The organism is Sulfurimonas sp. (genome assembly GCF_047622445.1).
Lineage (GTDB): Bacteria > Campylobacterota > Campylobacteria > Campylobacterales > Sulfurimonadaceae > Sulfurimonas.
The window spans coordinates 1-53,688 of sequence record NZ_JBLHOE010000012.1 but is presented as its reverse complement, the minus strand read 5'-3'; the positions used below and the strand labels follow the sequence as shown (position 1 = coordinate 53,688).

Here is a 53,688-nt window from a genome sequence, read left to right as displayed (position 1 = left end):
CCCAAAATATTTCACTTTACACTTGTTTCTTGTAAAATCTATTTAAACAGTTCCAATTAATACTCTCTCAAATATTTATGATAGGGATTATAACTCGTATAAGCCAATGGTATAACCTAGCATTATTATTAAGTTCGCCATAAGTTATAATAAGTTATACTTCTATTACAACAACAATTAAAATGATTAAAATAATATAATAAAACACAAGGGATTTAACATGAAAAAAATAGTAATAAGCACAATCGCAGCAGTAGCCTTAGCTACAAGTTCAATCGCATCAGACTTCAGCTTTGGAGATATGTTCAAAGATATGAAAGATGGTATTACATCTGTATCTAAAGATGCTGCAGCTTCTCAACAAGCTACAGTAACAGGAACAGTGGAAGTTTCTAAAAGTGGTGAAAGAACTACAACTGCAGTAAGTAAAGATTCTAAAGATACTGGTGTTAAATTATCAGACGATCTTAAAACTGTTGAAGTAGCTACTGTTAAAAGTACTGAAATTACAACAGCTGGTGTTTCTAAAGATTTAAGAGATTCAACTATTGAAATCGCTGAAGATACTAAAGATACTGCATCTAACACAAGTAGAGATCTTAAAGATAGCTCAACTATGGGTACTAAAGACATGAAAGACGGAATGATTTCATCTTCAAACAACATGAATAACTCTGTTAACACTATGAATACTCAAATCAATGATGCAACTAAAGCAGTTTCTGCTAATGCTAACAATTCACTTAACACTGTATCTAACGATGGTAGAGATTCTGTAAGTAATGTTTCTAAAGATATGAATTCAACAATGAATACTGCATCAATTGAAGCAGGTAAATCTGTAAACACTATTTCTTCAAATATGAATGATTCAACTAAGTCAATTTCGAAAGACATTAGTTCAGCTTCAAACACTGCAACTACAAATGCTAGTAACTCTGTAAATACTATCTCTAACGATATTAGTAAATCAGTAGATACTGCAACTAAATAGTCTAAACTCTGTATTTATTCACATCACACTTTAAGTGTGGTGTTCCCCTTCTTTATTCTTACCCCAAAATATTTCACTTTACACTTGTTTCTTGTAAAATCTATTTCATTAAATTATACTAAAGTATTTTCAAAGTAACTTATCTTGGTATTTCAAGCCCTAAAACCCCGATACATAACTTTAGATTATCATTAAGTTAGTTATAAGTTATACTTTGTTATACTTTTACATACAACAATTAAAATAAACGATTTAAAAAAATATAAAACACAGGAATTTAAAATGAAAACAATAGTAATAAGCACAATAGCAGCAATCGCGTTAACTACAAGTTTATCAGCAGACTTCAGCTTTGGAGATATGTTCAAAGATATGAAAGATGGTATTACATCTGTATCTAAAGATGCTGCAGCTTCTCAACAAGCTACAGTAACAGGAACAGTGGAAGTTTCTAAAAGTGGTGAAAGAACTACAACTGCAGTAAGTAAAGATTCTAAAGATACTGGTGTTAAATTATCAGACGATCTTAAAACTGTTGAAGTAGCTACTGTTAAAAGTACTGAAATTACAACAGCTGGTGTTTCTAAAGATTTAAGAGATTCAACTATTGAAATCGCTGAAGATACTAAAGATACTGCATCTAACACAAGTAGAGATCTTAAAGATAGCTCAACTATGGGTACTAAAGACATGAAAGACGGAATGATTTCATCTTCAAACAACATGAATAACTCTGTTAACACTATGAATACTCAAATCAATGATGCAACTAAAGCAGTTTCTGCTAATGCTAACAATTCACTTAACACTGTATCTAACGATGGTAGAGATTCTGTAAGTAATGTTTCTAAAGATGCTACTTCAGCAGCAAATACAGCTTCAACTGAAGCAGGTAAATCTGTAAACACTATTTCTTCAAATATGAATGATTCAACTAAGTCAATTTCGAAAGACATTAGTTCAGCTTCAAACACTGCAACTACAAATGCTAGTAACTCTGTAAATACTATCTCTAACGATATTAGTAAATCAGTAGATACTGCAACTAATAAATACTAAGAAATAGCCTAGAGTTCAAGATTCTATTCACACCACACATCACGTGTGGTGTCCCCTATTCTTTCTTCTCTACTGCCTCCTAAAATTATAAGGCATATAGACTTAGATATCTTGTATTAAAATGCTGTTAAGCCTACTTAAGTATACTTGGTAAATTATATAATTTCATTACACTAGGAAATAAAGCATGTCAAAAGTATTAAACACTGTAAAATGTTCTGCTAATCTTATCGTTATCTCAACAATTCCAGCACTCTTTTTCGCAGCCATTGTACTTGGTTACTTAGGATTACTCCCTATAAATGTGCCAATCTCTTCAGTCGTTATCATAGGTATAATATTTTTCATATTCTTACTATTTTCAAAGCATAATGCAAACTTTAGCATCTGTAAGATGCGCGGATATAAATTCTTAATGGAAGATGAATTAAAACAAAATTTAGAGAATAATACACTTGTTTTAAATAGAGAGAAAAAATCTATTTTAAATATCGATAAATTCCTAGAAAATTATTACTCAGATGTAAGAAATGACAACTTTGTAGCTGTTGCATCTTCAATCTTTCCCATGCTTGGTATTTTAGGTACTTTCCTAGCTATTGCAATTTCAATGCCTAACTTCTCAGTTACCGACTCAGAAGCTCTTGATAAAGAGATTACAATTTTACTAAGTGGTGTTGGATCAGCATTTTATGCTTCAATCTATGGAATTCTTCTCTCTCTCGTATGGACATACTTTGAAAAAAGTGGTCTTAGTAAGGTAGATAAATACTTCGCGCTTGTTAAATCATCGTTCAGTACTTATATTTGGAGCGAAGATGAACTAAAAATTTTCAAATATACTCAATATGGTGTTAAAGACAATAAATTTATTGAAGCTCTCAAAGAAACATTTAACCTTGAGTTTGTTCAAACACTTAATGAGCAACACTTAACAAATATGAAAGAGATCATGAATGAAAGCAATCAAAACTTTACAAATATAGCAAATCACTTAAAAGTTGCATCAACTAACTTAACTGCAACACTAAAAGCTATGGATACCGATCAAAATGCTCTTGAGGCAAGAAATCAAATAGAAAAACACCTTAAAGACTTTACCCATGCAACAAAAGAATTTGAGAAAAACTCTAAAATATTTAATGCACAACTTACAATTTCACTTGATAAAACTTTCGAGAAGATCGATACAGAGGTAGGAGATATTGTCGTCAAACTTGCTGACTTTGCTACGCATGTTAGTTTACAAAGCGAAGAAGTACAAAACTCTATTCAGTCATATCATAGAATGGTTACAAATCAAGCAAGAGTAAAATAGTATGTTTAAGAAAAAATCCTCTGCTGATAGCGATACTAATTTTTGGATATCCTATGCAGACCTTATGGCTGGCCTACTCTTTATCTTTATCCTTTTAATTGGTGCCATTATTGTTAAGTCCATTGTCTTAAAAAACTCTCTTGACTCAACAGCAAACTCACTTGACTCTAAAATAAACATGCTTTTTATGAGAGACAGTGAGATTCAAAAACTAAAAAAACTTTTAGCTGATAGAATGAAAGATCTTAGTGATTCAGACGCTGCCCTCATGATTACAAAAGATGCCCTCAAGCTTAAAACAGATGAAATAGTAAATCTAAATAATATACTTTTGGCTCATAATATGAAAATAGATGACTTTAATAATAAAATCATCATTATGCAAAATCTTTTAGATGAAAGTAAGGCGATAGATAGTGAGCAAAATAAAATACTTCAAGACTTTGAGAGTAAAGTACTGATACTCTCAAATAAACTTACAGATAAATCCGATTCATTAAAATTAAGTGATGAAAAACTTATTGACTTACTGAGAGTCTTAGAAGAAAAAGAAACTGATTATGATAAACTTGTTGCAAATCTAAAAGCGCAAAAAGCACAAATTAAAAGCCTTACCGGTATACGTATTAAAGTTATTGCAGAACTCAAATCAGCTCTGGGTAAGAAAGTTAAAATAGATCCGAGTAATGGTTCACTACAACTTGATTCAAGTATTCTTTTTGGAAAAAACGAGGTAAAACTTAAAGAATCATCAAAAATAGCACTTAAAAAACTCTATATAGAGTACATGACAGCTTTAATCTCTAATGTAAATATTAAAGAGCAAATTGATCGCGTTATTATTGAAGGTCATACAGACAGTGATGGAGGTTACCTTCTTAATCTTACTATCTCTCAACAAAGAGCATTTGCTGTTATGAGCTATTTAGCGGAACTGAACTACACTAAGCGAAATAACTTAAAACCACTTCTAGAAGCAAGTGGACGTTCATACACAGATAGAATCATGGTAAATGGGCGTGAAGATAAAGATGCATCAAGAAGAATTGCAATTAAATTTACCCTTAAAAATGATGATGCAATGAATGAGATAGAGAGAATTCTAGACCATGAATAACTTCGAGGCAAAGGCACTTAAAGAAGCTTCTCACTATCTAGAAGATAAGCTAAACCTTTTTAAAAAAGGTGGTGCACAACCTAGTAAGAAAAATGTTTACAAATTAGATGAAAAAAAAGAGAGTATGTTTAATAAATTCGTTGGGTCAATTTTTAGTAAGTAACTTTATCTTACTGTAGAGTTATTAAACAACCGTCAGCTTGCTTTTTAATCTTGTATCTATAATATCCATCCAATTCAATTACAACTCTGTAATATCCATCATGATTACCAATTCTAATCTTTGTAAATACTGAATTTTCAATCTCTTGTTTATATGTTTTTAAACTAGATTCTTTTTTGAAATCAAGAACTATTCTATGCGGTTGTCCTAATAAAAAATTTCTTATAAGTTTATCACTAGATATAATTTTAAGTGTATTTTTGGATGTAAAAAAGCTAAGCTCTTTAATTGAAGCTACTTTTTTATACCTTTGTACAGATTTAGCCACAACTTTCTTATTTACTTCAGAAGGCTTAATGGACTGCTCTGAGTAATTCTGAGATATAAACAAAGGTAAATGCCAATCAATGCTATGGTTTAACTCTATCATCTTATTCTCAATCGATGCATCTAAGTTTTCATACTCTACTGTAACTTTTTTTATAACTCTTGCATGAGAAGGAAGCGTTAAGCTTGCTCTTATTAACTTTGGTAAAGAAGTGTTTTTATTTGATGTATAAGGGAGGTCTTTTTCTCCTGCTGATGGGAAAAAAGGATTTTCACGAGCTTCTAAATTAAGTAATAAAAAACATGTACTAAGAAATACTTTTGTCACTCCCACCCCTTTTTTATTTGAAAGTATTATATCATTTTTATTGAGCAGAAATCTCTTTAAGTTCGAAGTATTCACGTTGGAGTCCAGCATTCTCTTCTTTGAGTCTATACACTTCATCTTCAAGATATATTTGATATTCTTGAAGACCTAAAAGTATCTCAACAGAATTTGTACCATAAAGAATAATGCCTAAGTAGATACCAAAGACCAATACTATCAAAAGAAGAACTAAGAATTTTGTTACAGATAAACCAAGGTACTCTTGAGTAATACCTCCCTTACTATTTATATCTTCAAAGAGTTCTTCTTCCATAGTTTCACTTAGTTAAATAGTGCTGCGCCTAAATATTCACCGTAGACAACTTCGTTTTCAATTTCTAAAAGACGATTGTATTTAGCCGTTCTTTCTCCACGAGCAGTTGAACCAGTTTTGATTTGACCACAGTTAAGCGCTACAGCAAAATCAGCGATAAAAGCATCTTCACTTTCGCCAGAACGATGGCTCATAACACATGTATAACCGTTTCTTTGTGCAAGACGAACAGTAAGCATAGTTTCACTTACAGAACCAATTTGGTTTGGCTTAATAAGGATAGAGTTAGCAATACCTTCGTTGATACCTCTTGCTAAAATATTAGCATTTGTAACAAAAAGGTCATCCCCAACAATTTGGATTTTATTACCAAGCTTCTCAGTCATTAGTTTAAATCCATCCCAGTCATCTTCATTAAGCCCATCTTCTATGGAAACAATAGGATACTTAGAACATAAATCTACATAATAATCTACCAACTCTGCAGAAGTAATAGTACGATTTTCAGACTCTAGTCTGTAACCACCATCAACAATTATTTCAGAAGCAGCTACGTCTAAAGCGATTCCTATTTGTGTACCTGGCTTATATCCAGCTTTTTCAATAGCTTCCATAATAATTTGAATAGGTTCTTCATTCGAAGATAAATCTGGTGCAAAACCACCTTCATCACCTAAGGCAGTGTTATGCTTTTTAGCTTTTAAAATACCTTTAAGAGTATGATAAACTTCAGCAGATGCACGAAGACCTTCTGCAAAATCCTCAAAACCTACAGGAACAATCATATATTCTTGAAAATCAACTGAATTATCAGCATGAGAACCACCATTAATGATGTTCAACATTGGGGTAGGAATCGTCATAGCATTTGCTCCACCAAGGTAACGGTAAAGAGGCATGCCAAGACTTTTCGCAGCAGCACGAGCAACAGCCATAGAAACACCAAGAACTGCATTAGCCCCTAAATTTCCATAGTTATCAGTACCATCAATCTCTTTCATTGTAGCATCTATAGTTGCTTGATTAAATGGGGAAAGACCTAGAAGAGCATCTGAAATTTCATTATTCACATGTCCAACTGCTTTTAAAACACCCTTTCCCATGTAGCGATCACCACCATCACGAAGTTCTAATGCTTCACGTTTACCAGTACTTGCACCTGAGGGTACGATAGCACTCTCAATTGTTCCATCACTTAACTCCACTGTAGCTTTTACTGTTGGATTTCCACGAGAATCCATTACTTCAATTGCACTTACGCTATCTATAAACATTCATTTTCTCCGAATTTATATATTAATTGTACTTATTTTATCTAAATTTGGTTAAAACTTTGTTTATTATGTAGATGCTTTTTATGATATTAAAGGAAAAATTAAAGGTAGTTTTTAAACGTGAGGGTTAGATTCTATTTGTATAAGAATCTAACTTAAGTATAAAGTAGTTTTAAACGTCAGCATCAGCAACTTCAGCTGCTTCCATAATCATTACATTGCTAATTCCCATCGCCACTTTAATTTTTTCTTCTATCTCTTTTGCTAATTCTGGTTCTTCTTTGAACTTGGCTTTAACATTTTCACGACCTTGACCTAGTTTTGCATCACCGTATGCGAACCAAGCACCTGCTTTATCAACTATATCAAGCTTCACCCCATAGTCAACCAGCTCGCCCTCTTTAGATATCCCTTCACCGAACATTATATCAAATTCAGCTTGACGGAATGGTGGTGCTACTTTGTTTTTAATAACTTTCGCTTTTACACGGTTACCAATCTGACTTTCACCTTGTTTTAATGAAGCTATACGACGTACGTCAATACGAACAGATGCGTAAAACTTTAATGCATTACCACCTGTAGTAGTCTCTGGTGAACCATAACCCATCATACCAATCTTCATACGAATTTGATTGATAAAAATAACTGTACAATTCATTTTAGATATAACACCCGTAAGTTTACGAAGTGCCTTAGACATTAAACGAGCCTGAACACCTACATTTTGATCAGACATTTCACCTTCAATTTCTGACTTTGGAGTAAGTGCAGCAACGGAATCAATAACAATTAAGTCAATTGCTCCACTTCTGGCAATAGTCTCAACAATATCAAGAGCTTGTTCCCCATAATCAGGTTGTGAAACTAAAAGATTTTCAACATCTACACCAAGGTTTTTTGCATATACGACATCAAGTGCATGTTCTGCATCAATAAATGCACATACACCTCCCTCTTTTTGACACTCTGCTGTTATTTGTAGTGCTAAAGTAGTTTTACCGGAACTCTCAGGTCCGTAAATCTCTACAACACGCCCTTGAGGAATACCACCTATTCCTAGTGCTAAATCAAGTCCGATAGAGCCTGTGCTAATTGACTTAATAGGTTCTATATCTTTATCTCCAAGACGCATCAAGGCACCTTTACCAAAAGCTTTGTCTATTTGCTTCATCGCTAAGTCTAATGATTTTTGTTTATTTGCGTCCATCTTGGGCTCACTTGTATTAAATTTTGAACATTATATGTCATTTTGAATGTAAAATTAAAAAGTATGACAAATTGACATATTAATTAAAATATTCTTTTTTACTACGTGGATTCTATCTTTATTTTCTTAAATTACTGTATTATATATTATTAAATAAAACGGATGTAACTATGAAAAATTTTAAGCTTTTAACAGTGCTGATCTTACTTGCTCTACTCTTCTCAGGATTTAGTTTTGGAAACTTTGGAGATAATGACAACGAGAGACGTTCAGATAGAATCGCAGAAGGTAAAAGTGCATTAAGACTTTTATTCAAAACGGAGCCCCAAGCTAAAAAAGAAGTTGCAGATGCTTATGGCTTTGCAACGTTTAAAAACTATGGTATGAGCATGATGATGATGTCAGCTGATGGTGGTAGAGGTCTTGCTTATGATAGAAAAAACGATAAAATCACTTATATGAACATGGCTTCCGGCGGTATGGGAATGGGGCTTGGAGCGAAAGAATACTTCTCTGTTTTTATATTTAAGAATGCAAAAGTTTATAATGATTTTATTGAAGAGGGATGGGAAGCAAATACCGAAATAGATGCTTCATTAAAAACAAAAGATGATGGTGAAGCTACCAATGAATCTCACACTGTACGTAAAGGCATTAAGCTTTATAAAGTTACAAAAAATGGTGCAATCATGCAAGTAAGTTTACATGGCACTAAATACTGGAAATGTAAAGACCTTAACTAAAAATTGGATAATTATTTGAAAAAAACACTTATAGCTCACTCACCAGACGCCGATGATATCTTTATGTACTATGCCATTAAATTTGGCTGGGTTGGAATGGACGGAGTTAGTTTTGACAATATTGCTAAAGATATTCAGACACTCAATGAAGATGCATTGAATGGTGTTTATGACATTGTCGCAATTAGCTTTGCTTTATATCCTCATATAAAAGAAGATTACGCACCACTTAGAACTGCTGTAAGCTTTGGTGAAGGCTATGGACCAAAAGTTATCAAGAAAAAAGGTCTCAAGCTTAAAAGAAATTTTAAAGTAGCTCTGAGTGGTGAACATACTACGAACGCTATGCTATTTCGAATAAAATTTCCAGATGCTCGTATAACATACATGAATTTTCTAGAGATTGAACAGGCAGTACTTGATGGTAAAGTAGATGCCGGTGTTTTAATCCACGAATCTATCTTAACGTATGATAGCGAACTTGAAGTAGAGATTGAAATGTGGGATATATGGCAAGAACTTGCGGGTAAAGATTTACCGCTCCCTCTTGGAGGTATGGCAATTCGTCGTTCACTTCCATTAAATAAAGCTATAGACTACGAAGCTACACTTACAAAAGCTGTTCAAGTCGCACGAGATCATAAAGACAGACTCTCTGCAATGTTAATAGAGAGAGACCTGGTTAGGATTAATGCAGCTACCTTAGATAAATACCTTGAACTTTATGCAAATGACGAGTCAATTTCTTTGAGTGATATCCAATACCAAGCAATAGATAAACTCTTCGAGCTTGGATATAAGCATGGTTTTTATGATGTACAAGTAAGTGTTCAAGATTATCTCATACCAACAGAGTATACTGAGCTAAGGAAAGGCTAAATGGAAGCAAAACTTGTAGCACTCGGTGTTGAAACTTTTAAAATGGCCTTGCTACTTGCCCTTCCAGGACTTCTTACTGGTATGTTTTTAGGACTTGCTGTTTCTATCTTTCAAGCAACTACACAAATCAATGAAATGACACTTTCTTTCATCCCTAAAATCTTAGGTGTTGTAATTGTAATTGTTCTTACTATGCCTTGGATGCTTAACTCTATGGTTGATTTTTCTACAAATATTTTTAATATGATCCCTAACTTTGTAGAGTAATGACTACAAAAACTATAAACTTTTCAAAATATTCTTCTATTAAAATTGGTGAAGAAATTGAAGTTTCAATTCTTGAGAGTCCTTCTGACTTTAGCAACAAGTATTACTTACTTGGCTCATGTAACAATACACTTATAGGTACACAGCCACCACCTCTTATGGTACTCTCCAAAAAATATAACTATATCAATATCGAAAATGGTGTACTCAAAATTGGTGGAGCTACACCTTCAGGTAAAGTTGCTTCTTTTTGTAAAAAAAATGACATTGCCAACTTTGAATTAGTTTCTCATCTTCCGGGGACTATAGGTGGTTTAGTCTATATGAATGCTGGACTTAAAGAGTATGAAATATTTAATTATCTACTCAATGTTACAACAATTCACAGAGTGCTTCAAAAAGAAGAGATTGATTTTGGATACAGATATACAAATATTTCTTCACCAATTTTAGAAGTAAGTTTTGAATTGCATAAGGGCTTTAAGAAAGAAAAAGTAGAGATGTTTAAAAAAATGCGTTCGAACCAACCATCAACCCCAAGTGCAGGATCTTGTTTCAAAAATCCTCCAGGAGATTATGCGGGGAGACTGATAGAAGCCGTTGGGCTCAAAGGAAAAAGAGTTGGTGCCATAGAGTTTAGTCAAGTACACGCAAATTTCTTAGTAAATCATGGAGCTGGAACATTTGATGATGCTATGCATCTTATAAAAGAGGTTCAGGAGCGTGTATTAGAAAAATTTGATATACACCTTGAGCGTGAGATAATTATTTTAGATAAACGATATATGAGTGACTCATTAGTCGACTAAATCGCAATGTACATAAGGTAAAATGTACGCCACTCATAAAGTTTAGAAACGAATCATAGCACCTATATAGATACCAGAAAATTCTAAGTTAGCTTTTCCATCTAGCTCAGCTTCATCTATATCGTATTTTTGGACTCTATATCCTACTTCAATAGCCGGCTCAATAACAGGCATAATACTTAAAGTATAATCTAATTTCACACGAGCATCATACACTGTAGTAGAACTGTATTTTATAAACTTTGCATCAGCTTCTAAAGCTAAGTCTGTTGATGGAATTTCTACTCTTACTCTCGTATAGATCAATGGAATTAGCAGCATCGATGAATCATTATATGAAGATACAAAAGCAGGAAGAGATCCAAGAGCAACTTTATCCGCGCTGTAATCTACATCTATAACTTTAATATCTAAACCTAAGTCAAAGGTTATCCATCCCGTATTATCAAGTATGTTATAGTAGGGAATAATATCATACTGCTTAAGATTTAATTCTGTATTAGAATCAAGTGCAATAAAATTTTCAAATTGACCATTAGCCACACCTTTTGTTTGCACACTCGAATATTCTAATCTAATATTTGGTAAGATAGGGACAGGATGCTTTATATACGCCCAAATATAAGGATTTATTGTCTTTTTCCCAGTTGAGATATCATTTGCTGTTGCAGCAAATCCAGTATAAGAGACTTTTCCACTGGGTGTACTCGAGTATGCTCCGGCACCCATTTCCATTTTCAGAAAATCTGCTGTCATTGTTGTACTCACTAAAGCTATAAGTATTATAGTATTTTTGATTATTTTCATATGCTACTCCATTATTATATTTTATGTAATGGAATTGTATCTAATTATTTTTAAAAATGTAGGACTTTTATCTAGAGCCTAAGCTCTAAACAAAAAGGGGGAAAATAAGAATTTATCTTAATGTAAATCTAGCTGATTTACTTACTTAACTGCAGCGATTGCAGCGTCGTAGTTAGGTTCTTCAGTAATTTCTGGAACAATTTCTTTATATGTAACAACACCTTCTTCGTTTACTACGAAGATTGCACGACACGTAACACCAGCAAGAACAGAACTACCTAAAAGTACTCCATAAGCGTTAGCGAAATCTTTGTTTCTGAAATCTGAAGTAACAGTTAAATCATTGATACCTTCAGCTGAACAGAATCTACCTGATGCAAATGGTAAGTCAAGAGAAACAATAGTTGCCTCAACACCAGTTAAAGAAGAAGCTTCTCTATTGAAGTTACGAGTTTCTGTAGCACATACACCAGTATCTAATGAAGGAACAACAATGATAAGTTGTTTTTTACCGCTAGCTCCACCAACTGTAACATCCCCTAAACCATCAGAGTTTACAACAGTAATCGCTGGTGCTTTATCTCCTACGTTTACTTCATTTCCTATTAATTCTACGTCTGTACCTTTAAATTTTGTAGTTGCCATTTTGGCTCCTTAATTTTATTTTTGAAAGTATATAGAAATCGGGTAAATATACTCTTACTAAGGAAGAAGTTGTTTTCAACTAAGTTTTTGTTAAGTAGTGAGTCTTATTTTTTATATTTCTCTATAAAATACTTCGAGGTGCGATATCTAAGTCTTCTATAGAAGAAAACATTTCTTTCTTATACATTTCAATCGCTACACGACCTATCATAGCTGCATTATCTGAGCAGTATTGTAGTTCACTCAAGAGTAAATCTGCTTTATGAGGTTTTAGTAATTCTTCTATTTGTCCACGTAAGTATATATTTGCACTCGCTCCACCAACAATCGCGAATGTACTAGGTTTTACAGTTTTAAAATACTTTTTTAACTTCATAGTTAAATGCTTCGTTGCAATATGCTCAAATGAAGCGGCAATGTCTTTATACTTGCTAGTATCTCCATCAGCATCTAGTACAGCTAAACGAACTGCATTTTTTAAACCAGAATATGAAAAAGCTATGAGTGGAGATTGGTGAAGAGGAACGGTAAAGTTATGTTTTAGTCTATCTCCCCCATCTGCTAATTCTTGAATGACTGGTCCACCAGGATAACCTAGTCCCATCATCTTTGCCACTTTATCAAAACTTTCCCCAAAAGAATCATCCATACTTTTTGCTACTGTTTCTATTTCTGTTAAACTTTTCACTTGCATAACTTGGGTATGTCCACCTGAAACCAAAAGAACTGTTAATGGAAAAACCGTCTCTTTTTCTATAAATAGTGAATAAATATGCCCGATAAGATGATTTACTCCAATAATAGGGATACCCAAAGCTACAGCAATTGCTTTAGCCATAGTTACACCCTCAACTAATGTTACAGCTAGACCCGGTGTAGAAGTAACAGCTACAGCTTTTAAATCTTTAAAATAAGGTTCACATTGTTCAAGTATTTTTGGTAGTGCTTCTGCGTGAAGACGTGCTGCAAGTTCAGGAACAACCCCACCATATACTGAGTGTTCTAACTCTTGCGATATTTTTTTGTGAAAAAGAAGTTTGTTAGTTGCTATCTCTGTTATAGATATTGCAGAATCATCACATGAACTTTCGATTGATAATATCATTTTACTCTTCCCTACTTTTTTTATCCCAGATTACCAAGCCAACAACTACGACTAAAAGTAATCCAAACATCACACCCCATATTAATAAATCTGAAGTAGCTGTTGCCTTATCTATACTTTCACTCATATACTTCTTCTAACCTCTCTATCAATCTCAAAGACTTCTTCAACACTTTGTGGTTCATGAAAATATTTTTCATACGCCTTAACAATTGTTTTACTAATATCCATAAAGCCTATCTCTTTGTTGATAAACTTTTCAATGGCTACTTCATTTGCCGCATTTACTACTACTCCACGATTTGGGTTAGAGAGTAAATCTTCTTTGATTTCCCATATTGGGTAGCGTTCTTTTTCTATCTCTCTAAATTCTAAGCTACCAATTTTTAGTAAGTCTACATGCTTTAAAATATTTTCATTCATTTTTTCATTGATTGCATATGCAATTGGAAGTTGCATGTTTGCATGAGCGAAGTGTGCAGTTGTTGAGCCATCTTTAAAATCAATCAAAGCATGAATCAATGATTTAGTCTCTACAATCGCGTCATATTTCCCTTCACCAAAAAGCCATCTTGCTTCTAAAAGTTCGAACATTTTATTAACCATTGTTGCTGAATCAATCGTTATCTTTTGACCCATTGACCAATTTGGATGTTTTTGCGTGTCTGCTAAAGTAGCATTTTTAAGTTTGTTTATATCCCAATCTCTAAATGCTCCACCACTGGCGGTAATAATCATCTTCTCAACGGGTCTGTCTTGTAAAAGATACCAAAGTCCAAAATGCTCAGAATCTATTGGCTGAATTTTTGACATATCTATGAAGTTTCCAGAAGCGACTAAAGATTCTTTATTTGCAAGGGCTACTTTTTTACCACACTCAATTGCTTTTAAAGTTGGACCTAAACCTAAAAATCCTACAAGTGCATTAACCACTAATTCACTTGTAGAATCTTCAATAACCTTTAGTATGTTTTCACCACCCGCAAAAACATTAGTATGTTTAACCTCTTTTATATCTTTTTTATCAGAAATAACTACTACTTTAGGTTGGTGAAGTGCGATTTGTTCATTGAGAAGTTTTATATTTTTTCCAGCTACTAAAACCTCAACATTTATGTTGAATTTTTTAGCAACTTCAAGTGTGTTTACACCAATAGAACCAGTTGATCCAAGTAGTACCACCTAGACAAGTCCACGAAGTAAAACTAACATCACAATCCCACCAAAAAGGTAACCATCAATTCTATCAAGTACACCGCCATGACCAGGAAGTAAATCTCCACTATCTTTTACATCTGCTGCACGTTTGAGTGAAGACTCAAACAAATCGCCAAAGATAGAACTCGTAGCTACAAGTGCCGAAATTAAGAACGACACCATAAAGTCAACTACAAAAAGTCCTATAAACATACCAGATAACGTCGCAACAACAATCCCACCAACAACGCCTTCCATAGTTTTGTTCGGACTTGTCTCACAGAATGGAGTTTTCCCTATGCTTTTACCAACTGCATATGCCCCAACATCTGTCATTGCTACGACTACAAGTAACCAAAGAAGAGATAAAACTCCATATTCTTGGTACATTGTAAACATGAACAGCATTCCTGCTGTTGGATATAAAAACGGAAGGAAATTTTTCCACTCTAACTCTTTGTTATATGCCACAGCACTGGCATATGCGACTCCAGCTAAAACAAATAAATCATCACCGTAAGGGTAAATACCCGCGACGAACCAAAGACCAACACCGTAAAGGTATAAAGACTCATCTTCGATACCAAAGAGCATTAATGCTTCTTTAAAAGCTAAAATATATATCACACCAAAAATAAACCACATTAAAAAAAAGTTATCAATAAAACCTATCACTAAAACTGCAGCCACTAAAGCTAAGCCTGTCGTAATTCTCTCTTTATGGTCTTCAAATATATGCATCATAAAAAAATCCTAATTATTATGTTCTTGTATATTAACATATTGTTGATTAAGGCACATCTTTATTTTTTTCATTGCTCATCGTGATGGTAAACCTTGCGCCAAACTTACCATTTTTTACAGAAATCGATGCATTACAGAGTCTCTCCAACATTATTTTGGCTGTAAATAAGCTCAGTCCAGCCTCATTATATAGCTCTTTTGTTGTGAAGTAAGGCTCAAAAATATTATTTATAATATTTTCATCAACCCCATTGCCATTATCTTCTATGTGAATACATACAAACTTATCTTTATTCTCTATTTCTATATTTATAAAACCATTTAGAACTTTATTCTTCAAAATAGCTTCCTGAGCATTATTAAAAATAACCAAAATGATATTAAATAAATCTTTCGAATGGGTATCCCATACAAGAGGTATCTGAGAAATTATTTTTGCTGTAATATGATGAGATTCAAACTCCTTCGCTTTTAATAGTATTACACTCTCAATAAGCTTCACAATATCTACGTTACTTTCCAAACTAGCATTCTGAGAAAAAATATTGTTAAATTTCTCAATGACACTAGCCAGTTCTGTAATCTTTTCATCCATCTCTTGCGCTGATACGATTAAACTTTCTTTGGAATAATCACCTAACTCTAGATCAATCAGTAAGTTTGCAGTAGACATTCCAAGTGAGCTTAGTGGTTGTCTCCACTGATGAGAAAGCATTTGAATTATATCACTCATAGCTTCTGCTCGAGATTCAGCGATCATCATTTTTTCTAACAGTACATCTTTTTCCAATTCTAAATACTCTTTCATTTTATTACTAACATCAGAAAAAGTTACCAAAAAAAGATTCTCCCTAAACTTATTTATATACACTGAAAAGATATGTACATTGCCCTTAGTGTCTAGCATTTTTACAAATCTTTGACTACTATCAGCAGCATATAAATAATATACCCAATTTTCATTTTCATCAATTTTTTCTAAATGAAAGTAATCATTGTCCACTTCAAATCTTTCACAAATACAATCATGTTCTTCTAGAAAAGATTCAAGATGAGAATAATCAAAAAAGTTGAAAAATGATTTATTTGCGTATACAAGTTTTTCTCCATTTGTTACTATCACTATGTTCAATTGTAAATTTATTAAGCTTTGAAATGTTTCTTTTTCTTTTTCTATTTTTTCTTGATAAACATAATTTCTATGTATTAGCCATCCAATTACTAGTAAGACCAAAAATGTTATAATAAAAATTGTTCTATACATAAAAACTTTATTTGCTGTATGATGTTTTAATAGGTCTGTATATTTTTTAGTTGGTACACTTACGCGAATACCTCCTTTTATATCTCCAACCTTATAACCCTGATCAGCATGACATAACATACATTTTTGTGTTACATCTAATTTACCAAGAAAATCAAAATTAACCTTAAGGTTTTCAAGTTCTTTTATTTGATAATAATATTTTTTAGATCTATTTTTTTCTAAGTACTGAAGGGCTTCTATCTCAAATGCATCTGCTTTATTCGATGGGTTTATAGGATTTAATGAAGTTACTTTATAGTAGTCACGGTTTGCATTGTTGCTTATCTCTGACATTTGTCGAGTCATCCAAGCTGGATTTATTTTTATAAGCGTTTCATTTTTATCTGTCATTAAAACATTGTTTTTCAAGTATGGATTTGGCTTTATACCTTCATGCTGTTTTACGAACACTCCTCCATGACTTGCATTCCAAGCTTGGGCAACAATCATATTCTCAAAATTTGAACTTGCTTCTTGAACTAGATAACGCTCTAGGAGTTGCTTATATTTAGTAGATGAGCTCTCTATATATAGCTGGATGGAACTTACCACACCAACAACAAGAAATATTACACTTAAATAAACAATTGTTTTTCTTCTATTCATTGTGAATATCCCCACTTAAGAATATCTATAATATTATTATAACCATATTTGCATTACATTCATTATTTCCTCTTTTTCGTAATGTAAATCATAAAAGATAAGGCCATCATAAATAGTGACGTACCAAGCATCAGATACAAGGCATTTATCAGCTTATCATAGTTCTCTATAGCTATTTTAAATACTACCATTAAAGTCTCAATTGAAAGAGCTATAAGAATCGTAACTAAAAATTTTGTTAGTGTTTTTATCTCAATTTTTGGGTCTTTAATATAGCTCTTATAATACACTTCTTGCTCTAAAATAGTCTTTGCTAGGTCAAATATCGCTAAGCCTAATGTGGTAGCAATGATAGGCTTAAATATTGTGTCGATGCTCAACTTAAAATTCATCAGATTTGTTACAAAATCCACACCTGCATAAATAATTGCAACAAGAGATAAAAACATCATAAAAAATCCAGCAATGATGTAAAAAGATTTTGTCACAGTACTAAAAAACTTATTTTTCTCTATTAGTCCTAATCGCTCAAGTAAAATCTCTAAATCAAAATCTAAAAAAACAATTTTATCTTCTTCTTTTTTTGAAACTGTTATACATGTAGTTCCGGTAGTAATACTTTGGTATGGTTTTGTAAAAGCGAATCCATTATCTTTTATATTTAGCTTGTCTATTAGATAATCTCTTGTTGTAGATATTTGAGTGTCATCTATTTTATGTCTATAAATATTCGAAGATATTTGATTTTTTGTTTTACAATTAACTAAATAGATTAACTCCAATGACGGGAAACTTTTAAATAATTTTTTAAACTTTTCATCAAGCTGATTTTTAAGTAAGTGTTGCTTTTCTAAAGTGTCTTCTATAAAGGATTCTATTTTTTCTTTGTTGTCTTGGTATATCTCTATATATTCTCTCATAATTCAATCTCCTTATTTGATTGAATTATAACTTTAATAAATCGACAAAATGGTTACAACGTGATTAAGTTTTATACTAAACTTTGATGTCTAATTTATGGAGTGGAGGAGATTGCGTTTCTTTTTTTTCGTCTTCTTCTTTTTTTTCATTTCTATCAGTTTCTTGATCAGATTCATTTTTTTGATGTTCACGATCAGGGTCTACTTCGTGATTTTCTTCAGTAGGACGAACTTCTAAAACTTTCTCATCCTTTTCATTCACTGCTGCTTGAGCCATTACATTTTGAAGGTCAAATTTATTATTTTGATTTCCATGAGCGGAGGCTACACTAGCAGTCTGCTGGTTTACATAGATTGCATTTCCTATCGGTCCAATTGCCATAGCCTACTCCTTTAGAGTCTATAATTATTTATTATATAGCAAAATCGGCAAACTACGCAATTTTTTAAATTTTTACTCTTCAATACAGATTTTACCTTCAAGCATATGTGCTAGTGTTTTATAGATTACAAAAAGTATTACAAGTGACGCGAGTGCCATAAAAAAGTACGCGAAATAGCTATATATTGCAATGCCTGTAAGCTTATGTGCTAACATCGAGGCAATTGTAACAGCTGTCAATGGAAAGGTAAAAGCCCACCATGAAATGAAGAACTTTAAATTTAAAAAGTTTTTATACATGAACAAGAGTAAAAATGTAAAAAAGAGGGCTAAATTGTATAAAGTGCTTGCGAACATATCAAACTGCATACCATTTATTTTAACATAGGCTATAAATGCTACAGCTGGTGGTGCAATAAAAATAAATAACGTTGGTATAAACTTCCCTGCTAATTGATGGTGAAAGATAATTCTGTTAATTAATATAGCCGTTAAGATAATCCAAAAGAACATCCCTATTGAAAAATAATACATTAAAAAATTATTGTCAATAAATCCCACTCCAGCAACTGGGACTAAAACATTACCAACTATGGGAATAAACCACGCAGGATTTGAATGATGAAGTTCTAAGTTTTTGTTGATCCAAAAACTAATCGTATAAAAAGTTAAAAATGTCTGTATAGCTGTCCCAACTATAAATGTATAGTACGCGACATCTATACTTAAAGGATGATAGGCAACAGATAAAAGCAAAAGAGAAATAGAAGTAGTTGCAAAAAAGTTAATTCGTATAGGATGATTAAATTCTTTTTTTACTTCAGAAAAATACTTTACATTCTTTGAAGCATAGACCAAAGCTATAATGATAAACACGAGAGAATCGAGTATCAATAATCCCGTGCCAATAACACTAGGAAATCCATACATTTCATGTGCTTTTTCAAATACGATTGTTATACCCGAAAGCCCCATAACAATTGCAAACATCATAATAGGGAAAAACTTTAGCCTATTTAACTCTACAATACTGCAGTTTTCTTCTTTTTCCATCACTATGCCTTTTATAACAAATATATTTTGGAATTATAATAAGAATAAGTTACATTAATGTTAAGTTTTTATCGTGTGTCTATTTCTATGGTTTTATACTTGTTGTACAAAACGTTTGCCCCACTTTGAATAGTTACTTCACGACGAGGAGTATAATCAACCAAGTAACGGTCTTTTGAAGTAGTGGTGAAGTCAACACAAAGCCTTGCCGCACTCTCGATGATATGCATAGGAAGGTTTTGCTTGTCGGTTCCTATAATTACGTGACACGATGGTTGGTCTTTAAGATGAATCCAGATGTCTCTTGCTCTCGCATTTTTTAGTACTTCAACGTTACCTTTTTCATTCTTACCAAGTGAGACTTTATACCCTTCTATAAGAAAAGTTTCTATAGAATCGTTGACCTTTACTTTTTTACTTTGCTCTTTTTTAGGGAATAAAAGGGAAATCTTAGCAGCATCTTCTACCTCTTGCACTGTATGTATAAAAAGTTGTAAATGATGTATTTTTGATTCAAGTGATTCTTTTTCAATGTGAAGATTTTTTGCTCTTTGTTTCGCTTTTTTACTTTTTGTGAAAAATGCAGTTGAAATTTGAGCTACACTTGAGTAAGCCTTTTCTATCTCTGCCTTGATTACACTTCCATCATAATCATCAAGTTCAAGAAGCCTTTGGTAAGGCTTTATCTTATGCATGTTTGACAACACCAAGTTCCCTAAGTGTTGCGATTCTTCTGCAATTTGAGCTAAACTTGCCTCATCATCTAACTTCTCATAAAGTTTTTGAAGTTTTTTCAACTTCTTCGTAAGAAAAGAAACTTTTTGTTTTTTAAGAGACTCAAGCTTGTGATTTTGCTCTTTTTCATGGTTCTCAAATAAAAACTTTTCTACATTTTCAAGAGGATACTCTTTGGCAACAAAAGGAGCTACTGGAACATCTAAAAGCTTTTGCCCTACTCGAACTTCACGAAACGAAGAAAAAAGATCCACATGACGAAGTGCTTCAAGAACAGCATTTTCTTCATCTAAAATTATGACATTCGTATATTTCCCAGTAAATTCAAACTGGACATACGTAATCTCTTCTTTATATGCTGAAGCAATAGAAGTCTTCACTCGAATAATTTTATCATCGTTTAAAAGTTCCATTCCCAAGATATTTGCGCGATTAAATCTTTTTGCTAACACTACATCAAAAGGTGCATTATAAATTTTTGAACGTGCAAAAGAATTACACTTAAACATACTCGAAGAAGAACGTTGCATATTGAAATAGATTTCATCATTTTTGTCAAATGCAACTTTAACAATAGTGTCGGTTACACGATAAATAGCCGAGATTTTACTAAAGTTTTGAAGGTAGGAAGTAATCTGCTTTAAGTGTGATAGTTTCATAGATGGATTGTATCACAGGGACTCAAAATCTTACCTTTTGAGCTCTTCAATCATTGCTTTTGCAGAAGAAAAATCATTCGTATCAAAATGATGTAACTCAAAATAAATATCATCAGAAAATCCAAGTTTTGTATTTAACTCAAGCATGTCAATAAGAGTATTTTCTTGGTGAAGTAAGATAAAATCATCTCCATGAAATCTAAAAATCTCAGCATTTGGATAGTGTTTTTGAAGACCTTTAGCAATTTGGACAAGCATTTCATTCCCTTTATCCCATCCAAAAGAATGATTATATTGTGTGAAGTTACGTAACAACAATAAGTTAAGACATGAATACTCATATGTATCTTTATTAAGTACCATTTCTAAGTAGCTTTCATTATGGACGGAAGTGAGAGCATCTTGGAAAAAGTACGAAAATCTTTTTTGTTCTAAATCACTATGTGGCATTTGATCGGTATCATTGATATCTACATCCAACAATACTGTTTGCGCTACTTCAATGACATTTGGATGAAAATGGATACCCGAAAGATTAACTAACTCCTCAACCGCTTCTTCTACTGTTTTTCTTCCTTTATAAACACGATTTGTAGTCATCGCATCAAATGCGTCTGCAACAATCATAATATGTGTTAGAAACGATATATCATCACCTTTTAAAGCATCAGGATAACCTGTCCCATCATAATGTTCATGGTGGTGTCGGATAATATCTGCCAAATCTTGGTACATCGCTATGTTAGAGAGCATTTTATAGCCCGCAGTAGCGTGTTGTTTAATTAAATCATATTCGATATTAGATAGTTTCCCCGGCTTAAGTAAAATAGCATCAGGAGTTACAACTTTTCCAATATCATGTAAAATGGCAGCCCTTTCAAGTTGCTGTATCTTCTCATTTGGTATATTAAGCGCTGCTGCCATTAACCGACAATATTCTGCTACACGTACGGTGTGACCAGCGGTATACGCATCACGTTGCTCTATGATGTCTACAAATGCTAAGATGGTTTCTTCATAGTTAGTAATTTTTTCTATTTCAAGTTTTTCTAGAATATTTCTATGCTGATTTATACTAATAGCAAAGGCAATATCTTTACCAAGGTTTTCTAAAATACTAATCTCTTCGTCATCAATGGACTCCTGCGAAGAATAAATTGATATAACTGCAAATACTTTGTCCTCATGAAACAATGGGATACTAACTGAAGCCTCTAGTTGGTAATCATATGAACGTCTCCCTTTCATTACAGGAAAGACGGTACTTAAATCTTGTTGCAATACACTTTTTTTACTTTTAATAGCTTCTATTGCTGATTGAAATACTCCTTTTGGATTTTGCATATCAAGGAGACATTCAGTACAATCTATTAGGTTGTGTATATCTTCTGATTTATGAATAACTTCAAGGAAATTATTTTCTTTATTTATAAGGCCAAACCAACAAAAATTGAAATGCTCTTGTTTACACACATTGTCAATACTTGTTCTTACGATAGACTTCATATTCATCGCACCAACAAGAAATTCATTCACATCTGCAACCATTTTCATCATCTCTTTAAAATGTTGCTCATGCTGATACATATCTTCAAGTTCTACTGTACGCTCTGCTACTTTATCTTCTAAGTGAATATTAAGATCAATGAGTTCTCGGTCTTTTTCTTCTAGCAAAACTAAAGACTCTGTGTATTTTTTATGTATAGCGTGGTCTTGTTTAAGTGTTTGTTCTAAAAGCTTATTTTTTCGTCTAAGTTGTTTTATCTCTTTTTCTAGGTATTCTAAATCATGCATGACTAAACACTCAAATCACTATAAACTAAATCCACACCACAACGTAAATTTTTTAAATACTCTAAAGCATCTAGAACAAATCCTTTGGGAATGATAGATCCATGTTGCGGTAAAATAGCTTCAATACTTATGCCATCTAGCTGACGGACATAACCTCTTGCTGCGACATTTGAAGCCATATAATCTAGGTGAAATAAATCCATATTCATTTTATGTTCTTCAAAATCACTTACTGTTAGGTTCCAAGTTATATCTAAAGCAGCCCAGATATCACCAGAAAACAAAAATGAAGACTCATTATCATACGTAGTAAATGCTCCTGGGAAATGTAAAAAAGGTGCTTCCACAAAAGTCAGTTTTCTTCCACTTTTAAAACTATAGCTATTATCTTCTGTTATATCATAAAACTCGTAATCACTTCGTCCATAATGAGGCAAAAGAACATTAGTTCGTGCAGAAGAAATAATCAAAATCTCGGGATTGAAATCAAGCCAGTCAATCATAGAAGCAGCTACATCAGGATCTTGATGACAAAGGATTAAGCCTTTAACATTTTTAAGATCAGTGATTTGAGAAACTCTTTCTTGAACCTGAGCAAAAAAAGAACGACTACCGGGGTCAACAATAATATATTCATCATTATCTTTAATCAAGTATGCATTACAGCGAAAAGCTGTTTCATCATCAATCCCAAGCCAGTAAATCTCATGACCCTCATTTTTATAGAGTGGTGTGATTGTTTCTAATGTTAGTTCTTGTCCTAGATAGCTATCAATATATGAATGACTCATTAGGTGCCTTTTTAGCTGTATATTTAAGTATTTTAGAGTAAAGTAGATTAGAGGATTCTTGAGTTAACATACTTCGACTCTATTTCTACCACTTTCTTTTGCCATGTAAAGTTTTTGGTCAGCGATATTTATATATTCATTGAGAAATTTTTGATTATAATATTTTTCAGGTTTGATTTCTAAAAGACCTATACTCACAGTTGCTTTAACTTCTTGATTGTTAAAAATTTGAGAACTTTCTTCAAACTTTCTACGGATTTTCTCTAGTACTTCGTAACCTTTTGCTTTATTCATAGCAGGGAGAAGAATAATAAATTCTTCTCCCCCGTATCGAATAACCACATCTGAATTACGCGTATATTGAATCACTATATTAACGAACAATCTTAACATTTCGTCTCCGGCCACATGTCCATACTTGTCATTTAAATTCTTAAAGAAATCAAGATCACACATAGCTAAAACAAAGGTGTTGTTAGTCGCTAAAGAAATTTCGTATTGACTCTCAAAAACACTTTTAAGACCGTGTCGGTTCATCGCCCCAGTAAGAGCATCTTTTGTTATTTTTGTATTCATTAAAATGTTATCAGCAAGAGCTAACTCAGTACCAATACTAAGAGAGAGTAATTCACATTTTTCTAGATATGTAATAAGGATATGGTACTCTTCTTTGCCAATATATGCTTGTATCTTTTTTCCAAATAAATGTAGATTATCATGCATGACACAGATTGCATGATACTTTGAGTTATTGTGTATAATATTTTTACCTTCACTTATAAGCCATTTTCCAAAAGTACATTGTGATTCATTAAGTTCAGGAATAATTGTGCTATCTTCACTTTGGATTGACGATGCTAGTTGTGTAAGCCATTGAAGATGTGCTTCATAGTGCTTAATAAGGTGTCTGTCAATCAAATCAGAAATCGAATTAATACGTATCATATTGATTGAAAGAAGTTGTTTTATATATGAATGAAGATAGATATGTGCAATGCTATTATTTATCTTTTTAAAGAGAAAAATCAAACGAATAATATCATTCGTTTGTTCTTTTTCAGCCATTTTTGAGATAAGGATAGCTTTAAAATTATGCATCTCGTTAGACATGATGACATAAGGATGACCTAGAAGTACTTCATGTTTTGCAAGTTCTTCAAAGAGAGTTAAAATATTTTCTTCCTCAAAAGGTTCTGCCAAAGTGTTTAAAATATTTTTATAATGTCCCGTAAGGACAGAAACACTATTTCTTTCATCATTGAGGTGGGTTGTGTATTTATCAAAAAAATCATCAAGAAGAATATTGTTCTCTCCGTAAAAAAAACTTGAGAAATCATATAACATAAGCTTATTCCTTAGTAGTATATACTTGACTAATTGTATCCTTTCAAATATTAATACACAGCAACCCTTTTTTATTCCCATACTTAGAATAAAAGTTTTTGGTTATAATTCTAAATAAATTTAATAAAAGAGATAATAAAAAGATATGCTTCCCTTAGGTTTTGGAAAAGGTTATTTTACACTTGCAGCGATTCAAGCGTATATATCCATGCAAAAAATCTTTGCACAATTTTCTTCTGCCTTAACTCTTAGTGGAAAACCTCTTACTTTACAAATCAATTCACCACCCGCTTCTTAATCTTTAAACACCTCACTCACTAAAAATTATTATAAGATTAAGGACAAGTATGTCAAAAAATATACCATTATCATTCATTTTAGTTGCTCTTTTTAGTTCTGTAAATGCAGATCAAACAATAGAGTTAGAGCCTATAACAGTAGTTAGTGCTACTAAAACAAAACAATCTATACAAGATGTTACATCAAATATTAGTGTTATAACCAGTGAAGAGCTTGAAGAAAAACACCCTACAACTGTTCAAGAAGCATTAAGTAATTTAAGTGGAATTAGCCTAGTAAGTAATGGTGGCTTAGGTGCTAGTACATCTGTGCTATTAAGAGGAATGAATAACAGTCGAACCTTAGTGCTTATAGATGGGATTAGGTTTCAAGACCCTTCAAGTACTTCTGGAGCAAACTTTTCTCATTTAATGGCATCTGATATTGAACGAATAGAAGTTATTAAAGGTGCTCAAAGTGGTGTTTGGGGTGCTGATGCTAGTGCTGGTGTTATCAACATCATCACAAAAGACTCAAAGAAGGGACAACACGTAAGTGCAAACCTAGAATACGGTAGTTTCAATACTAAGAAATACGCGGCTTCCATCTCTCATAAAGATGAAAAACTTGACCTAAAGCTTAGTGCTAACAGAATAACGAGTGATTCTTTTAGTGTTCAATCTCCAAGAGGCGATGATGTAGACCAATATGAAGATGACACGTATGAAAATACAACTGTAAATTTCAAAGCTGGCTATGCAGTCAATAATGATATAACACTAAAATTTAATTTCACAAATATTGATGCCATCAAAGACTACGATAGTTACAATAATCCAGACGATAGTAATATGAAAAGCGATATTGACAATCAGTTATATTCACTTCAATATCTCCATACGATAGGAGAACATGACATCACTCTTAAATATGAAAATAGTCAATTCGAGAGAGATGAGATAGGGACTGTTGCTCAATTTGGAAGCGAATATGTAAAAAACTTTAATGGCGAGACTAAAAACCTTGAACTCAATGACGACTATTCTTATGCTCAAAATAGTTTTTTACTTTTAGGTGTAGGAATGAGTAGCGATGATGTAAACTTTATCAAGACTGATAGTTCTAAAACACAAAAAGAAAATGAGAACAAGTACCTCTATTCTACTAATTCAAATAAATTTGACAAAATTGTATTTACACAGAGTATTAGACATGACAATTATAATAATTTTGATGATAAAACTACAGGTAAACTTGGATTAAAATATAATCTAAACCAAGATATGTCTGTAAGTTCTAACATTGGTAGTGGATATAACGTTCCAAATATTGTTCAAGAGTTAAATCCATGGGGTGCAATCAATGAGAATCTTAATCCTGAAAATACAAAAAGTTTTGACCTTTCTTTTAACTATAAGAGTCTTGAATTAACTTACTTTTACCAAAAAATAAAAAACTTAATAGAATGGTATGACCCAGACGGTTATGGCGGTAACCCAGCTATCTATAAAAATCTTAATGGAAACAGTACTTTTCAAGGTATTGAAGCTGCTTACAGTAGAAATATTATAGAAGATCTTACATTCACTTCAAACTACACCTACTTAAGTGCAAAAGACAATGATAAAGAAGAGTTAGCAAGACGACCAAAGCATACTGCAAATCTTGGTCTTGACTATTATGGTCTTGAAGATTTACACCTTGGAGTTTACGGTCAATACACTGGTGAAAGATATGACAGAGCAAATAAACAAGGGCAGCAAACAGGAAAATATACACTCGTGAATGTTGCTGCGAACTATGATATAAATGACAAGGTAATGGTTTATGTTAAAATAGATAACTTATTTGACAAATATTACCAAGTGGTAGATGGATATGCTGCAGCTCCTTTGAGTGCTTATGTTGGATTAAAAGCTAGTTTTTAAAGGTAGATTATGAGTATAAAAACACTTCTACTAACACTACTTTTTATACTCAACCTGAGTGCTAATGAGAGGATTATCTCTCTTAGCCCATCTATCACGGAGATACTCTTCGCACTTGATAGGGGTGAAAATATTGTTGCTACAAGCTCTTTTTCTCTTTACCCAGAAAAAGCCAAAAAGATCCCTATCATCGGTGGCTATCAAAATCCTCACTTAGAAAAGGTTCTTTCTTTTTTACCCACTCTTGTTGTAGGGCAGTCTCACAACCAAGCACTCTTAGATAAACTCAAACACTTTAAAATAAAAACCCTCATGCTTGATCTAAAAAGTATACAAAACATCAAAGACTCTATCGCCACACTTGCTAAAACTACAAGCTCACTTCAAGACAAACAACTTATAACTAACATAGATAACGCTCTTCTTAAAGCTAACAAAAATGTAAACCCACATAGCGTGATGATAGTCTACGGATTACGTGAAGATTTACGTAACGCAACGTACATTGCTGGGCATAACATTTTTTTTGAAGACATCATCCACGAATGTGGAAATACAAATGCATATACTGAAAACTCAACCTCACAACCCACACTTAACTATGAAAATATTATCGCAGTAAATCCAGAGCAAGTTATCATCCTTCACTCACTTGCAACAGAAGCAAATGTAGATGTAAAAAAAGCCTTACAAAACTGGTACGACTTACCTATAAAAGCTTCACAAAATAACAAAATTTCCATAGTTGATGAAAGTTATCTTCACATTCCATCCCATCGTATAGCCCTAACCATTGAGAGACTATGTAAAGAGATGAACGATTAACGTTCACTTCTATGCTAAAATAACAAATAAAATTCCACTACAAAGAAAAACAACATGTTTGAAACTACTTTTAAAAATATAGATGACATACTTCATAAAGATGCTGGATGTGGAAGCGAACTTGATTATGTCGAACAAACCTCTTGGGTTTTGTTTTTAAAGTACCTTGATGACTTAGAAAAAGACAAACAAACAGCCGCTGAGCTTAGTGGAACTACGTACACAAATATTATCGACTTAAAATACAAATGGACTTCATGGGCAGCTCCAAAACTCCCAAATGGAAAAATCGACCATGATGCAGATACAGGTGATGATTTATCTGACTTTGTAAACAACGAACTCTTCCCTTACTTTAAAAAGTTTAAAACCAATGCAACAAGTGCAAACACTATCGAGTATAAAATCGGTGAAATCTTTAGTGAACTTAAGAACAGAATCCAAAGTGGTTATAACTTACGTGAGGTTGTCAACCACATCGATGAACTTCGCTTTCAAACACATGTAGAAAAACATGAGATGAGCCACCTCTATGAAGGTAAAATCAAGAACATGGGAAATGCTGGTCGAAACGGTGGTGAATACTACACTCCACGACCACTCATAAAAACAATCATAAAAGTTGTAAACCCTAAAATCGGCAATACTGTCTACGATGGAGCAGTAGGTTCGTGCGGTTTTTTAGTAGAAGCTTTTGAGTACTTACGCGAGAGTAAAAAACTAACAACTAAAGACATTGTAACTCTACAGAAAAATACTTTCTACGGTAAAGAGAAAAAATCACTTGCCTACATCATCGGCATCATGAACATGATTCTTCATGGTGTGGAAGCTCCAAACATCATTCACACAAACACACTTGCAGAAAACCTTTCCGACATACAAGAAAAAGACCGCTACGATATAGTTCTAGCCAACCCACCTTTTGGTGGAAAAGAAAGAGCAGAAGTACAACAAAATTTTCCTATACAAACCGGTGAAACTGCTTCACTGTTTTTACAACACTTCATCAAAATACTCAAAGCTGGCGGCAAAGCCGGTGTAGTTATTAAAAACACTTTTTTAAGTAACACTGACAATGCTTCTATAGCTCTTAGACGTGAGTTACTCTCCTCTTGTAACTTACATACTGTCTTAGACCTTCCCTCTGGAACATTTACAGGAGCTGGAGTTAAAACTGTAGTTCTGTTTTTCGACAAAGGTGTAAGTACAAAAAAAGTCTGGTTTTACTCACTTAACCTAGATAGAAATTTAGGAAAGACAAACCCTCTTAACGAAAAAGATTTAAGTGAGTTTATAACACTTCAAAAGACAAAAGCGGAGAGTGAAAACTCTTGGACTCTCAATCTAAAAGATATAGATACAAGTACGTATGATTTAAGTGCTAAAAATCCAAACACACCAGAGGAAGCTCCACTTAGAAAACCTAGTGAAATTTTAAAAGCTATGGCGGAGTTAGACAAAGAGAGTGAAGAGATTTTAAAAACTATAGAGAATTTGATATGAATGCAGAGCAAAACATAATCATCTACAACACAGCAGATGGTAAAGCTTCTGTTTCACTTTTTGCTCAAGATGGTTTAGTGTGGATGAATCAAAATCAGATAGCAGAACTTTTTGCCACCTCTGTTCCAAATATAAGTATGCATATCTCAAACATCCTTGAAGAGGGTGAAGTAGAGGGTAATTCAGTTGTTAAGGATTACTTAACAACTGCCTCTGATGGCAAAAATTATAATGTTACTTACTACTCTTTAGAGATGATTCTCTCTATAGGTTTTAGAGTACGAAGTAAACGTGGAACACAGTTTAGAATCTGGGCAAATGCTAACCTAAGCCAATACATGGTGAAAGGTTTTGTGATGGACGATGAACGTCTTAAAAACCCTAATGGCAGAGCTGATTACTTTGATGAATTTTTAGAGCGTATTCGTGACATTCGTGCATCTGAAAAACGTTTTTACCAAAAAGTGAAAGACCTGTTTGCTCTGTGTAGTGATTATGACAAGAGCGACAAAGCGACACACATGTTTTTTGCCGAGACTCAAAACAAACTCATCTTTGCAGTTACTCACATGACAGCCGCTGAGTTAATCCTCTCACGAGCGGACAAAGACTCTCCTAACATGGCGCTCACATCTTTTAAAGGTGCCGTTGTTCGTAAGCAAGATATAACAGTTGCTAAAAATTATCTCAACGAAGATGAGATAGACACACTTAACCGTTTAGTGGTCATTTTCTTAGAAACAGCAGAACTCAGAGTAAAAAACCGTCAAGATATAACAATGGACTTTTGGAAAGCAAACGTAGACAAGATGCTAGAGTTTAATGACAAAGAAGTACTCAAAGGAAATGGCTCAATTTCTCGTCCAATGATGGAGAAAAAAGTAAAAGAGATTTATGCTGCTTTTGACACAAAAAGAAAACTCCAAGATGCAAAAGAGACTGATTTAGAAGAGTTAGAAGCGGTAAAGAAACTTTTAGGTGAAGTTCGTGGCTAGTGTTTTGAGAGAGGGATGGGAAGAGAAGACATTAAAAGAAATAACTTCTCATTTAGGTGATGGACTGCATGGAACACCTAAATACACCGATAATGGCGAATACTATTTTGTTAATGGTAATAATTTAAACGATGGAAAAATTATATTTAAAGAATCTACGAAAAGAGTTTCTTTAGAAGAATATGAAAAATATAAAAAGAATTTAACTGATAGAACAATTTTAGTTTCAATCAATGGAACTTTAGGGAATGTTGCATTTTATAACAATGAAAAAATAGTACTTGGGAAAAGCGCATGTTATTTTAATTTGTGTGAGGGAATTGATAAAAATTTTATAAAATACATTCTTATTAGTCCTTATTTTTTGAGCTATGCACATAAAGAAGCTACTGGGGCAACTATTAAAAATGTTTCTTTAAAGACAATGAGAGAGTTAAAGATTAATTTACCTCCATTCCAAGAACAAAAAAGAATAGTAGCTATTTTAGATGAGGCTTTTTCTGCTACAGATAAGGCAAAAGCAAATGCGGAGTTAAATCTGCAAAATGCTAAAGAGCTTTTTGAATCTTATCTGCAAGGTATTTTTGAAAATAAAGGTACAGATTGGAAAGAAGAATCAATTAAAAATCTGACTGAACTTGTAACCAAGGGGTCTTCACCGAAATGGCAAGGAATTAGTTATGTTGATGAAGGTGGAATTTTCTTCCTTACAAGTAAAAATGTTGGTGAAGGAAAATTACTACTTAGTAATAAAAAATATTTAGAAGAAAAATTTAATGATATTCAAAAAACATCAATTTTAAAAAAAGGAGATGTTCTGACTAATATTGTTGGAGCTTCAATCGGACGAACTGCAATATATGACTTGAATGAAATAACTAATATTAATCAAGCTGTATGTTTGATGCGATGTTTACCTGAAAAAATTTATAACTATTATTTAATGTATTTACTAAATTCTCCTTTTTTTAAAAAAATATTGCATGATAACGAAGTAGATAATGCAAGAGCAAATCTAAGTTTAACTTTTTTTAAAAATTTACTTATTCCATTACCTCCATTAACTGAGCAAAAAGAAATAGTAAAAAAAATAAATCTATTTTCATCTGAAACAAAAAAACTAGAATCTATCTACACCCAAAAGCTACAAGACCTAGAAGAACTCAAAAAATCTATCTTAGAAAAAGCATTTAACGGAGAGTTGTGATGAATGAAGCAGAGACAAGAGCCGAACTTATAGACCCTAAACTTCGTGAATGTGGCTGGGGAGTTGTTGAAGACTCTTACATTTTACGTGAACGTGATGTTTGTAAAATTACAGACGGTCGTATTCAAGTTGGTGGTGGTCGTACTAAAGCTCTCATTGCTGATTATATTTTAGTCTATAAGGGTATTAAACTCGCTGTTGTTGAAGCAAAGTCTGCTGAACTAGAAGTTGGTGAAGGAGTAGCACAAGCTAAACTCTACGCCCAAAAACTTAACCTTGAAGCTACCTACTCTACAAACGGAAAAGAGATCTATAGTATCTGCCTCAAGTCTGGTGAAGAGAGTCTCGTAGAAAACTTTTTAACTCCAGAGGAACTTTGGGAAAAAACATATAGTGAGCAAAACGAATGGCGAGAGAAATTCTCTAGCGTACCTTTTGAGAGTAAAAGTGGAACATGGCAACCTCGTTACTACCAAGAGATAGCGGTGAAGAATACACTTGAAGCCATAGCTCAAAACAAAGACCGCATACTCCTCACACTTGCAACAGGAACAGGAAAAACAGCCATAGCCTTTCAAATAGCGTGGAAACTTTTTCACACACGATGGACACTCAAAAGAGACTCTAAAAGAAGACCACGCATACTTTTTTTAGCAGACAGAAACATCTTAGCCGACCAAGCCTTTAACTCTTTTAGTGCCTTTGGTGAAGACCCTATGGTACGCATTAAACCAAAAGAGATTAAAAAAAGTGGAAAGATTCCAACAAATGGAAGTATCTTTTTTACAATATTTCAGTCCTTTATGAGTGGTGAAAAAAACGAACCCTACTTTGGACAGTACCCTAAAGACTACTTTGATTTCATCATCATAGATGAGTGTCACCGTGGTGGAGCAAATGATGAAGGAAACTGGAGAGCCATTTTAGAGTACTTCGCACCTGCTGTTCAACTTGGTCTAACTGCCACTCCAAAACGTAAAGACAACGTCGATACCTATGATTACTTTGGCAAACCAGTCTATATCTACTCACTCAAAGAGGGAATCAACGATGGGTTCCTAACTCCCTTTAAAGTAAAAAGAATCAAAACAACTCTCGATGACTATACATACGTCAGCGATGACAATATTATAGAAGGTGAAGTAGAAGAGGGAAAACTCTATAAAGAAGAAGATTTTAATAAGATCATCGAGATAAAACAAAGAGAAGCCACAAGAGTAAAAATCTTTATGGACGAGGCAAACGAAAATGAAAAAACAATCATTTTCTGTGCTACACAAATCCATGCAGCCGCTGTTCGTGACTTGGTGAACCAATACAAAAAAACAAGTAAAGAAGTTAACTACTGCGTAAGAGTTACAGCAAACGATGGCGAGATAGGTGAACAGTTTTTACGAGAGTTTCAAGATAACGAAAAACTTATTCCAACTGTTTTAACAACATCCCAAAAACTCTCAACTGGAGTAGATGCTAGAAATATTCGTAACATTGTTCTTATGCGACCAGTCAAACAGATTATAGAATTTAAACAGATAGTTGGTCGTGGAACTCGTCTTTTTGATGGAAAAGAGTTCTTCACCATTTACGACTTTGTAGATGCCTACCAACAGTTTTTAGACCCTGAGTGGGACGGTGAACCAATAGAGCCAGAACCAACAACACCAAAAGAAGAAAAAACACCAAGTGAGCCTAGAGAACCCAAAGAACCGACTCAAAGAGCTACAAAAATAAAAATAAAACTCGCAGATGGAAAAGAGCGAGAGATACAACACATGATGGCAACTTCTTTTTGGAGTGCTGATGGAAAGCCCATTTCTAGCGAAGAGTTTTTGCAAAACTTGTTTGGTGAATTACCAAAGTTTTTTACAAGTGAAAAAGAGTTACGAGAGATGTGGAGTAAACCGCTCACACGTAAAACTCTTCTAGAAAAACTAGATGAAGCAGGTTTTGGAGTTGAGGAATTAAATACACTCAAACAACTTATAAATGCACAAAAAAGTGATTTGTTTGATGTTTTAGAGTATGTATTTGATGGTAATATAAAACCTATTTCAAGAACAAAAAGAGTGGATGAAGCACGAAAAAATATTTTTGCCCTTTTAAATAAAGAACAATCTGAATTTATAGAATTTGTTTTGAGTAAATACATAGAATCTGGTGTTGAAGAACTCGCACAAGATAAACTTCCAATTTTGCTTGAAAATAAATACCAATCACTTGAAGATGCAAAAGAAATCTTAGGTGAAGTAGCAAGCATTAGCTCTTTGTTTATTGAATTTCAAAAATATTTGTATATGCAAGAAGTAGCCTGATTTGATTGAGCTAAAAAATGTATCGTGTTCGTTTGATGATAAAACAATCCTCAAAAACATTAACCTCAAAATAAACAATCATCTCAGTATTCTTGGTGCCAATGGAAGTGGGAAAAGTACTTTAGCTAAGGCTATCTCTGGACTTATTCATTTTGATGGTGAAGTAAGTATAAACGCTAAAAATCTTCAAGACATAAATTTAATGCAACGTGCGAAAAGTATCTCTTATATCCCAGCAAAACTTGAAGTGTATGATCCTTACATAAATGTTGAAGAGTTTGTTTTACTTGGACGCTTTCCTCATAAAAAGAGTTTTTTTAACTACTCTTCTAAAGATGAAAAAATTGCCCAAGGAACCTTAGAGTTTTTGCGTATTGCTCACTTAAAAAAGCATACACTCCACTCACTAAGCTCTGGTGAACAACAGCTAACACTCATTGCTCAGGCACTTGCACAACAAAGTGAAGTTATCATCTTTGATGAACCAACAGCGAACTTAGACCCTCATAACTCTAAAGTCATTGCACAGCATATAAAAGGCTTAAAAGATTATCATCAAATTATTCTCATAACACATGACATACATCTTGCATCTTTTATAGATAGTCCTGTTGTTTTCATAAAAAACCAAGGTGCGACTTTACATGAGAATGATTTTTTTGAAGAAGCGACACTTGGGAAACTTTATGAGGTAGAGTTTAACTCTTTGGTGGTGAAGTATGATTAAGTTAGCTATTTGGTTTTTACTGCTTCTTACTCTTTTTGCTTCACCATTCATTGGAGCGGTAGATCTTAACTTCGCAGAAATACTTACAGCAGACTCTTTAAGCTCTCAAATATTTTTAGACCTACGAGTGCCAAGAGTTCTATTTGCGTTTTTTGCAGGTGTGATTCTCTCATTAAGTGGACTTTTGTTTCAAACTCTTTTTCGTAATGCTTTAATGACTCCCTACACTTTAGGAATCTCAAGCGGAGCAGTTTTAGGTGCAGGAATCGCGATTAAGCTTGGACTAGGAAGTTTAATCTTTGGCATAGCTGCTATTTCAGTATTTGGCTTTTTAGGTGCTATCTTCACCGTTTTTTTACTTGTGTATCTCTCCCAGTTTTTAAAAAGTTCTCAACATGAGTCGCTCTTACTTTTAGGAATTGCTCTTTCACTTTTTTATACTTCTAGTTTGATGATTATCTTTTACCTTGGCGATGCAATTGAGAATGATATGCTCATACGCTATACAATGGGTTCGCTGTCTGTAATTGGTTGGAACCATCCTATTTTTCTTGGAGCTATTGCAGTATTTTTATTTTTAAGTTTGTACCTTTATAAGTATGAGTTACAGCTTTTAAGTATCTCAGATTCTCAGGCTACACTCAAGGGAATCAACACAAAAAAAGTTACTCTCACTCTTTTAATCATTTCATCTTTGGGTATTGGAGTGCTTGTAAGTATTAGTGGACCTATTGGGTTTATTGGGCTTATTGTACCTCACATAGTTACTAAGCTTCATCCGAGTACCGTAGATAAACGTATTTTTAGTACCGCTCTTTTTGGTGGATTTTTTCTTGTTTTTTGTGACACAATCACAAGATCCATAACAACACAAAGTGAACTCCCCATTGGGATTATTACCGCACTCATTGGTGGACCATTTTTTATCTATCTTATCATTACAAAAAGTAAAAGATGACATTTCAAGAACAAGATTCACAAAAACTTTTAGAAATCATCAAAGCAAGACGTGATGTCCGTGGAAACCGTTTTGTAAATACTCAAGTAGAAAAAGAAAAATTAGAACTCATTTTAGAAGCCGCCATTTCTGCTCCATCTGTTGGCTATTCACAGCCTTGGAAGTTTATTGTCATAGAAGATAAAAATATCAAAAATGAGATTTTGGAAAACTTCGAAACTGAAAATAATAAAGCACAAGAGATTTTTAAAAATAAAGAGCTTTATGCTAAGCTAAAATTAGAAGGTATAAAAGAAGCACCTGTAAATATTGCCGTTTTATATGAACCCAGTGGTGAAGAAATACTTGGAATGACCAGCATGCAAAAAATGGGTGAATACAGTGTTGTTTGTGCCATCCAAAACATGTGGTTAATGTCGAGAGCCTTAAATATAGGTTTAGGTTGGGTAAGTATACTAGATGAAAAAAAAGTGCTACAAACTTTAGATGCTCCAAAAAATTCACAACTCATTGCCTACTTGTGCATAGGTTATGTAGATAAATTTTATGAAGAGAGCGAACTTAAAACTCTTGGTTGGAAAGACGAGAAATTATTGTCTGAGTGTATAACATATAAATAAAAGGATACTAAATGTCACAAATATCAAGAAGAGGCTTTATGAAAACTGCCCTAGCTATGGGTGCTTTACCTTTAGTTGCAAATGAGTCAAAAAAAGAAAATACTTTAAAAGTTATTCACATTACAGACTCACATATGGACTTGGCAGATACTGCTAGTGTAGAAGCGATGGAACTTATGGCTGAGTTTATTAACAAAGAATACAAAGACCTAGACTTTGTCCTTTTTGGCGGAGACAACTTTAACAATAATGTCGCTGGAAATAAGGATGCATTAAAATTTAAAGAGATTATAGACAAACTGCACTGTCCAGCACTACTTGTAAGAGGAAACAAAGAGTCTTCACCAAAGCCAAAGGGCGATAGCATCAACCTAGATGAGTTTAAAAATATGTTTCTTGAAGATAAATCACTTCTAGTAGATGGAAGAGATTGGCTTTTAGAAAAAAATGGTTACTTGATTCTAGGTCTTGATAGCTGTATAGAAAATGCGAACAATGGTTTATACACTAAAGAAACGATAGCTTTTGCTAAAAAAGCTCTACAAAGTAAAAAACCGACAATCATCCTTAACCACCACCCATACACAAACTACTGGAAAGGGACTGAGGCAAATGACATTCACAAGTATGTACTTAACAACACGGATGAAGTTCAAAAAGAGCTTTTCTCATTTTCAAATCTCATACTCACTCTCTCCGGTCATAAGCACATTGATTCGGTAAAAGAACTACACGGGACAAAAGCCATCGTAACAAGAGGCTTTGTAAGACCTCTAGACTTAGATATGTACCCCATGCGTTATGTAGAGATAAACAATGTCCAAATTAGTGAAAAACTGATTTATACTTCATAAATATTAATTGATTAATACCTTGAATTTGTAAACTTAAAATCAGTTATAATCTATGAAATTTTAAGGGTATAGTTAATGACAATAACACAAATCGAAAACAACATCACAGAATTGTTAAAAAACTTTTCAAAAGATGATTTTGTTTTTGATTTCCTTCTCGCTTATGGTGAAAGAAATGCAACTATAACTCGACTAAAAAAGAGCGATTTAAATCAGCTTGAAACGAACGGTGAAGTAACTCTACGAAAAAAGTTATTTTTCAAAGAGAGTGAAACACAACTCCATGGAACAATTGACACTCTTATAACTAACTCTCTTACTCACAAACAAAAAACTAGATTTATCATAGTTAGTGATTACAAAACACTTCTCGCATACGATACTAAGACTACAGATACATTAGATATAAAGCTTGATGATTTAGCAAAGCATTATGATTTCTTTTTACCCTTAGCAGGTATGGAAAAATCGGCCCATATAGATGAAAACCCAGCAGATGTAAAAGCGTCAAATAAACTAGCAAAACTATATGATGAGATACTAAAAAACAACCCTACGCAAACCCATGAAGAGGTTCATGCGCTTAACGTATTTTTAACTAGACTTTTATTTTGTTATTTTGCAGAAGATTCAAATATTTTTGAAGACAATATATTTACCGACTCTATAACTTCACATACACAAGTTAATGGAAGTGACATAGATGTTTATTTGAGAAGATTATTTGGTGTGTTTAATACAGCCGATAAAGACAGAGAAGATTCATTGCCTCACTATTTAAGAGCTTTTCCTTATGTAAATGGTGGGTTATTTAGAGATACGTACCCAGTACCTCACTTCACCGAAAAGTCAAGAAACATCATGCTTGAAATTGGTAAACTTAATTGGTCGGCTATTAACCCAGATATATTTGGTTCGATGATTCAAGCTGTTGTTACTCCTGAGCATCGTGGCGATATGGGTATGCACTACACATCTGTTCCAAACATCATGAAAGTTATACAGCCACTTTTTTTAGATGAGCTTTACGAGGTTTACGAAAAAAGTAAATCGAGTAAGAAAAAACTTCAAGATTTAATGAAAAGAATTACAAACCTAAAAATATTTGACCCTGCTTGTGGTAGTGGTAACTTTTTGATTATTGCCTATAAAGAGCTTCGACATTTAGAGATGAAAATACTAAATGCCCTTGATGATTTGTCTTCTCAAAAAAGCTTTGTATTTAGTGAGATAAAGCTAACTCAGTTTTATGGAATAGAGTTAGATGACTTTGCCCATGAAGTAGCCATACTATCTCTTTGGTTGGCCGAACATCAGATGAATCTAGAGTTTTACAGAGTTTTTGGAAGAACTTCACCATCTTTGCCTCTTCAAGATGGTGGAAATATTATTCATGGGAATGCTACAAGAGTTGACTGGGAAGTTGTTTGTCCTAAAGTGGATGGGGATGAGATTTATATACTTGGGAATCCGCCTTATTTAGGCTACAGCGAACGAAAAAAAGAACAAAAAGATGATATGAATTTAGTGTTTGACGGGATAGGTAATGTTAAAAGATTAGATTATATTGCTTGTTGGTTTAAAAAAGCAACAGATTACATATGTAAAATTAACTCAAAGTATGCATTTGTATCAACTAACTCTATTTCTCAAGGAGAACAAGTAAGTTTGATTTGGCCTTATATTTTTTCAAACAATCAAGAAATTAATTTTGCACATAAATCATTTCATTGGACAAACAATGCAAAAGGAAATGCTGGTGTGACGGTTGTAATAACTGGAATTAGAAATATATCAAATGATAAAAAATATCTATATGAAGATACTATTAGAAGTCAAGTAACTAATATTAGTCCATATTTAATCCAGACTAGTAATATAATTATGCAGCAAACAAAAACTTCAATTTCTAATCTCCCAGAAATGCAACTTGGAAGCAGTAGCATAGATGGTGGTCATTTGATTTTAAGTCTTGAGGAAAAAAATTCATTTATTGATGCTAACCAAAATTCAAAAATATTTATTAAACAATTTATAGGAGGAGCAGATTTTTTAAGAGGAATCAAAAGATATTGCTTATGGATTGATGATGATAAAGTCGAAGAAGCTAATAATATAGTAGAGATTAAAAATAGAATTGATAAATGCTATGAATATAGAAGTAATGCTGGTAGAGATGCGAAAAAAGCAGCAGGTGTACCATATAGATTTTTTTATAGAAAATATAAAGATACAAGTGCGATTATTTTACCTATGACTAGTTCTAGTAGAAGAGAATATTTACCAATAGGATTTTTAAATAGTGGTGCAGTTGTAAATCATGGTATATTTATCGTATATGACTCAGAACCATATATATTTGGTATATTATCATCAAAGATACACTTTATATGGATGTCAATAACTAGTGCTAGAATGAGAAATGACTATCGATATTCTGTTAATTTAACATATAACACTTTTCCGTTTCCAAACATAACAGACAAACAAAAAGAAGAGTTAACTAAACTCGTATTTAACATCCTAGATGAAAGAGAACAACACTCAGGAAAAACATTAGCACAACTCTATGACCCAGATAAAATGCCACAAGACTTAAAAGAAGCTCACCATCAACTCGACCTAGCTATAGAAAGATGCTACAGAAAAAAACCGTTTAAAAGTGATGAAGAAAGACTGGAATATCTTTTCAAACTTTATGAAGAGATGATAGAGAAAGAAAAAAGCATTACGAAATGACATATTTTTTAACAAAATTAATTTTAAATGCTATAGTATTGAAAAATATTTAGGATAGCCATTTATGGATAAGCAACGCACAAGTACACTAAAAGAGCAAGCGGTCATATATAATGATGGTGAATTAGAATTAAAAATTTCAGTAAATAGTGAGAGCGTTTGGCTTACTCAAAAACAACTGTGTGATATATTTGCTAAAGATCAAAGTGTTATTAGTAGACATATAAACAATATTTTTAAAGATAATGAAGTGGACGAAAAAAGCAATATGCAAAAAATGCATATTGCTCCTTCAGATAAACCCGTAAGCTTTTATAGTTTAGATATAGTTTTAGCTGTAGGCTATAGAACTAACTCCTCAAAAGCTATAAAATTTAGACAATGGGCGACATCTGTTTTAAAACACTACATCCAAAATGCTTATGTGGTAAATACTGATAAAATAAGCCTTGAGAGCTTTATCTCTCTAGAAAATGATGTGTCAGTTTTAAAAAATGAAATGGGAGATATTAAATCACTTATTCAAAACAATAAACTAGAAGTTACACAAGGTATATTTTATGATGGACAAGTGTATGATGCGTATATATTTGTATCTGATTTAATTAAAAAAGCAAGTAAAAGTATTGTACTTATTGATAACTATATAGATGATAGTGTACTAACACTGTTATCAAAAAGAGATGCAGATACATCTTGTGTGATTTATACAAAAAGTATTACAAAACAGATAAAACTAGACCTTGAAAAACACAACTTACAATATCCAAAAATAGAAGTTAAAAAGTTTGGAAATTCACATGACAGATTTTTAATACTTGATGAAGAAGATGTATATCATATAGGGGCTAGTTTAAAAGACCTAGGTAAAAAATGGTTTGCATTTTCAAAGTTTGATATACAAGCATTTGATATTTTATCTAAGCTCGCAAAAGGAAAATAATGCCAAATTTAGTAGACGTAAATTATGAACAGACTGGAAAAAGTAAATCTACCAATGAGTTTGGTATGCGAGAGATGCAAGCAAAAGCTTACGAGCAAAGAGATGCACCTTACTTACTTTTAAAAGCACCTCCAGCTTCTGGAAAATCAAGAGCTTTAATGTTTATAGCACTTGATAAACTCAGAAATCAAGATATGAAAAAAGTGATTGTAGCTGTTCCAGAACGCTCTATTGGTGGGTCATTTTCTAGTACTGACTTGAAACAGTTTGGTTTCTTCGAAAATTGGGAAGTAAATGAAAAGTACAATCTTTGTACAACAACTGACAACAAAAGTACAGTAGAATCATTTAAAGAGTTTCTAGAGAGTGGTGAAGAGATTTTAATCTGTACACACGCTACATTACGCTTTGCCTTTGAACAACTTGATGAATCAAAATTTAACAATACCCTTTTAGCTATAGATGAATTTCACCACGTATCAGCAGATACAGAAAATAAACTCGGTGAAGTATTAAGAAATATCATCGAAAAATCATCCGCAGATATTATCGCTATGACTGGTTCATACTTTCGAGGAGATAGTGTTCCTGTTTTACTCCCTGAAGATGAAGCGAAATTCACTAAAGTTACGTACAACTACTATGAGCAATTAAATGGTTATGAGTATTTAAAATCTCTTGGTATTGGCTATCACTTTTACCAAGGTCAATACACAAGTGCTATAGATGAAGTACTCGATACTGATAAAAAAACTATCTTACACATACCACATCCAAATATGGGCGAATCTACCAAAGACAAACATAAAGAAGTAGATACTATTTTAGATATTATCGGAACTGTTGAGTCTGTCACAGAGGATGGGATTCTTATAGTAAAAAGAAAAACTGATGGAAAACTCTTAAAAGTTGCAGACCTAGTAAATGACAACAAAAAAGAGAGAGATAAAATCATCACTTATCTAAGAAATATTAACAGTGTTGATGATATGGACTTAATTATTGCTCTTGGTATGGCAAAAGAAGGGTTTGACTGGCCTTACTGCGAACATGCCTTAACTGTTGGGTACAGAGGTTCTCTTACAGAAATCATTCAAATTATTGGTCGTGCAACAAGAGATAGTGAGAATAAAACTTCCTCACAATTTACAAACCTTATAGCCCAACCTGATGCAAACAATGATGAAGTGAAACTATCCGTAAACAATATGTTAAAAGCCATAACTTCATCACTTTTAATGGAACAAGTTTTAGCTCCTAGCTTTAAATTTAAAACACGATTTGAAAATGATACAGAACCATCAAAAAAGGGTGAACTTAAAATTAAAGGTTTTAAAAATCCTACAAGTGCAAAGGTTAATGATATTATCCAAAGCGATTTAGATGATTTAAAAGCCACCATACTTCAAGATGAGCAGATGATAAAAGCAATGCCTGGGAATATAGAACCAGAGGTTATAAATGAAGTTCTCATACCTAAAATAATTAAGGTGAAGTATCCTGATCTTAATGAAGAAGAAGTAAAAGAATTAAGTCAGTATGTAGTTGTTGATAGTGTGGTGAAAAATGCAACCACTAAAACAGATGGAGATAAACAATTTATACGAATGGCTGGTAAATTCATTAATGTTGATGATTTGCATATTGATTTAATCAATAGTATAAATCCATTTCAAAAAGCTTTTGAAGTTTTATCTAAACAAGTCACAACTGGCGTGTTAAAGCTGATTCAAGAGTCTATAGAAGTAACTCGGATTAAAATGAGTGAGGAAGAAGCAGTGATTTTATGGCCTAAAGTCAATCGATTTGTTCAAGAGCATAAGAGACATCCAGATATTAACTCAGCAAACCAAAAAGAAAAAAGACTTGCAGAGTGTATTATTTATTTAAAAGAAGAAACGAGAAAACAAAGAAATGGATAAAAAAAAGATACTCGATGATATTCTTGCTAATGATCCCTTTGGATTATTAGATAGTAAAGCGAAAAACCCAATTATCACAGAAGAGGATAGATTAGTATCTTCATTTGAAGATGTTAATGACTTTTATGAAAAAAATGGATGTGAACCTAAAAAATCTACTGATATTAATGAAAGAAGTTTGTTCTCACGTTTACAAGGGATGAGAGATACTCCGACTAAACGAAACCTTTTAAAAAAGTATGATAAATTCAACTTACTCAGTGGTGAAGATATTTTAGAAATTAATTCAATTGATGATATATTTAACAATGATGCATTGGGTCTCCTTGAAAATGACGCAGAAGATATTTTTACTCTCAAACATGTTCCGAAAGTAGATAAAGACAGAAAAAATGTAGATTATCTTTCAAGAAGAAGCCCTTATAAAGACTTTGCTACGTATGAACCTATATTTATTCAATGTCAAAAAGATTTAAAATCTGAGACAAGAGAACTTGAAAAATTTACAGAGGAATCTTTAAAGGAAGGTAATTTTTTTATTTTAAAAAATGTACTCGTTTATTTAAAAGAGATAGGAGAACGTACAAAAGATAAATATCATAAAGTGAATGCAAGAACAACTCTTATATTTGAAAATGGAACATACTCAAACATGTTACTTCGTTCTCTAACAAGAATACTCTATGACGGTGGTTATGTCGTTAGTGAGCGTAAAGAAATAGCTCCTCAAGAAATTACATCTGAGGACAAGCAAAATGGTTACATTTACATAGTAAGTTCATTAAGTAATGATGATAGGATATCAACAAAAAGTAACTTATTTAAAATAGGATTTTCCACAACAGAAGTTGAAATAAGAATCAAAAATGCAAAAAAAGACCCAACCTATTTAATGTCAGAAATTCAAACTGTGGCATCTTATGAAGTTTATAATGTAAATCCTCACAAGCTAGAACAGCTAATACATAAGTTCTTTTCAAACACTTGTTTAGACATAGACATTGTAGATGAAAAAGGACGTATTCATCGACCTAGGGAATGGTTTGTCGCCCCATTAGATGTTATTGAAGAAGCCATAGATCTCATTATCAATGGTAAAATCATTAACTATCATTACAATGAACTTAGCGAACAAATTGAACTGAAGTAAAAACAAAAGGAAAAAAACATGAGCTACACACAATGGTTTGAAGAACACGCTAACAAACATAAAGTTATCGTTAGCAAACTTCAAAAACAAAACTATACAAAAGAGCAAATCATAGAGTATTTTGATTTTGACTCTATGGTCGAGAATGAGCCAGAATTTTGTCCACTTTACGTTGACAATAAAAAATGCCACGATATGGAGTCTTTAAACTGCTACCTTTGCGCTTGTCCGAATTTTCGTTTTGACGATGCTGGGATTAAAAAAGTAGGGGAAAACACGCAGTACAGTTTTTGTGGCATAGAATCTAAAGATGGTTCACAAGGTGTCTATGGAGATAAAATCCACCAAGACTGCTCAAAATGTGGCGTTCCCCACCATACAGCGTATGTTGAAAAAAACTTTGACTTGGACTGGAAAGTTGCTATGAAGAAGTGTAAATTATAAATGGGTGTAGTTACACAGGTATCTTTAGGTAAAGTCAACTCTCTCTTTCCTTCCTACGGCTTTACCAAGCTAGAGCCAACGCTCTCAGGGATTATAGATACTACCTACATTGCTCACACGAAAACTTCTTCTTACATACTAAAAAAGTACGAGAGAGATATTCCACAAAAAATAGCCCAAGACACTAAACTTCTTAATGAACTCAATGCCAAAGGTTTAAACGTTCCAATCTGTCTTGCACAAAATCAGGGCTGGTACCTATACAAAAAACTCAAAGGCTCACAGCCTAAGTATGTAAAGAGTTACCACATACAAGCCTTAGCAAGATTCTTAGCAAAACTGCATTGTACGATGGCTACATATAAGTGTACATCCAACCAGATTATAGAAGAAGAAGTTTTAACAGCCCTTCGCTATACAAAAGAAAACTACTTTGGGTACTACAAACGACTTGAGTTTTTAAAGCATTTTAGCTTAAAACCCGATGCGTGCATACATGGAGATATTTTTAAAGATAACACCATTTTTGATGGAAAAAAAATTGGAGTCATTGATTTTATAGATAGCTCTTGTGGAACCTTTGCTTATGACGCGGCAGTTGCTTTAGTTGGGTTTGATGCGAGAGTTCACCATCAGTACTTTATCAATCTTTTTTTAAACACTTACAATCAACATGCACCAAAAAAGATAACTAAAAAACGACTTCTCTACAAAATGAAAGTTGCTTCTCACTTTTATGCACTTAAGCGTGTATATACCTACAAAAACACTTTTCGAGCACAAGAGCTGTTGGGGTGAAACATGGTGCAAACATTTATAAGTATGCAAAAAAACTCACATGTGATTCTTCTGAGATTATAGACTTTTCATCAAATATAAATAGTTATATTCCTGATATTAACATTTCTCTTACAAATGAAATGTTGGTGAAGTATGGCGACAGTAGTTACAAAAATCTCAAAAACGCCATAGCTACAAAATACCAAATCAAGAAAAAACAAATAGCTCTTTTTAATGGTGCTACCTCAGCAATATTTGAGCTGTTTAAATCACTCAAAGAAACAACAGTCTATCTCTATGCCCCTCTTTATGGAGAGTACGAAAAAGCAGCAAAACTTACAAATAAAAAGATTATAAAAATCAATCGTTTTGAGAAAATGAGAGAAGAACCAACAAAAAATTCTATTGTTGTGTTTGTTAATCCATCTACTCCAGATGGAAAATACTATCATCTAGAGCACTTGTTTAGCATGTGGAGCAAACACAAATGCACAGTGATTGTAGATGAGTCATTCTTAGAGTTTGAAAGTTTAAAACCCGTAAGAAAGAAAATCAATAATTACAATAAACTCTATATAGTCCAATCTTTTACAAAGTTTCATTGTTGCGCTGGAGTTCGGGTGGGTGCTTTGTTTTCTCATAAGTCCAACATCAAAAGATTCACTTCACCACTATGGCACCTTTCTTCTTTTGATACAGCATTCTTAACTCAAAGACTCCAAGACAGTACTTTTAACAAAGAGAGTAAAGAACTTCATAAAGTGCACAAAAAAGAACTATTTGACATTCTCAAAAGCTCAAATCTATTTACTAAAATCTATAAAAGTGATACAAATTTCTTTCTTGTAAAATCAAAAAAAGCTCAAATAATTTTCCAGTACCTTTTAGAAAAAAAGATCTTAGTACGAACATGTGATAGTTTTGATTTTTTAGATAAAAATCATTTACGATTTGCAGTAAAAGACAGTACTGCTCATGACTCGCTTAAAAAAGCTTTTCAAAGGATTTAAGGAAGTACGTGTTTCAAATCATCACGCCATTTTGGGTGGTGAAAATGAAGTCTACGATCACAAGAATTAGAAACTACAGAAGTATCAAGCTTAATGGTACCAATCTTGTTCCAGTCCTTTTTCCCATCTATAATTTGGCTTGCAACGTTGATAGAAAACTGGAGTACTTCACCATCTGTAATCTTTAACTCATCCCGAAAATCATCAGCATTTTTTTGTGAATCTTGTCCTTGTATCATCATCCATTTTGGCGTAATAATATTTGTACTGTTACCCTCTCCTAAATAAGAAATCTCATAGAGTTGTCTTATAGTTGGATGTGAATCTACCTTAGAAAAGGTATGTGATACTTTAAGTGTATAGAGCATATGCTTTATAACTTCAGGCGTTATACTCACTTCTGGTTCATTTGTAAGCTCCACTTGTGCGTAAGAAGATGCTTTTGTTCCACCTAAATCATCGACAAGGAAAAAGTTAGCGCTGTCTTCATGGTTCATCTTGTCTGGCTTTGTTGTAGGAAAAAGTTTGCCTGCAAATCCAAAAGCTCTTGTCTTATTACTTTTTGTATTAGACATTGCTGTTGAGGCTCTTGCTATTATGAGAGCTTTACTTTTGTTTTTAAAGTAACCACCATAAACATTCTCAGTGTCTATCTCCCAAACACCTTTAAAACATATCCCGTTTGGGTGGGCTAACTTATTAAAAGGTTTTAAAATATCGTTATGGTCATCTAAGGTTCTTTGTGCATTTTCTAAAATTTTGTTTTTTTTAAGTGTTGAAAGCTTAAAAAATGAGATTTTATTTTGAGGTAAGCTTTCCAATGGATCAGAAATTACCTCCCCCCATACCTCGTTAAAAGTGACATTTTGAGCTTCTTTTTCTTGAGACAATGGTACCTTACCCGTGCAGTTTGAAAAAGCGAACAGTAGTAGTAAAAATGATAATAACTTCATTTGGAATCCTTTAAGAGTACAACGGATAGTCTTGCATAACTCCATTGTATAGCACATACAATAACAAGTCAAATAAAATAGTATAATAAGACTATGGAAAATAGAAACATTACACTCACAAACGACAACCTAGAGAACTTAGAAAACTTTGCTGAAGTACTCAAAAAAGATACAAGCACAATGATTAATGAAGCCCTAGAGGACTACTTTATAAATGCTCAAAAAAAGCTTTTAGAGAAAAAGCTTGAAGATGAAAATTCAATGACTAACCTAGACTTTGATGAGTTTTGGAATGATGTGGACGTTTAAATATTTCTACAATACCCATTGAGCATGACATATAGTCATATTAATAATATAAAAGCACTATTTCCGATAAAATAACTCAGCTAAAATCATTTAGGATTTACAGTTAAAGAGACTCGTGCACATTACAGATTAAAAGAAGAACTGCATAATTTCATACACTAAATCTTAACTATTTTTTTGATTGCTCCCAATCTATTAAAAACTTTTTCAACTCTTCCAATGAAAGAGCTTCACTATATAAGTATCCTTGAGATAAATGACACGACAATTTATGGAGTTCATCTTCTTGTTCTATTGTCTCAATTCCTTCAGCTATAACACCAATATCTAAACTCTCAGCCATAGACATGATAGTTTTAACAATTATTTTATCTTCTTTAATATTCACAATACCATCAATAAATGATTTATCTATTTTTAAAAATGAGATTGGAAATTTTTTTAAATAGCTTAATGATGAATAGCCTGTTCCAAAGTCATCTATTGATATTTTTATTTTTTTCTCTGTCAATTTTTCCATCATATAGATAGCTCTTTGTACATTTTCCATAATAAGACTTTCTGTAATTTCAAGTTCTAAGTTACTTATATTAAAATTATATTTAGCCACATTGTCCAATATTTTTTCAACAAGTCTTTCATCCTCAAATTGTTTTGAAGACAAGTTTACTGCTACATTAAGTTCAGGATAGTTACTTTCGTTTAACTCTTTAATCTCTTGCATAGCTTTGTTAAGTATTTGCTCGCCTAACTCATGGATAAGTCCACTATCTTCTGCAATATCAAGAAAATATATAGGCGATAAAACACCTAGTTCAGGATGATTCCATCTTGCGAGAGCTTCAACCCCAACAACAATTCCAGTTTCTGGATTAATTTTTGGTTGATAGTATGGAATAACGGATCCATCAGATAAGGCTTTTTTTAGTTCTAACTCTATAGTACGTTTTTTAACACTCTCATTGTGCATGCGTGGTTCAAAAAACTGGTATTTACCTCTTCCTTTATGTTTTGCTTTATACATTGCTAAATCTGCTGCTTCAACAAGAGAATCAATACCTTGCATCTCTTGTGTAAAAAATGCTATGCCTATACTAGAGCTTATAACAATCTCATGATTTTCTATAGTATATGGTTTAGATAACTCATCTATAATATTTTGAGCGATAAATTGTATACTATTTTTTTTAATGGGTGAAGCTAGTACAACTGTAAATTCATCACCTCCTATACGTGAAACTGTATCCGATTTTCGTACCAAATCTTTTAGCCTTTTTGCTACAGCTATAAGAAGTTCATCTCCAACTATATGACCATAACTGTCATTTACTTTTTTAAACATATCTAAATCAAGAAACAAAAGTGCACCATCACTTTTATTTCGAATAGCAATATCTACTTCATGTTTCAATATATTTTTAAATTGAATTCTGTTAGTTAATTGAGTTAGTGGGTCAGTATACGCTATCTCTTGAAGTTCTTCTTGATGATTTTTTTTGAGTGTAATATCACTAAATACTGCAACATAATTTTTTACTAAGCCACCAGGACCTCTTACCGTAGTGATAGTTATATCCTTAAGGAAAACTTCACCATCTGCTTTTCTATCCCAGATTTCACCCTTATAAACACCATTTTCTAATACTTGTTTCCATAAATTCTTATAAAACTCTTTGCTGTGTTTTCCCGATTTGAATTTTTTTGGTTTTGCACCAATAACCTGATCTCGTTTAAAGCCTGTAAGATGTAAAAATGCTGGATTAACATCGATGATAGTAGTATTTAAATCAGTAATCATTACAGCTTCTGAAATAGACTCTATAACTTCTTTAGAAAGCTGCACTTTGTCTTCATACATTTTTTGTTCTGTAAGATCAGTAACAATAGCAACATATTGTTCTTGTTCATTTAGCATCATTTTCTGTACTTTTGCTTCTACAAAATACTCGCTACCGTCTTTTCGTGTATGCTTAGTATTAAAAATTTTAAATTCACTACTAGAAATATATTTTGTAAAATTATTTTCATCATACTCAAGTTTAACATTCCATGGGTGTAAATCGACTATCTCCTCAAGAGAATATCCCAAGTTATGTTGCGCTTGCTTGTTAATGTATATAAATTTAAAACTAATGGAATCAAAAACATATATTTCATTAAAACTATTATCTACAATCGTACCAAGAGTACTTAGTTGATTTTCAAGGTTCTTTTCTAAGCTTTTATCTAAGTATACTGCCATAACTGAGTTATTACTTAGTCTAGAGATTTCATTCTCTCGCCATCCACTAATGCGACTATCTTTATAATATTCTGTTTTATAAGTTTCCGTCTTACCGCTGTAATAAACTTTTTTCAAAAGCTCAAAGATACCAAACTCTCTTGCAGAAGGAAAAACATCTAAAAGATATTTTCCAATTACTTTCTCACGTTTTATATTTTCAGTTGATTCAGCAAGAGTATTAAAATCAACAAAAATAAAATCATCTTGTTTTTCATCATATGTATAAATAGCAATACATACAGGTATATTATTAACATTAAAAGAGTGTTTCATGATATATACTACTCCTGAATTATAATTTTTATTTATAATATGATAAGATAGAAACCCATAATTTCAACTTAGAAATATTATTTAAATTGACTTAGCTTTAGTATCTTTACAAATTAAACTATCTTTGAAACAACATCCACTATAATTCAAGTATTAGAATATTTGGAAAATGCACAGAAAAAGCTCTTAGAAAAAAACTCTCAAACAAATTTAAACTTTGATGAATTCTGGGATGATGTGGAGATTTAAATTCATCCCTAGCTATAAACACTAAAGAGGTGCGTTATCTATTACACTCAGTCCTTCATTCACATTAAAAATTTTAGCTCTGATATTAGCATACCCGAAAGCTTCTAACCGTTTAGTATGTTTGTCTAAGTATCTGTTTGCATCTTCAAGGTTATCAAACAAGTAAACTCCCCCAGCTTCTTTAGCCTCTTCATTTTCCGTCCATATCTTCCATACTAGACCTTCTTCTGTTGCTATGTCTTTCGCTAAGTCAGTAAATGCCTCCGTAAATTCTTTCTTAAATGGTCCTGTATGTGGGAAATCCACTTGTAATAAATATTTCATGTTATACTCCTGAATGTTTTTATATACGTAGTATAATACGAATTATCTAATGAAAATTCATGAGTACTCAAAATCAATTCAATCACAAAAAAAGCTGTAAAATCTAATGATGAAAAAAAACTCTCACTTAAACTCCCTAAGTATATTCGGTACAAGTTCTGACGCTGGAAAGTCTACGCTTTCTTTTGCCATTCCTCAGTACTTTGCGGCAGAAGCTATTGGGATGAAAACTCTCAAATGAACTTGGACTTTGATGAGTTCTGGGATGATGTGGAGATTTAAACTTACTTAGATTTAAATATTTTCAATTGATTATACTATATATGCTATAATATTTTCAATCAATTGAAAAGGTATACAATGCAAAAACTTATAGAATTATCAAATTTATACTTTTCACTTCCAACCCCTACATTTAAAAGATACCTATTTGACAAGATAGATTTTAAATCTAAACTCATTGGGATTTTGGGTCAGAGAGGAGTTGGAAAAACAACTCTTATCAAACAAGTAGCCCAAAATTATAAACTCTCACAATCAAAAATGCTGTATATAAGTGCAGACAACATTACAAATAGTTTAAGTGAAATCGCTATAGAGTTCAGTGCTTTAGGCGGTACACTACTTATAATAGATGAGATTCACAAAGCGGACAACTTTGCTCTTGAACTTAAAACCATCTATGATTTTGTAGATATAAAAGTAATATTTTCAGGTTCTTCAGCCTTAGAGATAGAAAACTCAAAAGTTGATTTAAGCCGAAGAGCATTGTTTTATGAACTTCATTCTCTTTCTTTTAGAGAGTTTATAGCTATAAAATTTGAGATAGATTTACCAGTTTTAGAACTTGATAATATTTTAAAAAATCACCAAGATATAGCAAATAGTGTAAAAAAAGAATTTAAGCCTCTAGAATACTTCAAACTGTACCAAGACTTTGGAACATATCCATTTTTTACAGAGGGTGAATTAGGTTACAACTTAAGACTAAACGAGATAATAAATATCATTTTAGACAGTGAAGTTGCTTCCATCTACAACGTAGACAGCGACAAAATCAACATCATAAGAAAACTACTTCACCTACTCTGCGCAAGTGTTCCAGTAGAGTTAAACATCCAAAACCTAGCAAAAGAAGCTGGCATAAGTCGAAACACACTCTACTCCTACCTTTACTACCTACAAAAAGCCAACCTTTTAGAGATAATCGGAGCAAATTTCAAAAATAAAAAGCTCTTAAACAAACCAGACAAAATCTACTTAGAAAACATAAATCTGTACAATATCTTGTGTTCTGATAAAAACAGCCCAAGTATGAGAGAAAGTTTTTTTATATCGCAAGTCAAAATCTATCACGACCTCAAACACTCCAACATTGGCGACTTCAAAGTAGATGATACCTACCTCTTTGAAGTAGGCGGGAAAAACAAAAAATTCAAGCAGATAAAAGACGAAAAAAACTCTTATGTAGTTGCAGATGATGTAGAAATAGGATTTGGAAATAAAATACCCCTTTGGGTATTTGGATTTTTGTATTAAATAGCATATAGTCATATTTATAATATAAAAACACTATTTTCGATAAAATAATTCAAATAAAAGAAGAATTAAATTCAGTTATTTCCATTTTGGAACATACTGAAAACTGTATATTGAGTTAAAGCAACTATTTCCAGAATGGAAACAGTTCAAAAAAGGTTTTAGGGAAATAATATGGAACTAGTTTATTTATGGGTTGAGAAGTATAAAAATATTGAGAAGCAAGGGTTTAATTTTTCACCTCGGTTTGAGTGTAAATATGATGAAAGTACAAACGAACTTACCATTAATGAAAAAAAAGATTATGTAAATATTTTTCCTGACAATATAAATGTTACGGCAATTGTTGGGGAAAATGGGAGTGGGAAAAGTAGTTTATTGCAATTACTAGAGAGTAAGTCAGAATTAAATAATAGCAACAACTTTCTTGTTTATGTGAAAGAAAGAAAATATTACTGTGCATTTAATCGTATTAAACCAAAAATAGTTTTTGACCCGAAAGTGAAATATATTGATAGAAATAATCGTTCAGATGAAAACTCTTTTTACCCGACGATAATTAGAATTGCACACGAAGAAAAAATTGGTGAATATCGACTGAGTCATTACTATTTTGGAAAGTATAGTGGTATTTATGGTGGAATGCACATAGATAGGCATAATGATTATAATATGCTTGAAGCTCGATTTTTTATACCGAGATATATAAATATTGCTACTGATCATATTGAACTTTTTAATCGATTAAAAGAGATGTATAAGTTTAATATATTACGATTGCTGTTAACAAGCAATTCAACATCTCATATTAGACAGTGGATTGATAAACAAATAGATACATTTATTTTTACTATTGCATTAGATTCTAAAAAGGTTTGTATATATGAAAAAACTGAAGAAGTTTTAAGGGATATACAAAAAGAACTACGATGTCCTATCGAAGAGATAGAGATTCATTTATATAATAAAAATAGAGAAAAAGTCGTTTCAGTTTTAGAAGATATTGAAAATATTCACCGTACCCAAACTTATACTAATCAAATAAAAAAGCAAAATAAATATCAAGAGTTTGATTTGGCGGTTTTAATTGCATTTATTGAGTATTACTTAAAAAATACAGATCCATGTGATCCATCTGATTTGGTTTATGAAACCTTACTAGAGCTAAAAAATCAAATAAAAAATAATCTACTTGTAGATAAACATATTATTCGAATAACACAAAGCTATATTTTAGATTTTTTTCAAAAGTTAAAAGATGAGGAATTTAAATTTACTAAAGATGATTTATTGACTATTGACGAAATAATAGAAGCTATAAAATACATACGGCCATTTAACGTTAATAAATTCAATGAAGAGGGTAGTCCTTATATTGATATTCCTATAGATACAACTTTAAAAGACAACCTTCATTATATTAGAATCTTACAAAAGATATTTTTTGAATACGAATTTGATTATGGAAAAGAAAACTTTTTAAGAGTTTTTGAATACGATCTAATAAACAATGAGATTGGAAGTTCTTATGAAACTATTTCTGATGGAGAAAAGCACTTTATTAGATTTTCAATAGATATTATTTATCATTTACAAACTCTAAAAGAATATAACTTTACACCAAAAAATGAAAGCATAGCATTATTTTTAGCTGATGAACCAGATAACG

Annotated in this window: 52 protein-coding genes; 31 read left to right on the top strand and 21 right to left on the bottom strand. The window is 32.6% G+C overall.

The window, feature by feature from the left end; all coding sequences use genetic code 11:
• Positions 1–220: 220 nt before the first annotated feature.
• The 5 genes from ACI9TV_RS04370 to ACI9TV_RS04350 all read left to right on the top strand — a co-directional run bounded on the left by ACI9TV_RS04370 (position 221) and on the right by ACI9TV_RS04350 (position 4,651).
• Positions 221–994 carry a hypothetical protein gene (locus ACI9TV_RS04370; protein ID WP_415249540.1) on the top strand — a complete coding sequence of 258 codons (774 nt, stop codon included), beginning with the start codon at positions 221–223 and terminating at the stop codon, positions 992–994.
• A gap of 282 nt (positions 995–1,276) precedes the next feature.
• Complete coding sequence (locus ACI9TV_RS04365; RefSeq protein WP_415249539.1) at positions 1,277–2,053, top strand: hypothetical protein; 777 nt, start codon at positions 1,277–1,279, stop codon at positions 2,051–2,053.
• Positions 2,054–2,240: 187 nt separating this feature from the next.
• Complete coding sequence (locus ACI9TV_RS04360) at positions 2,241–3,371, top strand: MotA/TolQ/ExbB proton channel family protein (protein WP_415249538.1); 1,131 nt, start codon at positions 2,241–2,243, stop codon at positions 3,369–3,371.
• A 1-nt stretch (position 3,372) separates the two neighbouring features.
• Complete coding sequence (locus tag ACI9TV_RS04355; RefSeq protein WP_415249537.1) at positions 3,373–4,488, top strand: OmpA family protein; 1,116 nt, start codon at positions 3,373–3,375, stop codon at positions 4,486–4,488.
• Entirely contained in the window at positions 4,481–4,651 is a 171-nt protein-coding gene (locus tag ACI9TV_RS04350; protein WP_415249536.1) for a hypothetical protein, read from the top strand. The genes ACI9TV_RS04355 and ACI9TV_RS04350 overlap by 8 nt, the downstream gene beginning before the upstream one ends.
• 7 nt (positions 4,652–4,658) lie before the next feature.
• Here the strand turns inward: ACI9TV_RS04350 and ACI9TV_RS04345 are convergent, their stop codons facing one another.
• The 4 genes from ACI9TV_RS04345 to recA form a co-directional block, all read right to left on the bottom strand.
• Entirely contained in the window at positions 4,659–5,306 is a 648-nt protein-coding gene (locus ACI9TV_RS04345) for an AMIN domain-containing protein (protein ID WP_415249535.1), read from the bottom strand.
• 37 nt (positions 5,307–5,343) lie between these two features.
• A complete protein-coding gene (locus tag ACI9TV_RS04340; RefSeq protein ID WP_415249534.1) occupies positions 5,344–5,619 on the bottom strand; it encodes a hypothetical protein in 276 nt (91 codons plus the stop codon).
• 8 nt (positions 5,620–5,627) lie between these two features.
• The gene (gene eno, locus ACI9TV_RS04335) at positions 5,628–6,893 is read right to left on the bottom strand and encodes a phosphopyruvate hydratase (RefSeq protein WP_415249533.1); all 1,266 of its coding nucleotides are present in this window, start codon (positions 6,891–6,893) and stop codon (positions 5,628–5,630) included.
• A 172-nt stretch (positions 6,894–7,065) separates the two neighbouring features.
• Positions 7,066–8,103 (bottom strand): recombinase RecA, encoded by a 1,038-nt coding sequence (gene recA / locus ACI9TV_RS04330; RefSeq protein ID WP_415249532.1) that lies wholly within the window; start codon positions 8,101–8,103, stop codon positions 7,066–7,068.
• A 170-nt stretch (positions 8,104–8,273) separates the two neighbouring features.
• Between recA and ACI9TV_RS04325 the strand changes: the two genes are divergently transcribed.
• The 4 genes from ACI9TV_RS04325 to ACI9TV_RS04310 are packed head-to-tail and all read left to right on the top strand — an operon-like array spanning position 8,274 to position 10,801.
• Positions 8,274–8,846: a hypothetical protein gene (locus tag ACI9TV_RS04325; RefSeq protein WP_415249531.1), complete on the top strand. Its 573-nt coding sequence runs from the start codon at positions 8,274–8,276 to the stop codon at positions 8,844–8,846.
• Positions 8,847–8,861: 15 nt separating this feature from the next.
• Complete coding sequence (locus ACI9TV_RS04320) at positions 8,862–9,725, top strand: menaquinone biosynthesis family protein (protein WP_415249530.1); 864 nt, start codon at positions 8,862–8,864, stop codon at positions 9,723–9,725.
• On the top strand, positions 9,726–9,992 hold the full coding sequence (gene fliQ, locus ACI9TV_RS04315) for a flagellar biosynthesis protein FliQ (RefSeq protein ID WP_415249529.1): 267 nt from the start codon (positions 9,726–9,728) through the stop codon (positions 9,990–9,992). It begins immediately after the preceding gene.
• Positions 9,992–10,801 (top strand): UDP-N-acetylmuramate dehydrogenase, encoded by an 810-nt coding sequence (locus tag ACI9TV_RS04310; protein ID WP_415249528.1) that lies wholly within the window; start codon positions 9,992–9,994, stop codon positions 10,799–10,801. Before fliQ ends, ACI9TV_RS04310 begins: the two co-directional genes overlap by 1 nt.
• 42 nt (positions 10,802–10,843) lie before the next feature.
• Here the strand turns inward: ACI9TV_RS04310 and ACI9TV_RS04305 are convergent, their stop codons facing one another.
• The 14 genes from ACI9TV_RS04305 to ACI9TV_RS04240 form a co-directional block, all read right to left on the bottom strand.
• Positions 10,844–11,608, bottom strand: a complete 765-nt coding sequence (locus tag ACI9TV_RS04305; protein WP_415249527.1) for a TIGR04219 family outer membrane beta-barrel protein — start codon at positions 11,606–11,608, stop codon at positions 10,844–10,846.
• Between the two features lie 141 nt (positions 11,609–11,749).
• Positions 11,750–12,253 carry a thiol peroxidase gene (tpx, locus tag ACI9TV_RS04300; RefSeq protein WP_415249526.1) on the bottom strand — a complete coding sequence of 168 codons (504 nt, stop codon included), beginning with the start codon at positions 12,251–12,253 and terminating at the stop codon, positions 11,750–11,752.
• A gap of 121 nt (positions 12,254–12,374) precedes the next feature.
• Positions 12,375–13,358, bottom strand: a complete 984-nt coding sequence (gene tsaD / locus ACI9TV_RS04295; RefSeq protein ID WP_415249525.1) for a tRNA (adenosine(37)-N6)-threonylcarbamoyltransferase complex transferase subunit TsaD — start codon at positions 13,356–13,358, stop codon at positions 12,375–12,377.
• Position 13,359: 1 nt separating this feature from the next.
• Positions 13,360–13,485, bottom strand: coding sequence for a hypothetical protein (locus ACI9TV_RS04290; RefSeq protein ID WP_415249524.1), 126 nt, complete (start codon positions 13,483–13,485; stop codon positions 13,360–13,362).
• Positions 13,482–14,540 carry a 1-deoxy-D-xylulose-5-phosphate reductoisomerase gene (dxr, locus tag ACI9TV_RS04285; RefSeq protein ID WP_415249523.1) on the bottom strand — a complete coding sequence of 353 codons (1,059 nt, stop codon included), beginning with the start codon at positions 14,538–14,540 and terminating at the stop codon, positions 13,482–13,484. Before dxr ends, ACI9TV_RS04290 begins: the two co-directional genes overlap by 4 nt.
• Positions 14,541–15,296: a phosphatidate cytidylyltransferase gene (locus ACI9TV_RS04280; RefSeq protein WP_415249541.1), complete on the bottom strand. Its 756-nt coding sequence runs from the start codon at positions 15,294–15,296 to the stop codon at positions 14,541–14,543.
• 49 nt (positions 15,297–15,345) lie between these two features.
• Positions 15,346–17,211: a DUF3365 domain-containing protein gene (locus ACI9TV_RS04275; RefSeq protein WP_415249522.1), complete on the bottom strand. Its 1,866-nt coding sequence runs from the start codon at positions 17,209–17,211 to the stop codon at positions 15,346–15,348.
• A gap of 62 nt (positions 17,212–17,273) precedes the next feature.
• Complete coding sequence (locus tag ACI9TV_RS04270; protein ID WP_415249521.1) at positions 17,274–18,131, bottom strand: PDC sensor domain-containing protein; 858 nt, start codon at positions 18,129–18,131, stop codon at positions 17,274–17,276.
• Positions 18,132–18,207: 76 nt separating this feature from the next.
• Entirely contained in the window at positions 18,208–18,513 is a 306-nt protein-coding gene (locus tag ACI9TV_RS04265) for a hypothetical protein (RefSeq protein ID WP_415249520.1), read from the bottom strand.
• A 72-nt stretch (positions 18,514–18,585) separates the two neighbouring features.
• Positions 18,586–19,566, bottom strand: a complete 981-nt coding sequence (locus ACI9TV_RS04260; protein WP_415249519.1) for an SLAC1 anion channel family protein — start codon at positions 19,564–19,566, stop codon at positions 18,586–18,588.
• A gap of 68 nt (positions 19,567–19,634) precedes the next feature.
• Positions 19,635–20,960, bottom strand: a complete 1,326-nt coding sequence (locus ACI9TV_RS04255; protein ID WP_415249518.1) for an NFACT family protein — start codon at positions 20,958–20,960, stop codon at positions 19,635–19,637.
• 30 nt (positions 20,961–20,990) lie between these two features.
• Positions 20,991–22,754 carry an HD domain-containing phosphohydrolase gene (locus ACI9TV_RS04250; protein WP_415249517.1) on the bottom strand — a complete coding sequence of 588 codons (1,764 nt, stop codon included), beginning with the start codon at positions 22,752–22,754 and terminating at the stop codon, positions 20,991–20,993.
• Positions 22,755–22,756: 2 nt separating this feature from the next.
• Positions 22,757–23,545 (bottom strand): MBL fold metallo-hydrolase, encoded by a 789-nt coding sequence (locus tag ACI9TV_RS04245; protein WP_415249516.1) that lies wholly within the window; start codon positions 23,543–23,545, stop codon positions 22,757–22,759.
• Positions 23,546–23,608: 63 nt separating this feature from the next.
• Entirely contained in the window at positions 23,609–24,889 is a 1,281-nt protein-coding gene (locus tag ACI9TV_RS04240; protein ID WP_415249515.1) for a diguanylate cyclase, read from the bottom strand.
• Between the two features lie 145 nt (positions 24,890–25,034).
• Here ACI9TV_RS04240 and ACI9TV_RS04235 point away from each other — a divergent pair, with 145 nt between their 5' ends.
• From ACI9TV_RS04235 to ACI9TV_RS04150, 18 genes are all read left to right on the top strand, one after another.
• The gene (locus ACI9TV_RS04235; RefSeq protein ID WP_415249514.1) at positions 25,035–25,187 is read left to right on the top strand and encodes a hypothetical protein; all 153 of its coding nucleotides are present in this window, start codon (positions 25,035–25,037) and stop codon (positions 25,185–25,187) included.
• Between the two features lie 49 nt (positions 25,188–25,236).
• The gene (locus tag ACI9TV_RS04230) at positions 25,237–27,096 is read left to right on the top strand and encodes a TonB-dependent receptor plug domain-containing protein (protein ID WP_415249513.1); all 1,860 of its coding nucleotides are present in this window, start codon (positions 25,237–25,239) and stop codon (positions 27,094–27,096) included.
• Between the two features lie 9 nt (positions 27,097–27,105).
• Positions 27,106–27,921, top strand: coding sequence for an ABC transporter substrate-binding protein (locus ACI9TV_RS04225; RefSeq protein ID WP_415249512.1), 816 nt, complete (start codon positions 27,106–27,108; stop codon positions 27,919–27,921).
• A gap of 54 nt (positions 27,922–27,975) precedes the next feature.
• Positions 27,976–29,427, top strand: a complete 1,452-nt coding sequence (locus tag ACI9TV_RS04220) for an N-6 DNA methylase (protein WP_415249511.1) — start codon at positions 27,976–27,978, stop codon at positions 29,425–29,427.
• Positions 29,424–30,422 carry a virulence RhuM family protein gene (locus ACI9TV_RS04215; protein WP_415249510.1) on the top strand — a complete coding sequence of 333 codons (999 nt, stop codon included), beginning with the start codon at positions 29,424–29,426 and terminating at the stop codon, positions 30,420–30,422. Before ACI9TV_RS04220 ends, ACI9TV_RS04215 begins: the two co-directional genes overlap by 4 nt.
• Positions 30,415–31,629: a restriction endonuclease subunit S gene (locus ACI9TV_RS04210; protein ID WP_415249509.1), complete on the top strand. Its 1,215-nt coding sequence runs from the start codon at positions 30,415–30,417 to the stop codon at positions 31,627–31,629. Before ACI9TV_RS04215 ends, ACI9TV_RS04210 begins: the two co-directional genes overlap by 8 nt.
• A complete protein-coding gene (gene hsdR, locus ACI9TV_RS04205) occupies positions 31,629–33,941 on the top strand; it encodes an EcoAI/FtnUII family type I restriction enzme subunit R (protein ID WP_415249508.1) in 2,313 nt (770 codons plus the stop codon). Before ACI9TV_RS04210 ends, hsdR begins: the two co-directional genes overlap by 1 nt.
• A gap of 1 nt (position 33,942) precedes the next feature.
• Complete coding sequence (locus ACI9TV_RS04200; protein ID WP_415249507.1) at positions 33,943–34,668, top strand: ABC transporter ATP-binding protein; 726 nt, start codon at positions 33,943–33,945, stop codon at positions 34,666–34,668.
• Positions 34,661–35,626 carry a FecCD family ABC transporter permease gene (locus tag ACI9TV_RS04195; RefSeq protein WP_415249505.1) on the top strand — a complete coding sequence of 322 codons (966 nt, stop codon included), beginning with the start codon at positions 34,661–34,663 and terminating at the stop codon, positions 35,624–35,626. Before ACI9TV_RS04200 ends, ACI9TV_RS04195 begins: the two co-directional genes overlap by 8 nt.
• On the top strand, positions 35,623–36,246 hold the full coding sequence (gene bluB, locus ACI9TV_RS04190; RefSeq protein WP_415249504.1) for a 5,6-dimethylbenzimidazole synthase: 624 nt from the start codon (positions 35,623–35,625) through the stop codon (positions 36,244–36,246). Before ACI9TV_RS04195 ends, bluB begins: the two co-directional genes overlap by 4 nt.
• 11 nt (positions 36,247–36,257) lie before the next feature.
• Complete coding sequence (locus ACI9TV_RS04185) at positions 36,258–37,100, top strand: metallophosphoesterase (protein ID WP_415249503.1); 843 nt, start codon at positions 36,258–36,260, stop codon at positions 37,098–37,100.
• Between the two features lie 75 nt (positions 37,101–37,175).
• Complete coding sequence (locus ACI9TV_RS04180) at positions 37,176–39,839, top strand: class I SAM-dependent DNA methyltransferase (protein ID WP_415249502.1); 2,664 nt, start codon at positions 37,176–37,178, stop codon at positions 39,837–39,839.
• A 64-nt stretch (positions 39,840–39,903) separates the two neighbouring features.
• Positions 39,904–40,782: a RhuM family protein gene (rhuM, locus tag ACI9TV_RS04175; protein ID WP_415249501.1), complete on the top strand. Its 879-nt coding sequence runs from the start codon at positions 39,904–39,906 to the stop codon at positions 40,780–40,782.
• Positions 40,782–42,704, top strand: coding sequence for a DEAD/DEAH box helicase (locus ACI9TV_RS04170; RefSeq protein ID WP_415249500.1), 1,923 nt, complete (start codon positions 40,782–40,784; stop codon positions 42,702–42,704). Before rhuM ends, ACI9TV_RS04170 begins: the two co-directional genes overlap by 1 nt.
• On the top strand, positions 42,697–43,854 hold the full coding sequence (locus tag ACI9TV_RS04165) for a GIY-YIG nuclease family protein (RefSeq protein WP_415249499.1): 1,158 nt from the start codon (positions 42,697–42,699) through the stop codon (positions 43,852–43,854). Before ACI9TV_RS04170 ends, ACI9TV_RS04165 begins: the two co-directional genes overlap by 8 nt.
• Positions 43,855–43,872: 18 nt before the next feature.
• A complete protein-coding gene (locus ACI9TV_RS04160) occupies positions 43,873–44,298 on the top strand; it encodes a hypothetical protein (protein ID WP_415249498.1) in 426 nt (141 codons plus the stop codon).
• Positions 44,299–45,096, top strand: coding sequence for a phosphotransferase enzyme family protein (locus tag ACI9TV_RS04155; RefSeq protein WP_415249497.1), 798 nt, complete (start codon positions 44,299–44,301; stop codon positions 45,094–45,096).
• Positions 45,093–46,088, top strand: a complete 996-nt coding sequence (locus ACI9TV_RS04150; RefSeq protein WP_415249496.1) for an aminotransferase class I/II-fold pyridoxal phosphate-dependent enzyme — start codon at positions 45,093–45,095, stop codon at positions 46,086–46,088. The genes ACI9TV_RS04155 and ACI9TV_RS04150 overlap by 4 nt, the downstream gene beginning before the upstream one ends.
• Here the strand turns inward: ACI9TV_RS04150 and ACI9TV_RS04145 are convergent.
• On the bottom strand, positions 46,085–47,041 hold the full coding sequence (locus ACI9TV_RS04145) for a hypothetical protein (protein WP_415249495.1): 957 nt from the start codon (positions 47,039–47,041) through the stop codon (positions 46,085–46,087). The two genes, ACI9TV_RS04150 and ACI9TV_RS04145, sit on opposite strands and share 4 nt — an antisense overlap.
• A gap of 93 nt (positions 47,042–47,134) precedes the next feature.
• Here ACI9TV_RS04145 and ACI9TV_RS04140 point away from each other — a divergent pair, with 93 nt between their 5' ends.
• A complete protein-coding gene (locus ACI9TV_RS04140) occupies positions 47,135–47,350 on the top strand; it encodes a hypothetical protein (RefSeq protein WP_415249494.1) in 216 nt (71 codons plus the stop codon).
• Between the two features lie 169 nt (positions 47,351–47,519).
• Here ACI9TV_RS04140 and ACI9TV_RS04135 read toward each other — a convergent pair whose 3' ends face one another.
• The gene (locus ACI9TV_RS04135) at positions 47,520–49,907 is read right to left on the bottom strand and encodes an EAL domain-containing protein (protein WP_415249493.1); all 2,388 of its coding nucleotides are present in this window, start codon (positions 49,905–49,907) and stop codon (positions 47,520–47,522) included.
• 270 nt (positions 49,908–50,177) lie between these two features.
• Positions 50,178–50,480: a monooxygenase gene (locus ACI9TV_RS04130; protein ID WP_415249492.1), complete on the bottom strand. Its 303-nt coding sequence runs from the start codon at positions 50,478–50,480 to the stop codon at positions 50,178–50,180.
• A gap of 106 nt (positions 50,481–50,586) precedes the next feature.
• On the opposite strand from ACI9TV_RS04130, the gene ACI9TV_RS04125 reads away from it, so the two are divergent.
• The 3 genes from ACI9TV_RS04125 to ACI9TV_RS04115 all read left to right on the top strand — a co-directional run.
• The gene (locus ACI9TV_RS04125) at positions 50,587–50,721 is read left to right on the top strand and encodes a hypothetical protein (RefSeq protein ID WP_415249491.1); all 135 of its coding nucleotides are present in this window, start codon (positions 50,587–50,589) and stop codon (positions 50,719–50,721) included.
• A 119-nt stretch (positions 50,722–50,840) separates the two neighbouring features.
• Positions 50,841–52,019, top strand: a complete 1,179-nt coding sequence (locus ACI9TV_RS04120; protein ID WP_415249490.1) for an ATP-binding protein — start codon at positions 50,841–50,843, stop codon at positions 52,017–52,019.
• A gap of 174 nt (positions 52,020–52,193) precedes the next feature.
• Positions 52,194–53,688, top strand: a 1,495-nt coding sequence (locus ACI9TV_RS04115) for a hypothetical protein (protein ID WP_415249489.1), incomplete at its 3' end; no start/stop codon positions are given.

Coding starts and splice junctions, on each gene's coding strand:
- ACI9TV_RS04370 (WP_415249540.1), top strand. CDS start 221: ATGAAAAAAATAGTAATAAGCACAATCGCAGCAGTAGCCTTAGCTACA.
- ACI9TV_RS04365 (WP_415249539.1), top strand. CDS start 1,277: ATGAAAACAATAGTAATAAGCACAATAGCAGCAATCGCGTTAACTACA.
- ACI9TV_RS04360 (WP_415249538.1), top strand. CDS start 2,241: ATGTCAAAAGTATTAAACACTGTAAAATGTTCTGCTAATCTTATCGTT.
- ACI9TV_RS04355 (WP_415249537.1), top strand. CDS start 3,373: ATGTTTAAGAAAAAATCCTCTGCTGATAGCGATACTAATTTTTGGATA.
- ACI9TV_RS04350 (WP_415249536.1), top strand. CDS start 4,481: ATGAATAACTTCGAGGCAAAGGCACTTAAAGAAGCTTCTCACTATCTA.
- ACI9TV_RS04340 (WP_415249534.1), bottom strand. CDS start 5,619: ATGGAAGAAGAACTCTTTGAAGATATAAATAGTAAGGGAGGTATTACT.
- eno (WP_415249533.1), bottom strand. CDS start 6,893: ATGTTTATAGATAGCGTAAGTGCAATTGAAGTAATGGATTCTCGTGGA.
- recA (WP_415249532.1), bottom strand. CDS start 8,103: ATGGACGCAAATAAACAAAAATCATTAGACTTAGCGATGAAGCAAATA.
- ACI9TV_RS04325 (WP_415249531.1), top strand. CDS start 8,274: ATGAAAAATTTTAAGCTTTTAACAGTGCTGATCTTACTTGCTCTACTC.
- fliQ (WP_415249529.1), top strand. CDS start 9,726: ATGGAAGCAAAACTTGTAGCACTCGGTGTTGAAACTTTTAAAATGGCC.
- ACI9TV_RS04310 (WP_415249528.1), top strand. CDS start 9,992: ATGACTACAAAAACTATAAACTTTTCAAAATATTCTTCTATTAAAATT.
- ACI9TV_RS04305 (WP_415249527.1), bottom strand. CDS start 11,608: ATGAAAATAATCAAAAATACTATAATACTTATAGCTTTAGTGAGTACA.
- tpx (WP_415249526.1), bottom strand. CDS start 12,253: ATGGCAACTACAAAATTTAAAGGTACAGACGTAGAATTAATAGGAAAT.
- tsaD (WP_415249525.1), bottom strand. CDS start 13,358: ATGATATTATCAATCGAAAGTTCATGTGATGATTCTGCAATATCTATA.
- ACI9TV_RS04290 (WP_415249524.1), bottom strand. CDS start 13,485: ATGAGTGAAAGTATAGATAAGGCAACAGCTACTTCAGATTTATTAATA.
- ACI9TV_RS04280 (WP_415249541.1), bottom strand. CDS start 15,296: ATGCATATATTTGAAGACCATAAAGAGAGAATTACGACAGGCTTAGCT.
- ACI9TV_RS04275 (WP_415249522.1), bottom strand. CDS start 17,211: ATGAATAGAAGAAAAACAATTGTTTATTTAAGTGTAATATTTCTTGTT.
- ACI9TV_RS04270 (WP_415249521.1), bottom strand. CDS start 18,131: ATGAGAGAATATATAGAGATATACCAAGACAACAAAGAAAAAATAGAA.
- ACI9TV_RS04265 (WP_415249520.1), bottom strand. CDS start 18,513: ATGGCAATTGGACCGATAGGAAATGCAATCTATGTAAACCAGCAGACT.
- ACI9TV_RS04260 (WP_415249519.1), bottom strand. CDS start 19,566: ATGGAAAAAGAAGAAAACTGCAGTATTGTAGAGTTAAATAGGCTAAAG.
- ACI9TV_RS04255 (WP_415249518.1), bottom strand. CDS start 20,960: ATGAAACTATCACACTTAAAGCAGATTACTTCCTACCTTCAAAACTTT.
- ACI9TV_RS04250 (WP_415249517.1), bottom strand. CDS start 22,754: ATGCATGATTTAGAATACCTAGAAAAAGAGATAAAACAACTTAGACGA.
- ACI9TV_RS04245 (WP_415249516.1), bottom strand. CDS start 23,545: ATGAGTCATTCATATATTGATAGCTATCTAGGACAAGAACTAACATTA.
- ACI9TV_RS04240 (WP_415249515.1), bottom strand. CDS start 24,889: ATGTTATATGATTTCTCAAGTTTTTTTTACGGAGAGAACAATATTCTT.
- ACI9TV_RS04235 (WP_415249514.1), top strand. CDS start 25,035: ATGCTTCCCTTAGGTTTTGGAAAAGGTTATTTTACACTTGCAGCGATT.
- ACI9TV_RS04230 (WP_415249513.1), top strand. CDS start 25,237: ATGTCAAAAAATATACCATTATCATTCATTTTAGTTGCTCTTTTTAGT.
- ACI9TV_RS04225 (WP_415249512.1), top strand. CDS start 27,106: ATGAGTATAAAAACACTTCTACTAACACTACTTTTTATACTCAACCTG.
- ACI9TV_RS04220 (WP_415249511.1), top strand. CDS start 27,976: ATGTTTGAAACTACTTTTAAAAATATAGATGACATACTTCATAAAGAT.
- ACI9TV_RS04215 (WP_415249510.1), top strand. CDS start 29,424: ATGAATGCAGAGCAAAACATAATCATCTACAACACAGCAGATGGTAAA.
- hsdR (WP_415249508.1), top strand. CDS start 31,629: ATGAATGAAGCAGAGACAAGAGCCGAACTTATAGACCCTAAACTTCGT.
- ACI9TV_RS04195 (WP_415249505.1), top strand. CDS start 34,661: ATGATTAAGTTAGCTATTTGGTTTTTACTGCTTCTTACTCTTTTTGCT.
- bluB (WP_415249504.1), top strand. CDS start 35,623: ATGACATTTCAAGAACAAGATTCACAAAAACTTTTAGAAATCATCAAA.
- ACI9TV_RS04185 (WP_415249503.1), top strand. CDS start 36,258: ATGTCACAAATATCAAGAAGAGGCTTTATGAAAACTGCCCTAGCTATG.
- ACI9TV_RS04180 (WP_415249502.1), top strand. CDS start 37,176: ATGACAATAACACAAATCGAAAACAACATCACAGAATTGTTAAAAAAC.
- rhuM (WP_415249501.1), top strand. CDS start 39,904: ATGGATAAGCAACGCACAAGTACACTAAAAGAGCAAGCGGTCATATAT.
- ACI9TV_RS04170 (WP_415249500.1), top strand. CDS start 40,782: ATGCCAAATTTAGTAGACGTAAATTATGAACAGACTGGAAAAAGTAAA.
- ACI9TV_RS04165 (WP_415249499.1), top strand. CDS start 42,697: ATGGATAAAAAAAAGATACTCGATGATATTCTTGCTAATGATCCCTTT.
- ACI9TV_RS04160 (WP_415249498.1), top strand. CDS start 43,873: ATGAGCTACACACAATGGTTTGAAGAACACGCTAACAAACATAAAGTT.
- ACI9TV_RS04155 (WP_415249497.1), top strand. CDS start 44,299: ATGGGTGTAGTTACACAGGTATCTTTAGGTAAAGTCAACTCTCTCTTT.
- ACI9TV_RS04145 (WP_415249495.1), bottom strand. CDS start 47,041: ATGAAGTTATTATCATTTTTACTACTACTGTTCGCTTTTTCAAACTGC.
- ACI9TV_RS04140 (WP_415249494.1), top strand. CDS start 47,135: ATGGAAAATAGAAACATTACACTCACAAACGACAACCTAGAGAACTTA.
- ACI9TV_RS04135 (WP_415249493.1), bottom strand. CDS start 49,907: ATGAAACACTCTTTTAATGTTAATAATATACCTGTATGTATTGCTATT.
- ACI9TV_RS04130 (WP_415249492.1), bottom strand. CDS start 50,480: ATGAAATATTTATTACAAGTGGATTTCCCACATACAGGACCATTTAAG.
- ACI9TV_RS04125 (WP_415249491.1), top strand. CDS start 50,587: ATGATGAAAAAAAACTCTCACTTAAACTCCCTAAGTATATTCGGTACA.
- ACI9TV_RS04120 (WP_415249490.1), top strand. CDS start 50,841: ATGCAAAAACTTATAGAATTATCAAATTTATACTTTTCACTTCCAACC.